The sequence below is a fragment of the Cohnella cellulosilytica genome, assembly GCF_042431195.1.
GTDB classification, from domain to species: Bacteria; Bacillota; Bacilli; order Paenibacillales; family Paenibacillaceae; genus Cohnella; species Cohnella cellulosilytica.
On the sequence record NZ_JBHMDN010000048.1, the window covers coordinates 188,911 to 246,581 of the forward strand.

38 protein-coding genes (1 of these 38 running past the window's edge) are annotated in these 57,671 nt (G+C 60.8%); 32 read left to right on the forward strand and 6 right to left on the reverse strand.

Translation table 11 applies throughout. The annotated features are described in order from the left end of the window. Window positions 1-121 precede the first annotated feature (121 nt). The 3 genes from ACFFT4_RS27875 to ACFFT4_RS27885 all read left to right on the forward strand — a co-directional run bounded on the left by ACFFT4_RS27875 (window position 122) and on the right by ACFFT4_RS27885 (window position 2,174). A complete protein-coding gene (locus ACFFT4_RS27875) occupies window positions 122-1,048 on the forward strand; it encodes a S66 peptidase family protein (RefSeq protein WP_378052341.1) in 927 nt (308 codons plus the stop codon). Between the two features lie 89 nt (window positions 1,049-1,137). Continuing rightward, window positions 1,138-1,713 (forward strand): beta-class carbonic anhydrase, encoded by a 576-nt coding sequence (locus tag ACFFT4_RS27880; protein WP_378052343.1) that lies wholly within the window; start codon window positions 1,138-1,140, stop codon window positions 1,711-1,713. Between the two features lie 101 nt (window positions 1,714-1,814). Beyond that, the gene (locus ACFFT4_RS27885) at window positions 1,815-2,174 is read left to right on the forward strand and encodes a response regulator (RefSeq protein WP_378052344.1); all 360 of its coding nucleotides are present in this window, start codon (window positions 1,815-1,817) and stop codon (window positions 2,172-2,174) included. A gap of 55 nt (window positions 2,175-2,229) precedes the next feature. On the opposite strand, the gene ACFFT4_RS27890 is transcribed toward ACFFT4_RS27885, so the two are convergent. Further along, window positions 2,230-3,105, reverse strand: coding sequence for an AraC family transcriptional regulator (locus tag ACFFT4_RS27890; protein ID WP_378052345.1), 876 nt, complete (start codon window positions 3,103-3,105; stop codon window positions 2,230-2,232). A gap of 124 nt (window positions 3,106-3,229) precedes the next feature. Between ACFFT4_RS27890 and ACFFT4_RS27895 the strand changes: the two genes are divergently transcribed. The 6 genes from ACFFT4_RS27895 (at window position 3,230) to srtB (ending at window position 14,444) form a co-directional block, all read left to right on the forward strand. Then, on the forward strand, window positions 3,230-5,905 hold the full coding sequence (locus ACFFT4_RS27895; protein ID WP_378052346.1) for a family 78 glycoside hydrolase catalytic domain: 2,676 nt from the start codon (window positions 3,230-3,232) through the stop codon (window positions 5,903-5,905). 418 nt (window positions 5,906-6,323) lie between these two features. After that, entirely contained in the window at window positions 6,324-7,970 is a 1,647-nt protein-coding gene (locus ACFFT4_RS27900) for a response regulator transcription factor (protein WP_378052347.1), read from the forward strand. Continuing rightward, a complete protein-coding gene (locus ACFFT4_RS27905; RefSeq protein WP_378052348.1) occupies window positions 7,963-9,771 on the forward strand; it encodes a cache domain-containing sensor histidine kinase in 1,809 nt (602 codons plus the stop codon). The genes ACFFT4_RS27900 and ACFFT4_RS27905 overlap by 8 nt, the downstream gene beginning before the upstream one ends. Before the next feature lie 796 nt (window positions 9,772-10,567). After that, a complete protein-coding gene (locus ACFFT4_RS27910; protein ID WP_378052349.1) occupies window positions 10,568-12,664 on the forward strand; it encodes a carbohydrate-binding protein in 2,097 nt (698 codons plus the stop codon). A gap of 239 nt (window positions 12,665-12,903) precedes the next feature. Then, entirely contained in the window at window positions 12,904-13,527 is a 624-nt protein-coding gene (locus ACFFT4_RS27915) for a carbohydrate-binding protein (protein ID WP_378052351.1), read from the forward strand. A gap of 107 nt (window positions 13,528-13,634) precedes the next feature. Then, on the forward strand, window positions 13,635-14,444 hold the full coding sequence (srtB, locus tag ACFFT4_RS27920; protein ID WP_378052353.1) for a class B sortase: 810 nt from the start codon (window positions 13,635-13,637) through the stop codon (window positions 14,442-14,444). 105 nt (window positions 14,445-14,549) lie between these two features. On the opposite strand, the gene ACFFT4_RS27925 is transcribed toward srtB, so the two are convergent. Continuing rightward, window positions 14,550-17,201, reverse strand: a complete 2,652-nt coding sequence (locus tag ACFFT4_RS27925) for a glycoside hydrolase family 3 protein (RefSeq protein WP_378052354.1) — start codon at window positions 17,199-17,201, stop codon at window positions 14,550-14,552. 83 nt (window positions 17,202-17,284) lie between these two features. Then, window positions 17,285-18,151, reverse strand: a complete 867-nt coding sequence (locus ACFFT4_RS27930; protein ID WP_378052355.1) for a helix-turn-helix domain-containing protein — start codon at window positions 18,149-18,151, stop codon at window positions 17,285-17,287. 221 nt (window positions 18,152-18,372) lie between these two features. Here ACFFT4_RS27930 and ACFFT4_RS27935 point away from each other — a divergent pair, with 221 nt between their 5' ends. The 14 genes from ACFFT4_RS27935 to trxB all read left to right on the forward strand — a co-directional run bounded on the left by ACFFT4_RS27935 (window position 18,373) and on the right by trxB (window position 43,692). Then, complete coding sequence (locus tag ACFFT4_RS27935; RefSeq protein WP_378052356.1) at window positions 18,373-19,497, forward strand: ABC transporter ATP-binding protein; 1,125 nt, start codon at window positions 18,373-18,375, stop codon at window positions 19,495-19,497. Beyond that, entirely contained in the window at window positions 19,494-22,454 is a 2,961-nt protein-coding gene (locus ACFFT4_RS27940; protein ID WP_378052357.1) for an extracellular solute-binding protein, read from the forward strand. The genes ACFFT4_RS27935 and ACFFT4_RS27940 overlap by 4 nt, the downstream gene beginning before the upstream one ends. Further along, complete coding sequence (locus tag ACFFT4_RS27945; RefSeq protein ID WP_378052358.1) at window positions 22,451-23,425, forward strand: carbohydrate ABC transporter permease; 975 nt, start codon at window positions 22,451-22,453, stop codon at window positions 23,423-23,425. Before ACFFT4_RS27940 ends, ACFFT4_RS27945 begins: the two co-directional genes overlap by 4 nt. 3 nt (window positions 23,426-23,428) lie before the next feature. Continuing rightward, window positions 23,429-24,286, forward strand: a complete 858-nt coding sequence (locus ACFFT4_RS27950) for a carbohydrate ABC transporter permease (protein ID WP_378052359.1) — start codon at window positions 23,429-23,431, stop codon at window positions 24,284-24,286. A gap of 26 nt (window positions 24,287-24,312) precedes the next feature. Further along, window positions 24,313-26,328 (forward strand): YIP1 family protein, encoded by a 2,016-nt coding sequence (locus ACFFT4_RS27955; RefSeq protein ID WP_378052360.1) that lies wholly within the window; start codon window positions 24,313-24,315, stop codon window positions 26,326-26,328. A 379-nt stretch (window positions 26,329-26,707) separates the two neighbouring features. Next, entirely contained in the window at window positions 26,708-28,549 is a 1,842-nt protein-coding gene (locus tag ACFFT4_RS27960) for a DUF5696 domain-containing protein (RefSeq protein WP_378052361.1), read from the forward strand. Continuing rightward, entirely contained in the window at window positions 28,546-29,442 is an 897-nt protein-coding gene (locus ACFFT4_RS27965) for a carbohydrate ABC transporter permease (protein ID WP_378052362.1), read from the forward strand. The genes ACFFT4_RS27960 and ACFFT4_RS27965 overlap by 4 nt, the downstream gene beginning before the upstream one ends. After that, entirely contained in the window at window positions 29,439-30,419 is a 981-nt protein-coding gene (locus ACFFT4_RS27970) for a carbohydrate ABC transporter permease (protein ID WP_378052363.1), read from the forward strand. The genes ACFFT4_RS27965 and ACFFT4_RS27970 overlap by 4 nt, the downstream gene beginning before the upstream one ends. Window positions 30,420-30,558: 139 nt before the next feature. After that, window positions 30,559-31,956 carry an ABC transporter substrate-binding protein gene (locus ACFFT4_RS27975; RefSeq protein WP_378052364.1) on the forward strand — a complete coding sequence of 466 codons (1,398 nt, stop codon included), beginning with the start codon at window positions 30,559-30,561 and terminating at the stop codon, window positions 31,954-31,956. Between the two features lie 346 nt (window positions 31,957-32,302). Further along, window positions 32,303-35,464, forward strand: coding sequence for an alpha-mannosidase (locus ACFFT4_RS27980; protein ID WP_378052366.1), 3,162 nt, complete (start codon window positions 32,303-32,305; stop codon window positions 35,462-35,464). Next, window positions 35,461-38,343: a glycosyl hydrolase family 28-related protein gene (locus tag ACFFT4_RS27985; protein ID WP_378052367.1), complete on the forward strand. Its 2,883-nt coding sequence runs from the start codon at window positions 35,461-35,463 to the stop codon at window positions 38,341-38,343. Before ACFFT4_RS27980 ends, ACFFT4_RS27985 begins: the two co-directional genes overlap by 4 nt. Window positions 38,344-38,358: 15 nt before the next feature. Next, a complete protein-coding gene (locus ACFFT4_RS27990) occupies window positions 38,359-40,719 on the forward strand; it encodes a glycoside hydrolase family 95 protein (protein WP_378052368.1) in 2,361 nt (786 codons plus the stop codon). Window positions 40,720-40,811: 92 nt separating this feature from the next. Beyond that, entirely contained in the window at window positions 40,812-42,332 is a 1,521-nt protein-coding gene (locus ACFFT4_RS27995) for an extracellular solute-binding protein (RefSeq protein ID WP_378052369.1), read from the forward strand. 415 nt (window positions 42,333-42,747) lie between these two features. After that, complete coding sequence (trxB, locus tag ACFFT4_RS28000; RefSeq protein ID WP_378052371.1) at window positions 42,748-43,692, forward strand: thioredoxin-disulfide reductase; 945 nt, start codon at window positions 42,748-42,750, stop codon at window positions 43,690-43,692. A gap of 57 nt (window positions 43,693-43,749) precedes the next feature. Here the strand turns inward: trxB and ACFFT4_RS28005 are convergent, their stop codons facing one another. Continuing rightward, the gene (locus ACFFT4_RS28005; protein ID WP_378052372.1) at window positions 43,750-44,871 is read right to left on the reverse strand and encodes a CdaR family transcriptional regulator; all 1,122 of its coding nucleotides are present in this window, start codon (window positions 44,869-44,871) and stop codon (window positions 43,750-43,752) included. A 160-nt stretch (window positions 44,872-45,031) separates the two neighbouring features. On the opposite strand from ACFFT4_RS28005, the gene ACFFT4_RS28010 reads away from it, so the two are divergent. From ACFFT4_RS28010 to ACFFT4_RS28020, 3 genes are all read left to right on the forward strand, one after another. Next, window positions 45,032-46,150, forward strand: coding sequence for a glycerate kinase family protein (locus ACFFT4_RS28010; protein ID WP_378052410.1), 1,119 nt, complete (start codon window positions 45,032-45,034; stop codon window positions 46,148-46,150). Window positions 46,151-46,231: 81 nt separating this feature from the next. Continuing rightward, complete coding sequence (locus ACFFT4_RS28015; RefSeq protein ID WP_378052374.1) at window positions 46,232-47,533, forward strand: phytoene desaturase family protein; 1,302 nt, start codon at window positions 46,232-46,234, stop codon at window positions 47,531-47,533. Between the two features lie 17 nt (window positions 47,534-47,550). Next, on the forward strand, window positions 47,551-48,453 hold the full coding sequence (locus tag ACFFT4_RS28020; protein ID WP_378052376.1) for an RNA polymerase sigma-70 factor: 903 nt from the start codon (window positions 47,551-47,553) through the stop codon (window positions 48,451-48,453). A gap of 65 nt (window positions 48,454-48,518) precedes the next feature. On the opposite strand, the gene ACFFT4_RS28025 is transcribed toward ACFFT4_RS28020, so the two are convergent. Further along, window positions 48,519-49,262 (reverse strand): winged helix-turn-helix transcriptional regulator, encoded by a 744-nt coding sequence (locus tag ACFFT4_RS28025; protein ID WP_378052377.1) that lies wholly within the window; start codon window positions 49,260-49,262, stop codon window positions 48,519-48,521. After that, a complete protein-coding gene (locus ACFFT4_RS28030) occupies window positions 49,232-49,618 on the reverse strand; it encodes a Fur family transcriptional regulator (protein ID WP_378052379.1) in 387 nt (128 codons plus the stop codon). Before ACFFT4_RS28030 ends, ACFFT4_RS28025 begins: the two co-directional genes overlap by 31 nt. Window positions 49,619-49,989: 371 nt before the next feature. On the opposite strand from ACFFT4_RS28030, the gene ACFFT4_RS28035 reads away from it, so the two are divergent. The 6 genes from ACFFT4_RS28035 to ACFFT4_RS28060 form a co-directional block, all read left to right on the forward strand. After that, window positions 49,990-51,705, forward strand: coding sequence for a cache domain-containing sensor histidine kinase (locus ACFFT4_RS28035; protein ID WP_378052380.1), 1,716 nt, complete (start codon window positions 49,990-49,992; stop codon window positions 51,703-51,705). 2 nt (window positions 51,706-51,707) lie between these two features. Then, entirely contained in the window at window positions 51,708-53,273 is a 1,566-nt protein-coding gene (locus ACFFT4_RS28040; protein WP_378052381.1) for a response regulator transcription factor, read from the forward strand. Window positions 53,274-53,378: 105 nt separating this feature from the next. Next, window positions 53,379-54,725, forward strand: coding sequence for an ABC transporter substrate-binding protein (locus ACFFT4_RS28045; protein WP_378052383.1), 1,347 nt, complete (start codon window positions 53,379-53,381; stop codon window positions 54,723-54,725). A 114-nt stretch (window positions 54,726-54,839) separates the two neighbouring features. Beyond that, a complete protein-coding gene (locus ACFFT4_RS28050) occupies window positions 54,840-55,385 on the forward strand; it encodes an RNA polymerase sigma factor (RefSeq protein WP_378052385.1) in 546 nt (181 codons plus the stop codon). Beyond that, window positions 55,372-56,688, forward strand: a complete 1,317-nt coding sequence (locus ACFFT4_RS28055) for a hypothetical protein (RefSeq protein ID WP_378052386.1) — start codon at window positions 55,372-55,374, stop codon at window positions 56,686-56,688. The genes ACFFT4_RS28050 and ACFFT4_RS28055 overlap by 14 nt, the downstream gene beginning before the upstream one ends. A gap of 343 nt (window positions 56,689-57,031) precedes the next feature. Continuing rightward, window positions 57,032-57,671: the 5' portion of a carbohydrate ABC transporter permease gene (locus ACFFT4_RS28060; protein ID WP_378052387.1), read on the forward strand. The gene runs 260 nt beyond the window's last position; 640 of the gene's 900 nt are visible here — the first part of the coding sequence; it begins with the start codon at window positions 57,032-57,034; the stop codon falls past the right edge of the window.

Consider the following 57,671-nt stretch of genomic DNA (forward strand, 5'->3'; position numbering starts at 1 on the left):
ATCCTTCCATTATAACCCATGGGACGGGTCTCGGCACTGCGAATTTCGCTAGGCTATCCCGGCTCCGCCTTACATACATATAGCAACAGCGGCAATAATCGGGAGGGAGAGAGCGTACGGGATGGCGATTAAACCATTGGCATTGCGGCGGGGAGATACGGTAGGAATTGTCACTCTGGGCAGCCCGCTGGCGTCCGCGACGATCGATGCCCGGATCGTCTACCTGCAGTCTCTTGGCTTGAACGTTGTCGTCGGGCAGGGCGTTTACGACGACGACGGCTTTCTGGCGGGTACCGCCCGCGATCGGGCGGAGGATCTAATGGGCATGTTCGCCGATCCGAACGTGCGGCTGATTCTGCCGTCCCGCGGAGGAGTGGGCGTGGAAGGCATTCTCCCCTACCTGGATTTCGCCTTTATTCGGCGGCACCCGAAAATCGTCAGCGGCTATAGCGACATTACCGTCCTGCTGAACGCGCTGACGCAGTTATCCGGCATCGTAACGCTGCACAGCCTGCTGCTGATCGATTTCAGGCCGGATACTCCTCCTTACGATTTCGAACAGTTTTTCACGGCGACTTCCTCGACGGCGGTGCCGCGGGCGCTGAGCAATCCTCCGGGAGTACCGCTCGTTCCCAGAGTGCCGGGCAACGTCAGCGGACCGGTCGTCGGGGGCAATCTGACGTCTCTGACGGGCACGCTCGGAACGCCTTACGAGATCGACACCCGGGGCAAAATCCTGCTGCTGGAGGAAGTGCACGAGCCCGTCAATACGGTGTTTCGCTACTTGGAGCAGCTGCGCCTCGCCGGAAAGTTCCGGGATTGCAGGGGAATCGTCATGGGCGAGTGCACCGGCTGCCAGAGCGCGTACGGCAAATCCTACGAGGACGTCATAAGCGAGTTTATCGTTCCGTTGGGCAAGCCGCTCGTTACGAACCTGGCATCCGGTCATGGAGCGTACAAAGCTGCCGTTCCGATCGGCGCGTTCGTTAATCTGAACGCGGACGAAGGGACGTTGACCTGGCTGGAGTCGGCGGTAACCTATATTTAGCGTTTTGCATTTTCCGGAAAATCGAATAAACTTAAGAGATCACGCGATTCGCATCTCTTTTTTTTCGTTCATCAGAAAGGGGAAAGTGCATGTCATTTGTCAGCGATATTCTGGATTACAACGAACAATTCGTAGATCAACGCAAGTACGAGAAATATTTGACGGACAAGTTTCCGGAGAAGAAGGTCGCCATTCTGACCTGCATGGACACGCGGCTCGTCGAGCTGCTGCCGAAGGCGCTTAATCTGCGCAACGGAGACGCCAAATTCATTAAGAACGCCGGCGCGGTGCTGACGCAGCCGTTCGGGAGCGCCATGCGAAGCATTCTGATCGCCATCCACGAGATGGGTGCCAAGGAAGTGCTCGTCATCGGGCATCACGGCTGCGGCATGACGCAGCTCGATTCGGGCGCGCTGGTGGAGAAGTTCAAGAAAAACGGCATTTCGGAGGTCGTGCTCGACACGCTGGAAAATTCGGGCATCCGCATGGAACGTTTCCTGAAAGGCTTCGACAAGCCCGAGGACGGCGTCAGACACAGCGTCGGAATGATCCGCAGACATCCCCTCGTGCCGGGCTTCGTGCCGGTTCACGGGTTCCTGATCCATCCGGAGACGGGCAAGCTGGAGTGGCTGATCGACGGCTACGCGGAGGCCGAAGCGAAGTAAACGGGGCGCCGTCGCTTCCGCTTTAACCCCTTGTTCAGAATTTGTTTAGTCCTCCCGAGTATGATAGGAAAAGAGGCTTTACGCTCGGGAGGTTGAAGAAAATGGCTAAAATTATGGTTGTCGACGATGCCGCTTTTTTGCGGGCGATGCTGAAGGATATTTTGGTGAATGCCGGTCACGAGGTCATTACCGAGGCCGCGAACGTTCTCGAGGCGATTGATAAATATAAATCCCTGCGTCCGGACCTGGTGACGATGGACATTACGATGCCCGTCATGGAAGGCGTGCAGGCGGTGAAGGAAATCCGCAAGATCGATCCGTCCGCGAATATCGTCATGTGCTCCGCGATGGGCCAGAAGAACTTGATCATCGAAGCGATCCAGAGCGGGGCCAAAGATTTTATCGTCAAGCCCTTCCAGTCGAATCGGGTTCTCGAGGCGATCTCGAAGGCAATCAGTTAAGGCGTACGGATGGAACTGTCCCGCAAGCGACTTGGGGACGGTTCTTTTTTTTGTCTCAGAGGGTGGACGAGGTTTTCGTTTTGCGATACTCGCTCGGCGTCATGCCGGCGATTCGCCTGAACACGGACAGGAAGGACGCCTGATCGCGGTAGCCGACCGTCTCGGCGATCGCGGCGATTTTCCAGGTCGTCGTCCGCAGCAGCTGGCAGCTTTTCCGAATTCGGAGCGCTTGCAGACACGCCTTGAAGCTTTGCTCGGTATGCCGTTGGAACAGACGCTGCAGGTGGCGTTCGCTCCAGCGGCTTATTTGCGCGAGATGGGCCAGGGACAGCTCCTTGTCCAGGTTCTGCTCCATGTAGGACAGCAGGTGATCGAAATGCGTGAGCTTGCGCGAGGCGACGGAGGACGAGCTTCCCTTCAGCCGCCCCACGACGATGAGCAGTTGGATAAGAAGCGTGTCCAAATAGACGGAGGAAGCGTCGCGCGGCATGGAAAATTCGCGGTGCATCGCCAGCATCAGCCGCTCGAGCGAGTCGTCCGCGTCGGACAAATAAAAATAAGGCGCGACGCCGTCCCGTAGGTCGGAGATAAACCGCTCCAGCTTCGCATCCGAGACGAAGCCCGCCAATCTTCCGAGCAGCGCGGGCGACAGCACGCAGTTGTAGACGGTCAGCGGGTGCTTGGCCACGTCCGCGGAGGCGGGGCGGAAGACGTGGGGAACGCCGATCGGGATGTGAAAAAGCTGGCCCTTGTGAATCGGATGCACCTGTCCGCCGATATGATGGAAGCCGGTGCCTTCCGCGACGAAGGCGAACTCGATAAAATCGTGGTCGTGCACCGGCGCCTCGAAGTCCTCGGACGCCCGGTTGACGAAAACGTTCCGGTCGTGGAGGAAGAAATATTCGCCCTTTAACGTATGAATCGGATTCACGCGCTCACCGTCCTGAAATGTCCGTAATTCCTGGATAGAATGTCCGTTATACCCCGATACTTTTCTTGGGAACCATTATATCATAGAGGCAATTCGGCAGTAAGAGAGGGGACCTGGTTGATTCATGTTGCAGGTTATCGAATTGCGTTGCGAGTATAAGCGTAATCCGCTCGGTCTGGACGTCAGGCGGCCGCGCATCAGCTGGAAGCTGATCTCGGAGGCAAGAGCGGTCGCGCAGGGCGCCTACGAAATCGAGGTCGCGGCAAGCCCGGATTTCCCGGCGGCGGAATGGAGCTCGGGCAAGGTGGAGTCCGATCGGTCGCTGCACGTTGAACTGGACGGCTTGGAGGTCGTTTCGCGCAAACGCTATCATTACCGCGTTCGGGTATGGAGCGTCGGGGGAGAAGCCTCGGAGTGGTCGGAGCCGGCCTGGTTCGAGACGGGCGTGCTCGACAAGAGCGAATGGACGGCGAAGTGGATCGGCGTGGAGAAGCCGGAGGAGCAGCGGAAGTCGCGGCCCGACACCTACGTGGAGAGAAGTCCGCTGCTGCGCAAAGGCTTCGAGGTCGGCCCGGGCTTGAAGCGGGCGCGGGTGTACGCCACCGCTCTTGGTCTGTACGAGCTGGAGCTGAACGGGGCGCGGGTCGGGGAAGATTATTTTACGCCCGGCTGGACGAGCTACAAGCACCGGATTCAGGTGCAGGCGTACGACGTGACGGCGATGCTGGCGGAAGGCGGGAACGCGCTCGGCGCGATGCTGGGCAACGGCTGGTACAAAGGCCCGCTGGCCTGGAAGGACCACTACTGCCTGTATGGCAACCGCCAGGCGCTGTTCCTGCAGATGCATATCGAATACGAGGACGGCACGGAGCGGACGATCGTCTCCGACGAGAGCTGGCGCACGGCGCCGAGCCAGATTTTGATGTCGGAAATCTATCACGGGGAGACGTACGACGCCAGATTGGAAATTCCCGGCTGGAGCCGATCCGGCTTCGACGACGGGGCATGGGAAGCGGTAGCGGTCATCGAGCAGTCGAACGACGCGCTGATTATGCAGGAGAACGATCCGGTGCGCAAGTTCGAAGAGATCAAGCCGATCGCTTTAATCACGACCCCGCTCGGAGAGACCGTGCTCGATCTCGGGCAAAATATGGTCGGCTGGCTGAAGTTCACGGTGCGGGGCGAAGCCGGCTCCGAGGTCGTCGTGCATCACGCGGAGGTGCTGGACAAGGACGGCAATTTCTATACGACCAACCTTCGGGCGGCCAAGCAGGAAATCCGCTATACGTTAAAGGGCGGGGAAGCGGAGACGTACGAGCCGAGGTTTTCCTTCCAAGGGTTCCGTTACGTTCGGCTGACCGGCTTCCCTGAACCGATCCGGCTGGAGGATTTCACCGGAGTCGTGCTGCACTCCGATATGGCGCCTACGGGAAGTTTTGAATGCTCCGATCCGCTCGTCAATCAGCTGCAGCATAACATCGAATGGGGACTGAAGGGAAATTTCCTCGACGTGCCGACGGACTGTCCGCAGCGCGATGAACGGCTCGGCTGGACGGGCGACGCCCAGATGTTCATTCGCACGGCGGCGTACCTGCGGAACATCGCGCCGTTCTTTACGAAATGGAGCCGGGATCTGGCCGCGGACCAGAGAGAGGACGGCGGCGTTCCGTTCGTCATCCCGAACGTGCTGGACGAGAACTCCCACTCCTCCTCCGCATGGGGAGACGCGGCGGTCATCTGCCCTTGGACGATCTATCTCTGTTACGGGGACAAGAGAATTTTGGAGGAGCAGTACGGGAGCATGACGGCCTGGGTCGAATATATCCGCAAGCAGGGAGAAGACGAATATTTGTGGAATACGGGCTTCCACTTCGGCGACTGGCTGGGGCTCGATTCGAAGCCGGACACGTATGTCGGCGCGACCGACCGCGATTACATCGCCACCGCCTTCTACGCCTACTCGACCTCGCTGCTGCAGAAGACGGCGGAGGTGCTCGGCAAGGACGAGGACGCGGCGAAATACGCCGATCTGTACGAGAAAGTCGTAGCCGCGTTCCACCGGGAGTTCGTCAGCCCGAACGGGCGGCTGACCGTGCCTACCCAGACGGCGCAAGTGCTCGGACTGATGTTCGGCATTCTCGACGAGACCGCCGCGAAGCGGGCGGAGAGCAAGCTGCTGGAGCTGCTGGAGGAGAGCAAGTTCCACCTGACGACGGGGTTTGTCGGCACGCCGTATTTGAACCATGTGCTGACCGACAGCGGCCATAACGACGCGGCTTACAAGCTGCTGTTCCAGCAGGACTATCCGTCCTGGCTGTATCAGGTAACTAAGGGCGCGACGACGATCTGGGAGCACTGGGACGGCATCAAGGAGGACGGCTCGTTCTGGAGCGCGGACATGAACTCGTTTAACCATTACGCCTACGGAGCGATCGGCGACTGGCTGTACCGCCGCGTAGCCGGCATCGACGCCGACGAGCAGGCCGCGGGCTACAAAAAGATTCATATCCGTCCGCAGCCGGGCGACGGGCTGGAGTGGGCGGAAGCGCGGCTGGAGACGATGTACGGAGAGATTCGCAGCTGCTGGAAACGCGCGGACGGGGAGATGAAGCTCGAAGCGACGATTCCGGCGAATACGACGGCGGAAATCCGGCTCCCGAACGCCAAGGCGGAGACGGCGACAGAGAACGGCGCCAAGCTGGAAGCGGCGGCGGGCGTCTCATCCGTCCGGGCGGACGGGGACGGCGTGACGCTGGCGGTCGGCTCCGGAACGTACAGCTTCAGCTGGAAAACGAATTAAAGAGAAGAGAGGCATGCATCTCCTTCGCAGCCGCGGCGCGCGAAGTCCCGTGTTCGGGATGGGCCCGCGGCGGGGGGAGAAGCATGTCTTTTTTGTGTTCCGGGGTCGCGGTTCCTCGTTCGGGGCCGTCCGGAGAAGCGCCAAGATCACACTGAAATGTATAAAATCGTCTCCTTGCCGGCCGGAACGGGCGGGCGTATGATTAAAACACCTCACGACCGGAGCTTTCGCAAGAGACGGGGGGACGGGGCGTCCGCCCTGGGCTCCCCGCCGACCTTGGCGGGGGCGAACAGGCGGGCGAAACCGGGAAAATCGCGGGCGGAGTTTAAGAACGCCCTGCAAAGTTTGCGATTGCCCCCGTGCAAGCTTAAACGACGTTCGGTTATGATGGGAGATAACGACACTCGCTGGCGGGAGGGTGAACGATGTGTTGCGGGCGCTGATCGTAGACGACGAATTCGAGATCAGGGAAGGATTGCGCAAGCGCATTCCATGGCACGACTACGGAGTAGAAGAAATATACGCGGCGGACGACGGGGATTCGGCGCTTGAGCTCGCGCTCAGCCTGAGACCGGATCTGATCGTAACCGATATCAAGATGAGCCGAATGTCCGGGCTGGAATTCCTCGATTCGCTCAGCCGTACCGCGGATCACTGCTGGAAAGCCGTCGTCATCAGCGGATACGACGACTTCGAGCTGGTCAAGCAGGCGATGAAGCTGGGAGCGATCGACTACATTCTCAAGCCGATCAATACGGACGAGCTGGGACGCATCGTAGGCAAGGCGGCCGAGCTCATCGCGCGCGACAAGCGGGAGCGGCACAACCAATCGCAGATGCTCAGCCAGATGCAGCTGGCCGAACCGAAGCTGAGAGAGGAGCTGCTGCGGGAGATTATCGAGCGCGAGTACGATCCTTACCGCGAATCGAGAATTTTGCATCGGCTGCAAACCTTGAAGCTGGAGTGGATGACGCAGCAGCCGCTGCTGCTCATGATCGTCGAGGCCGACGATCTCAAGGCGATCGAGAATCGCCGGACGTTCGTCAACGAGAAGGAGCTGGTGCTGTTCGGGATCGCCAACGTCGTCAACCATACGATCGCGGAGGAGTTTTCCCATCCTTATGCCGTGTTCAGCGATTCCGCTTCCCGCTGCGTCGCCGTTTTTTCCTGCAGGCAGCCCAGTCAGGGCCAGACGGTGCGGTCGCTTGCGCAAACCTGCCTGAGAAGGATCAACCAATATGTTAAAGTCCAGGCCAGCATAGGCGTCAATCCGGCTCCCAAGGAGCTGGCCCACGTTCACGATTTGTTCCTGGAGGCGGGCGAGCTGCTGGAGATGAAAGCCGTCTACGGCGGCAACCGGATATTCGCCGAGCACGGCTGCGACTTCGGAGGAGACCGGGTGGAGCTGTCCCTTGCGGAGACCGGCGAGGTGCTCGATCTCGTCCGGTACGGCTCGGACGAAGATATCGCCGCTTCGCTCGGCGGGTTCGTCGACATGGTCCAGAGCTGGGGGGTCTATCAGCTCAAGGATATTCAGCAGCATATTTTCAAATGGCTGATGGAATTGTTCAGAAAAGCGGCCGCGGCCGGCTGGTCGGAGCGGGGCTGGGAGAGAAACCCGATCTTCATCTGGGAGTATCTGGAGCAGTTCGATCATCTGGAATCGCTGCAGGGGGCCGTTCAGCAGTATTTGCTGGATATGGCCGCGGATTTTCGCCGCCAGGCGGCGTCCCCCAGTCAGATCGTCCTTCAAGCCGAGAAAATTATCGGCAAGCGGTACTCGGACAATCTGAGCCTGCAGGTGGTGGCCGACGAGGTGCACGTCACGCCGGTCTGGCTGAGCAAGCTGTTCAAGAAGGAAAAGAAGATGACGTTTCTCGAATATTTAACCGAAGTGAGAGTGCAGCAAGCGAAGGAGATGCTGGGCGATGTCAAATTCAAAATCTACCAGATCTCCTACGAGGTAGGCTACAAGGACCCGGTTCACTTCACGAAGCTGTTCAAAAAGCACGTCGGCTGCACGCCGAAGGAATTCCGCAGGCAGAGGGGAATCGCCGATGATTAAGGCTTCCTTGAAGCTGGCCTCATCCTTTCGCAACAAAATGATTCTGATCTTTTTCGCGATTACGATCGTTCCTTTTATCGTATTCGCTTATTACGCATACATGAAATCGATCGAAGGCATCCAGAACGCGAACGCCACATTCTCCATGAGCTATCTTCAGCAGGCGAAGGCCAATTTCGAGACGTATCTCACGCAGGTTAACGACCGGATCAACGACTTGATCGGCAACAAATCGCTGCAAGCCTGGCTGGACCGGGAGCCCGAAAGCCAGGAGGAGGAGGAGGCGTTCGCGGTCGACATGCTGGCGCTTGTCTATCAGCACATGCCCCAGGTCGACGCGCTCAGAGTGCGGGTGTACCCGATGAGGCCGTCCCTCTACCCCAATTATATGAATACGATGGGGGTGTCCCCGCAGGTCGAACGGGAGGCCTGGTTTCAAGCGTCGAGCGAGAGCGTCGTGCCCACTTGGCACCTGACGATGCCGGAGCAGGGATTGTACGGCAGGCCGCTGCTCACTTACGTGAAAAGATTTACCGGGCTTAACGACCGCAAACCGAGAGGCCTGGTCGTCACCGATTTGGCCGAGGACCACCTGCGGCGGTTTTTCTCTCCGTCCAGGCGCATGGAAGGACAGAAGTTTCTGATCGTCGGCCAGGACGGCACCGTGCTGTTTGATTCCAACGAGAATGAATGGACGGGCCGGCCGGTCCCCTCCAAGCGGTTCATGGAAATCAGCGAAAAGGCCTCCGAGGGCGCGGAGACGCTGCATATGGACGGGGAAGAAAAGCTGATTACGTACGCGAAGATGAACAGCGAGCCGTGGACGGTCGTCAGCCTGACGCCCTTGCATGCCATGACGCATCCGATCAAAACGATGAACAATCTGCTGATCGTCTTTCTGGCGATCTATTTGATCTGCTCGGTCGGCGTCGTCATCTATATTACGATGAATTTCACGCAGCCGGTCGCCAAGCTGGTCAGGCTGATGCGCAAGCTGGAAAAAGGCGAATTCGACTACAAGGGGCCGACGTCCTCGCGCGAGGACGAAATCGGCTGGCTCTACCGGGGCTTCGAAAGCATGACGCGGAAGATCGAAGCGCTGATCGATCAGACCACCCTTTCGGAGCGGAAAAAGAAAGAGCTGGAGCTCCAGGTTTTAAGTCACCAGATCAATCCGCATTTTCTGTACAATACGTTGGAATCGATCCGCTGGAAGGCGGAAAATCATGGACGAAGCGATATCGGGGAAATGGTGTCGGCGCTGGGCAACCTGCTTCGGCTCAGCCTGAACCAAGGCAAGGATATCACGACGGTCGGCCGCGAGGTCGACCAGGTGAAGGCTTACGTCCAGATCGAGCAGGCGCGCATGGGAATGCCGCTGAGGGTGCTGTATTTCTTCGACGAGGACATGCTCTCGCTTCCGTTCACGAGACTGCTGCTGCAGCCCCTCGTGGAGAACGCGATCCATCACAGCATTCGCGACAACTTCGAGAAAGGCAAGGTTATCCTGTCGGGGTACGTCGAGGAGCGCGACATCGTGATCGAGATCATCGACAACGGCCGGGGAATTCCGGATTCGGTGCTGCGGCAGCTGGACTCCGAAGAGACGGACAGCAAGGCGGGCCGCCGTCAGGGAGTCGGCCTGCGCAACGTCAACGAGAGGCTTAAGCTCTATTTCGGCGCCGGCTACAAGCTGTCGATCGAGACCGGAGCGGGCATGGGCACGAAAATCACGCTTCGCCACCCCGTCCTGGAGAACGAAGAACCCGAGGAAGCCGGCGGCATTCAGAACGCGAACTGAGCGGAGCAGCTATGCGAAAAGGCGGCAGGTGCAACGAACGCCTGCCCCTTTGTTCAAGACACTTCCGCCGGGCCCCCCGATCTTCGACAAAACCTGCCATTGCCCCTCGAAAACCCACCATTCCGCCTGAGATGTTCTAAAAAACCTGCTATCGGCCTCCGAAAACCCGTCATTCCGCCCGAGATGTTCTAGAAAACCTGTTATCGACCCTCGAAAACCTGCCATTCCGTCCGAGATGTTCTAAAAAACCTGCTATCGCCCCACCAAACGCCCACAATTCGTCCGAGATGTTCTAGAAAACCTGCTATCGCCCCGCCAAACGCCCGCAATTCGTCCGAGATGTTCTAGAAAACCTGCTATCGCCCCGCCAAACGCCCACAATTCGTCCGAGATGTTCTAAGAAACCTGCTATCGCCTCGCCAAACGCCCACAATTCGCCCGAGATGCTCGACCAAACCGGTTATCTCCCCCGCGAAAAGGCTCCAAACAGCTCACGATGCTCGACAAAATCGGTTATCTTTCCTCAAAAAGTCCCCGTCTGCTCCCCGCTAGAGGGCCAATAATCGAAAATGAGATAGAAATCCCTATACAAATGTTAAGATTGCCTTATTTTGGAGAATACCTGTCGGGATTACGCTAAAGAAAGATCGCGCAAGAAATTTAATGTAAGCACTTACAAGGCGATCGGAGAGGAGGCCGGACGCGCATTCGTACAAAAGGAGGTGTGATCAGGGGATTTTTCGCTGCAGGAAAAAGGCCAGACGATCCATTTATACAATGAGGAGGGTATTTAAGGATGCGATTACAACGTTTATCGATCGGTTTCCGGCCGTTGGCGCTATTCGCGCTGATCGCCGCCCTGTTGGTCGGGCCGCTGTCGCTCGCGCCTTCGACGGCGTCCGCGGCTTCGGCGTTCACGCAGACTCCCGCTTCGAGCTTCAGCAGCCAATCGGGCATTCAGCTCGAGAATTCGAGCGAAGGCGGCCAGAACGTCGCGTTCGTCGACAACGGCGATTACATCGCCTTTACCGGCATGGATTTCGGAGCGGGAGCGTCGTCCTTCCAGGCGCGGGTAGCCAGCAATGCGACAGGCGGCAGCATCGAGCTGCGTCTGGACGGCCAGAACGGCACGCTGATCGGCACGTGCGCGGTGCCGGGAACGGGCGGCTGGCAGAACTGGACGACGGTTACGTGTCCGGTTAACGGCAATCCAAGCGGCACGCACACGCTGTATCTGAAGTTTACGGGCGGCGCCGGCAATCTGTTTAACGTATTATGGTTCAAATTCGCGGGCGGGCTGTCCGCGTTCACCCGCATCGAAGCGGAAAGCTTCAGCAGTCAGTCGGGCATCCAGGTCGAGGCATCGAGCGAGGGAGGCCAGAACGTCGGATTCATTGACAACGGCGATTACCTTTCGTTCTCCGGAGTCGATTTCGGCAGCGGCGCGGCCTCCTTCCGGGCGCGGGTAGCCAGTAACGCGTCGGGAGGCGGCATCGAGCTGCGTCTGGACGGTCTGAACGGCACGTTGATCGGCACGTGCGCGGTGCCGGGAACGGGCGGCTGGCAGAACTGGACGACGGTTATCTGCCCGGTTAACGGCAATCCAAGCGGCACGCATACGCTATTCCTGAAGTTTACCGGAGGAGCCGGCAATTTGTTCAACCTCAACTGGTTCCAGTTCGACACTGCCGGACCGCAGACGGGCGGGGACGTGGAGGGCAAGCTGTTCGCGGGTTACCAGGGCTGGTTTAACGCCGCGGGAGACGGTTCTCCGAACGGAGGCTGGATTCATTGGTCGAAAAACAGCAGCGCCCCGACGGCCAACGCCAACGTCAACTTCGAGCTGTATCCGGACATCCGCGAATACTCGAAGCTGTATCAGACGAACCTGGCCAACTTCGGCAACGGCACGCAGGCCAAGCTGTTCTCGTCCTACGACCAGGAGACGGTCAACAAGCATTTCGAATGGATGCAAACCTACAACATCGACGGGGCCGCGCTGCAGCGCTTCGGCGCCGACGAGAGCGACGTTCCGAACAACTGGAAAACGAATCGCGACAGCGTCGCGGTCAAGGTGAAGAACGCCGCGGAGACGTATAACCGCAAATTTTACGTCATGTACGACATCACCGGAATGAATGCGAGCAACTGGGTCAACGCGGTCAAGCACGACTGGACGACCAACGTTGTCGGCAATATGCATCTGACCAACTCTTCCGCGTACGCCAGACAGGAGGGTAAAATCGTCGTCTGCATCTGGGGCATCGGCTTCACCGATCGTCCGGGCACGGCGTCCGAGCACGCGAATCTGATCTCCTGGTTCAAAAATCAGGGCGTCTACGTCATCGGAGGCGTGCCGACTTATTGGCGGACGGGGACCAACGATTCGAAAGCCGGCTTTATGAGCGTATACGAATCGCTGGATATGCTGTCGCCCTGGTTCGTCGGCCGATTCGGCCGCAACGGGCTCGCCGACGCCGATCATTTCATGAACAACCAGTGGAGCCCGGACTTCCAATACACGCAGCAGCGCGGCATCGCGTACCAGCCGGTGATCTGGCCGGGGTCTGCATGGTCGAATATGACGGGCGGACCGCGCAACGAGAACCCGCGGCTGCACGGGGACTTCATGTGGCGGCAGGCGTACAATATGAAGACGCTCGGCATCGACACCGGATACGTAGCTATGTTCGACGAGTACGACGAAGGAACGGCCATCGCCAAAATCGCCGAAAACAGCTCGATGATTCCGACCAACCAGTATTTCCTGACGCTGGACGTGGACGGCGTCGCCGTCTCGTCGGACTTCTACCTGCGTCTGACCGGAGACATCAACCGGATGTTCAAGGGCGAGATTCCGGCGACGGTCAATCATCCGACCAGCCATCAATAACCGTACGTTCAGGGGGACGGCTTTCCCGGAGAGGGGGGAGCTCGTCCCTTTTGCTGTCTCCAGGCCGCAAGAAGCCATTCCAATACCGGAAAGTTTAACTTTGCCTCCTATGAGAATCGGCCGGGAAATTATAAGATAGGCTGGAAAATCCAATCCGTCGCGATTGCCGGTCCGGGGACATGTAAGCACTTACAGCGCGGCGCGCCGGGGGAAAACACTATCCAAAGGAGCGTTAATCCATGAAGAAGAGCTTTGCGGTTCTCACTCTGTCCGTCGCGCTGCTGGTCGGCAGCGCCAACCTCGCGTTCGCCGCCGTCGATCCTTACGGCGTCATCGCGCCGAGCGCCAATTCCGAGCTCAACAGCGATTCCGGCACGTTTTCGGACGGCAGCGGCCCCCGGATCGAAGACAACGAGAACAAGAACCTCGGGTACATCGTCGCGGGCAACTACGCCAAATACGCCGAACTCGACTTCGGCGGGGCCGGAGCCGCCAAGGTGAAAATCGAGGTGGCGACTCCGAACGCGGGAGGCTCCGTCGCCTTCGCGATCGACGATCCGAAGGGAGCCCCGTTCGCGACCGTCCAATACGAGCCGACGGGAGACTGGCAGAAGTACCAATGGTTCGAAGCGCCGGTATCCGGGCTGGCGGGAACGCACGACTTGTACGTCGTGTTCACCGACGGCGATATCAACGTTCGCGGCATCCAGTTCGAGCCGGCCGCCGGAGGGGGCGGAGCGGCTCCCGAAGCGAACCCGCAGACGGGAGACGCGGGCGTCCTGCCTTACGCGCTGCTTGCGGCGGCATCGGCCGCGGCGCTGCTGCTGCTGCTGACCGGCAAGAAGCTTGCAAGAAGGACGTAACGCGCCCCGATTTAGCATGATTTGGCTTGGAGAAAGAGTCCCGAAGACGGCTGCCCGCCGGAATCGAGGGGACTCTTTTCTCGGAACGAGGGGGAGCTATGGGAAGGTTGCGCAAGATTTCTATGCGTGAAGCTCTGGCGGCGGTCGCGGCGCTTGCGTTCCTGTTCTCCGTCTGGAAGATCGGAGCGTACGCCTTCGACGGCTACGCGAGCAAGAAAACGTACGGAGAGATTCGAAGCGTCTACTATGGGCCTCCGGAGGAGCTTGCCTATGCGCCCCCGGCGCCGAACGATCCGGTTCCGCATCCGGCTTCCGCGGAGCAACGCGCCGTTAACCCGAAATTCGGGCCGCTGCTCGAACGGAACGGAGACGTCGTCGGATGGGTGCGGATCGCAGGGACGAGGATCGACTACCCCGTCGCGCAGGCGGAGGACAACGAGTATTATTTGCATCGCGGCGTCGACGGGGAGCGCAGTGCGGCCGGCAGCATTTTCATGGATTACCGAAATGACGCCGGAGGAACGAACAGAAACACCGTCCTGTACGGCCACGATATGAAAAACAAAACGATGTTCGCCGATCTGGTCGAATACGAGAGCAGGTGGAATTTCGAGAACAGGACGATCGTCGAGTTCGATACGTTGTACGCCGAAGGGAAATGGGAGATTTTCTCCGCGTACACGACGTCGTCCTCGTTCGACTATATCCGTACGGAGTTCGATTCGGACGAGGATTTCGGACAATTTCTCGATGCGGTCAAAGGCAAGTCTCTGCACGCTTCGGATGTCGAAGTGTCCGCGGAGGATACGATTCTGACGCTGTCGACCTGTTCGTCCGCCTTCGCGGATGCCAGATTCGTCGTGCATGCCAAGCTTCTGCCGCAAGGGGGGGAAGGAGAGGGGGACAACCGGGAATAAGGACGGGCAGCGTCAAGGTCTTGAGAGCGGCGACGGCCGACCGGGGAGCGTTAACAAGAAAGCCGGAAGCGATGAGGGAAGTCGCTTCCGGCTTTTTGACGACGGCTAATCGTTAAGGAAGACCTCGAAGTCGGCGGTCAGCTCGATCCGGTCCGAGCTCGGCCCTGCGAGAACCGTGAACGCCCCCGGCTCGACGACCCACACCATCTCCTTGTTCAGGAGGCGAAGCTCCCGCGGACCGAGCGTGAACGACACCTCGCGTTTCTCGCCCGGCTCCAGACGGATTCTGCGGAACGCCTTCAGCTCCAGATCCGGCACGGCGACCGAGCTGACGACGTCGCGCAGGTACAGCTGCACCACTTCGTCCCCGGCCCGGTCTCCCGTATTCTTCACCTCGACCGTGACGGTCAGCTCGCCGTCCGGGGAGAGGCGCTCCCGGTCGAGGCGGATGCCGGCGTACTCGAACGTCGTGTAGCTGAGCCCGTGGCCGAACGCGTAGAGCGGACGATTGTCGCCTTCCACGTAGTGGATCTGGCCGCCGCGCTTGCGGCTGTAATAGACGGGAATCTGCCCCAGCGAACGGGGGAAGGAGACCGGCAGCCGGCCCGACGGGTTGCAGTCGCCGAACAGGATTTCCGCGATCGCTTCCCCGCCCGCTTCTCCCGGATACCAGGCTTCGAGAATCGCCGGGATGTTCGCGTCCTCCCACGCCATCGTGATCGGCCGTCCGTTCTGCAGAACGAGCACGACCGGGGTGCCGGTGGCGTGCACCGCCTTCAGCAGCTCAAGCTGCCGGCCGGGCAGGTCGAGGGAGGAGCGGTCTACGCCTTCCCCGCACGTTCTTCGCGAATCGCCGAGCGCGACGACGGCGACGTCGGCTTTGCGGGCCGCCTCGCAGGCTTCCTCGATGCCTTCGGCTCCCCGGCTCCAGCCCAGCATGACGGAAGCGCCGCTTGCGTCCTTGCGGTATTCCGCGATCACGTCGTATTCCCGCCCGGCTTTCAGCTCCGCGGGCACGCTCCGGCTCGCGCTCTTGCCTTCGCCCCAGCCGTCGACGAGCAGCTTGCCGTCCAGCCACAGCCGCATGCTGTCCTGGCTGTCCGTGCCGATGTAGCCGGAGAAATCCTGGACCGGCGCGAGCTTGCCCGTCCACCGAACGGAGAAGCGGTGCGAATCGACGCTCTGGTCCGGCTTGGCGATGACCCAGTTGAAGTTGACGTACGGATCGTTCCGCGCCAGGGCGGGCTCGCCGGCCAGATCGGGATTGTTGAAATATTCGCCGAGCAGTCCCGGGCGGCCGCGGCCGTCGATGAAGCTGCCGATCGGAATCGGCTCCAGCTCGTCCTCCAGCACGCCCGCGCCTCTGACGTAATCGACGATCGTGCCGGGAGAGACGAGCTTGCGGATGCCGGCGAGCACCGTCGTCGGCTCGAAGCCTTCGATGTGCGGCGTATAGTCGCCCAAGCGGGCCGTATCGGCGCTCGGCCCGATAACGGCGATCCGCGCGACGTCTTTGCGCAGGGGCAGCAATCCGCCTTCGTTTTTCAGCAGCACCGCGCTTTCCCTTGCCGTCCGGAGCGCGATGTCCGCGTGCAGCGGATGACGGACCGCGCTCTTGTGCAGATTGGCGTCGATGTACGGATGCTCGAACAGGCCGAGCATGAATTTGACTCTCAGCACGCGGGAGACGGCGAGATCGACGACGGACGGCGCGAGCTCTCCGCTCTCTGCCAGGTTAACGATCTCGTTCTGGTACAGCTCGTGGGGAAAATCGTAATACTGCATGTCCGTCCCCGCCTCGAGCGCCTGGCGGATCGCCTCGCGGTCGGACCCGGCCGTCCGGTGCGCGTTCTTCAGCCGGGCGATGGCGCCGAGGTCCGAACGGACGAAGCCCGGCATGTTCCACCGCTCCCTGAGGACGTCCGTCAGCAGGCTGCGGTCCGAAGCGCACGGCACGCCGTCGATCGTATTGTAGGAGCACATGGCGTTGACGGCCCCGCCTTCGATATACGCGGCTTCGAAGACGGGGAGATGCACCGTCTCCAGCTCGCGCATGCCGATCGTGACGGGGGACTGGTTCAGCCCGCTCTCCGGAATGCCGTGGACGGCGAAGTGCTTCGGCTCGGCGACGATGCTGCCGCTCGAAGCCAGATCGTCGCCCTGCAGGCCCTGCACCATGGCGACGGCCATTCGGCTCGCCAGCAGCGTATCCTCGCCGAACGTCTCCTCGACGCGTCCCCAGCGGGGCTCGCGGGCCAGGTCGAGCACGGGGCCGAAGCTCTCGTGAATGCCGAAGCTGCGCGTCTCCGCGGCGATGCCGCGGCCGATCTCGCGCACGAGCTCCGGATTCCACGTCGACGCCATCGCGATCGCGTGCGGGAACACGGTGCAGCCGGGCCGCAGCAGCCCGTGCAGCGCTTCCTCGCTGAACAGGATCGGAATGCCGAGGCGGGTCTGCTCGACGGCGTACTGCTGGAGCTGGTTGTTGATTTTGGCCGTTCCGTACAGGTCGTGAATGCAGCCGATCCCGTCTTCTCCGATGATCTCCATCACTTTGTCCCATTGAATTTTCGCGTCGGCGGCCATGACGGTATCCATGGCCGGGTGTGCCGCGGTCATGAACGAGACGCCGAAATACTGGTCGAGCTGGCGCGCTTTCTCCCTGAGCGTCATGCGGCCGAGCAGGTCGGCGACGCGATCCTCCGTCGGGGCTGCGGCGTCGCGGTATACGGGCGAGGTTGCGGTGTTATCGCTCATTGCGGCTCCTCCTGTTTTCCTGGATTGATTCCAATATAGAAAAAAACCCCCGACATTTCCCGTCAGGGGTTGCGATAAGGTCGTCATTTTTTGTGGCGGAACGAAGACGGGGCGCGGCCGTGGATTTTTTTGAACACCCGGTTAAACGTCTCGATGCTGTTGAAGCCGGCCCGGTACGCGATGCCGGTGACGGAATCGTCCCCGTCCGCCAGCATCAGCCTGGCGACGTTGGCGCGGAACGCGTTGACGTAATCGACGAAGGTGGTGCCGGTCGCCTCTTTGAAAAAGCGCGAGAAATACGTCGGGCTGAACCCGGCGATGTCCGCCGCGCTGCCGAGCGAGAGGTCCCCCGCATACTCGGTTTCAATATATTTCAACACCTTGTTCAGCCTGTCGAGCTGTTCGAGCCGCTTCGTCCGCTCCTGGGCGGAATACGGCTCCATCGGAAGCCGCCGGACGACAAGCGCGGCGATCTCGCTTGTTCTCGCTTTGAGAACGAGCTCGTGGCCGATCTCCCGTCCCCGCCATTCCTCGTGAATCGCCGCGAAATGCCGTTCGACCGCGTTCCTGAGCGCCTCCTCCTCCCCGGACGCGGACGGGCCGCCGCCGTCACCCGCGCTCGCGCGAAGATGCGGCGTCAAAATACGCTGGCCGAAAATCAGGTCCGAGAACGCGTCGAACGCCGTTATGCCGAGCTGAAGAATCATTTTGTGGCAGCCCTGGGGATTGGGTTCGTAATGATGAAGCTCGCAGGAGCCTATGAACAGGACGTCCCCCGGCTCCAGGGCGTAGAGCTCGTCGTTGATGCCGATGCGCATTCGCCCTTCGAGAACGTATACGATCTCCAGCTCCTGATGCCAATGGACGGGAAAGCCGTTTTCCACCGTACTGACGATGATTCTGTGGGGCTGTCCCGTATTCAGAGCGATTTTCTCGTGCCAAGGATTCATCGGCGATCCCCCGGATAAGCGAAGTAGAATCGTTTCTTCCATTCTAGCTTCGCGGCCCTCGAGCGACAAGGGTAGAGGCCTTTTTCGCCCGGACGGGCGGAGCGGGCAGGAGGACAATTCTAGACTGGAAAAGCCAAGTTTCACTCCTGTTTTGCCCGAGCGGGGTTACGTTACCATGAACTAAAGCAAAGCAGAATCCGTACACGCGAGGGGTGAAATGGGTGGGAAGCATCAAGTTTAATCACGTTTACAAGCACTACAGGGGAGAAGCGCGCCCGGCCGTCAACGACTTCCACCTGACGATCGAAGAGGGAGAATTTCTGGTGCTCGTAGGCCCGTCCGGCTGCGGCAAATCCACCACGCTGCGCATGCTGGCGGGGTTGGAGGAGATCAGCGGCGGGGAGCTGTATATCGACGATAAATTCGTGAACTACGTGTCTCCGAAGGACCGGGACATCGCGATGGTTTTCCAGAATTACGCCCTGTACCCCAATCTGACGGTTTACGAAAATATCGCGCTCGGCCTGAAGCTGCGCAAGACCCCCAAGTTCGACATCGAGCTGCGCGTGAACCGGGTGGCGAAGGTGCTGGAAATCTCCCATCTGCTCGATCGCAAGCCGAGCCAACTCTCGGGCGGCCAGAAGCAGCGCGTCGCCCTCGGACGCGCGATCGCCCGCGAGCCGCAGGTGTTCCTCATGGACGAACCGCTGTCCAACCTGGACGCCAAGCTGCGGGCGCAGACGCGCGCGGAGCTGATCAAGCTGCAGGCCGACCTGCGGAGAACGACCGTATACGTGACGCACGACCAGGTCGAAGCGATGACGATGGGCACGCGCATCGTCGTCATGAAGGACGGCGTCATCCAGCAGGTCGCGGCGCCCAGAGAGCTTTACGACAAACCGGCCAACCTGTTCGTGGCGGGCTTTATCGGCTCTCCGCAGATGAACTTCATCGAAGGCGTCGTCACCTTGGAAGAGGGGCGCTACTATTTTTCGAACAAAAGATTAAAGCTGCTGCTGCCGCGCGAGTACGACGTCCAGTTCGAGCGGATGACGAGATCGCTGCGCAACGTCATTATGGGCGTGCGGCCCGAGCACGTGCTGCTTAAGCCGGGCGAGGCGGACGGGGACGAATACGTCGCCGGCGTCGTGCAGATGACCGAAGTGACCGGCGCGGACAGCTACGTCTACGCGGCGATCGGCGATTACAAGGCGATCGCCCGCACGGAGCCCGAAATCTCCTATCGCAAGGACGATAATCTTGCAATCGGTTTCAACAGGAGCAAGCTGCATTTCTTCGACGAGACGACGGGCGTGTCGCTGGCGGCCGGGGGAGCGGAAGCATGAAGAAGATCAAGCTTCCCCGCGCCGCGCTGCGCATCGCGATCCGTCTCGCGCTCGCCGCGGCCGTGCTGTTCGGCGGCTATCGCTGGATCAACGGCGGAGAGACTCCGATCTACGCTTCGAACGTCACCGTAGCCGATCTGCTGGCTTACGAGGAAGGGGGAGAGAAGCCGCCGTACACGCTGCTCATGCAGGAAGCCGGGGCGGCCGGCGAGCAGGGAAGCGAGGGCCGGCCGATCGTCATCGATTCGGCGGACTACGGCGCTTCGGACCCGCAAGCCCGGCTGGAGACGGTCGCGGACGGAGGTGCTGCGGCGCTGCACTGGCTGAACGAAGAAGGCTGGGCGGAATGGACGTTCGAGGTGCCCGCCGCCGGCTGGTACGAACTGCTGATCGAGTATAAGCCGCTCGCGGGCGGCAAAGGCCCGATTATCCGGGGCGTACAGATCGACGGCGCCTACCCGTTCGCCGAATCGGAACGGATCGAGCTGCAGCGGAACTGGAAGGACGCCAAATATCCGTACGACCGCAACGAAATCGGCATGCAGATTCGGCCCGAGCAGGACGAACTCGCCGATTGGTCGGTCAAGGCGGCCTCCGACTTCTCGGTGTCCCCCGAGCCTCTGTTGTATCGGCTGGAGCCGGGCAAGCATACCCTCCGTCTGGTCGGCAGCAAGGAGCCGGTCGCCCTGAAGGCGCTGACGTTTCGGCCGAAGCGGCAGCTGCCGGCCTATGCGGAGTACGCGGCGGGCAAGCCGGCGCAGACCGAGACGGAGACCTGGTACGGAGTGAAGGAAGCGGAAAACTTCGACCGGAAGTCCGCGCTGACGATCCAGACCGACCATTGGAACGAGCCTTACGTTTCCCCGCTGCCGAAAGGCCATATTACCTACAACGTGCTGGGAGGACAGCGGTGGAGGCTGCCGGGCGAATGGGTGGAATGGGAGCTGCAAGTGCCGCGGGACGGCTGGTACGAGATCGACCTGAAGGTGTACCAGAATTATCGCAACGGCTTCAAAGCCTACCGGACGATCGAGCTCGACGGCGAAGTCCCGTTCCGGGAGCTGCTGCGGTATCCGATCGAGTTTAACCGGGAATTCACGATCGAGACGATCGTCGACCCGGACGGGAACCCCTATCGGTTCTACCTGACCGAGGGCTCCCACAAGCTGCGGATGACGGCCGATTCCTCTCCGCTGCAGCCGGTGCGGCTGGCCTTGACGGGCGTGCTGCAGGACTTGTCGGCGTTCGATCGCGATATGCGGCGCATTACCGGCAACTACAGCGTCCAGGCATACGACGCGAATATGGACGAGAAACGCACGTGGGACATGAGGAAGTTCGACCCGGACATCGAGGCAAAGGTGGACGCCTTTATCCGCCGGCTGTCCGATATCCGCGATTACCTGAACGATCTGAACGGCCAGAACTCGGACATCTCCGAGGCTTTGCTGAATTCGATCGATCTGCTGGCGATCATGCGGGCGGACGTGGACATCATCCCGAACAAGATCAACGATTTTTCCACGATCCAGAGCAACATCGGGGCGTGGATGACGACGCTGACGCAGCAGCCGCTGCTGCTCGATTTCATCGTCGTGCGCACGCCGGACGCGGACCCCGGGTTCAAGGAGCCGACGGAGCTGTCGCGCATCCCGTATTCGATCGTCGATTTCGGCCGGTCGTTCGTGATGGACTACGACTTGCGCAAGCATAACCGCGAGGAAGCGTTGACGGTATGGGTGCAGCGCGGACGCGATTACGCCGACCTGCTGCGCGAGATGATCGCCCAGGATTTCACGCCGAGGACGGGCATCGAGGTGAACGTCAACCTGATGCCAAACCCGAACATGCTCATTCTCGGCAACGCGGCGGGCGAAGTGCCGGACGTCGCGCTCGGGGTCGGCGAAGCGACGCCCGCGGACTACGCGATGCGGGGAGCCGTCGAGGATTTGTCCGAATATCCCGGGTTCGCGGAAGTGTTCGACCGCTTTATCCCCGGCGTACGCCGTTCGATGAACTACGACGGCGGCGCGTACGGGCTGCCGGAGGTGCAGAACTTCCAGATGCTGTTCTATCGCACGGATATTTTCGACAGCTTAAAGCTGCAGGCTCCGGAGACCTGGGACGACGTATTCGATATTTTGCCGACGCTGCAGGAGAACGGCATGACGATGAACTATCCGAAGGCGGACTTCGCGACGATGTTTTTCCAGCAGGGCGCGGAGCTCTATTCCGGGGACGGGCTGACGGGCACGCTGACGAGCGACGAAGGAATCGCCGCGTTCAAGCGCTGGACGGAGCTGTACGACAAATACAATCTTCCGATCGACATTCCGGCGTTTTTCCAGCACTTCCGCGACGGGGACATCCCGATCGGCATCGCCGATTTCAATACGTACGTGCAATTGCTCGTCGCCGCGCCGGAAATTACCGGGCATTGGAAAATCGCGCCGCTGCCGGGTGTGCGCCAGCCGGACGGAGAGATCGCCAGATGGTCTCCGCAGGGCTTGTCGGCCGGCATGATCATGAAGAAGAGCGACAAGAAGGAAGAAGCGTGGGAGTTTCTGAAATGGTGGACTTCCGCGGAGGTTCAAGAGAAATACGCCGGCGACATCGAATCGTTCTACGGCATCGAATTCCGCTGGAATACGGCGAACGTCGAGGCGATGAAAGCCTTGTCGTGGCCCAGCGACGACCTGAAGGCGCTCCGCGAGCAGGCGAGATGGGCGAAGAACCAGCCTTACGTGCCGGGCTACTACTTCCTTGCGCGGGAGCTGGAATTCGCCTGGAACGGCACCGTGTTCGACCGGGTTCCGGCGCAGGAGTCGCTGGAGAAGGCGCAGCTGTCGCTGCAGCGGGAAATGAACCGCAGACAGAAGGACTTCGGCATCGGCCCCGGCGAGAATTTGCGGGTGCCGCAGATCGAGCAACCTTACGAATGGGAGGAACCCCAATGAACAATACGGAGCTGACTCCCGGATTAACGAAGCTGAGGCGGCCGCCTTCGATCGGCGCGAAGCTCGGCCGCTTCTTCGCCGACCTTCGGCGCGACGCGTTCTGTTATCTGTTTCTCGCGCCGTTCCTGATCTGCTTCATCGTCTTTATCGTCGTGCCCGTCTGCATGGCCGCGCTGCTTGGCTTTACGTCGTACGACGGGTTCGGCTCGCTGCGGTTCATCGGCTTCAGCAACTACATTACGCTGTTCACGCAGGATATCATTTTCCTGACTAAGGCGCTGCCGAATACGTTTCTGTTCGCGCTGATCGTCGGTCCCGGGGGCTACATGCTGAGCTTTCTGTTCGCCTGGCTGATTCAACAGCTTCCGCTCAGGATCAGGGATTACTATACGCTGGCGTTCTATGCTCCGTCCATGGCGGGGGCGGTCGCGCTGTCCGTCGTCTGGATCGCCGCCTTCAGCGGCGACCGCGTCGGCTACGTCAACCGTTTCCTGCTCCAGATGGGCTTTATCCACAATCCGATCGTCTGGCTGCAGCAGCCGGAATATCTGCTCAAGGTCATGATCGTCGTATCGCTGTGGATGAGCTTCAGCGTCGGCTTCCTGGCGATGCTGGCCGGCCTGCAGACCGTCAATCGGGAGCTGTACGAAGCCGGGCGGATCGACGGCGTGTCCAACCGGCTGCAGGAAGTATTCTACATCACGCTGCCTTCGATGAAGCCGCAGATGCTGTTCAGCGCCGTCATGACGATCGTCTCGACGCTGAAGGCGGGCAGCATTTCCGCGCAGCTGACGGGGATGGCCGTCACTCCGCAGTACGCGGGCCATCTGGTCGTGAACCATATCGACGACTACGCGTTTATCCGCTTCGAGCTCGGATACGCGTCGGCCATCTCGGTCATGCTGCTGCTCGTGAGCTACTTCGCGATGAGATTCGCTTATCGGCTGTTCGGTTCGAAGGAGGAGCTGTAGACGATGATACGCAAACTTCGCCGGATAACGCCGTTCCAGGCCGTCCTGGTGACCGCCTTCACCGGACTGGCCGCATTCATGTCGCTGCCGATCATTTTCATCATCAACCATGCGTTCAAGCCGCAGAGCGAGCTGTTTCTGTTTCCGCCGAGGTTCTGGGTTCAGGACCCGTCGATGCGCAACTTCGAGATCTTGCTGCTGCACGCCTCCAACGCGACGGTTCCGTTCACCCGGTACCTGTTCAACAGCATCGTGGTCGTGCTGTTCACGCTCGTCGGCGTCATCGTCGTCAGCACGATGGCCGCCTACGTCATCGCCAAATTCCGCTTCCACTTCAAGGGGCTGATCATGGGGATGATTACGCTGTCCCTGATGTTCGCGCCGGAGACGGTCAGCATCCCGAGGTATCTGATCATCAGCGGCATGCATATCAACGACACGTATTTCGGACATATTCTGCCCGCGCTCGCGTCGCCGGTCGCCGTGTTCATGCTGATCGGCTTCATCTCGCAAATTCCGAACGAACTGCTGGAGGCCGCGAAGATCGACGGGGCCAGCCAGTTCGGCATCTTCGCGAGAATGGTGCTTCCGCTGTCGGTGCCGGCCATCGCGACGATCTCGATCTTTACGTTCCAGGGCGCGTGGGGAGACGTCGAGCCTTCGACGCTGTTCATGCAGAACGAGACGATGAGGACGCTGGCCTTCTACGTCAACAGCTTGATCAGCGGCCTGCAGAACAGCGTCTCCGGCCAGAACATGGCCGCCGCCGCCGGACTGTTGATGTTCCTGCCGAACCTGGTCATCTTCCTGCTCTTCCAAAGAAGAGTGTTGGAAACGATGGTCCATTCCGGAATCAAGTGATCCTTCAGCAAAGGAAGTCGGAATCGATGAAAAGATGGCTTGTTTTCCTGCTTCTGGCGGCGGTCGCCGCGCTGGCCGCGCCGCCCGAAGCGCATGCTCGGCTCCCGTACCAGACGACCTATTACGATAGCAACCAATCCTATTGGTATGGGATTCAGGCGATCTACAAGCCTGAAGGCGCCTACGGAGGACAATTCGACGAGCCCGTCGATCTGTTCGTCGGCCCGGACGACAAGGTGTACGTCGCCGACAAGGGCAACGACAGAGTGTACGTGCTGGGCAGCGACGGGAGCCTGCTCTACGAGGTCGGGGACGAGGAGGGGGCCGGAGCCCTCGGCTCCCCGGAAGGCGTGTTCGTGACGCCGGAGGGCGACATCTACGTGGCGGATTCCGGCAACCAGAGAATCGCCGTGTTCGGCCCGGACGGCCGGTTCGACCGGGAGTACAAGAAGCCGGACACGTCCGTCCTGTCGAACGAGCATTTCGTTCCGACGAAGGTCGTCGTCGATCGCCGCGGGGTCATGTACGTCAATACGAACGCGTCCTATCAAGGCCTGGTCCGGCTGGACCAGGAGGGCGAATTCATGGGCTACTTCGGCGCCAACAAAGCCCAGCAGTCGCTGCTTAACTGGTTGAAGAAGCTCGTGCTCAACAAGGAGCAGCTGGCCAAGGAGGTCGCGGCGTTGCCCAAGCCGATCGCGAACATCGCGATCGACAAGGACGGCTTCGTCTACACGGCGACGGGAGGCAGCTTCGGCGCCTCGGCGATCCGCAAGCTGAACGCCGGAGGCGTGGATGCCTTCAAGAGCAAGACGTTCCAGCACAGCCACGGCATTCAGGACGTCGCGATCGACGCCAATGGATTTCTGTACAACGTCGATCTGGATTTCGGCCGGGTCACGCTCTTCGACCGGACCGGCGATCCGCTGTTCGCCTTCGGGTTTACCGATGTCAATACGCAGCAGTACGGGGTGTTCGGGTTTCCGACCAGCATCGGCGTCGACGGGAAATTCAACGTCTGGGTGACCGACAGCCGCACGAAGACCGTTCACAAGTTCACGCGCACGGAATTCGGCGCCGACGTGCTGCAGGCGCTCGTGCTGTACGACGAAGGCCGTTACGAGGAGAGCAAGCCTTACTGGGATCGCGTGTACGCCCGCAACGAGATGTACAACAACCTGTACCAGGGCCTCGGAAAAGTGTACCTGGAGGAGAAGAAGAACGAGCAGGCGCTCGATTTCATGAAGGAAGCGTTCGATACGAAGGGCTACTCCAAGGCGTTCTGGGAAATTCGCCTCGCCTGGCTGCAGAACCATTTCGCGGCGCTGTTGATCGGGCTCGTCGCCTTCTTCCTGCTCTTAAGGGCGGTCCCCGCCGCGTTCCGGAAGCTGCTGGCCCGGAAGCCGCCGACGGAGGCGCAACGCAAGACGCTGGACGATCTGCGCAATCTGGGGCGGGTCATGATCCATCCCTACGACGGCTTCTACCGCTTGAAGGAGGCGAAGGTCTCGCCTTGGCTGATCATTGGAATTCTGGCCGCCGTCGTTCTGGTGAAAGTCGTGGCCGTCTACTGGACCGGCTTCCTGATCCATCCGGCCGAGCTGTCCCAGGTGAATCTGTGGAGCGCCCTGCGCTTGTTCGCGCTTCCCTGGGTGACCTGGATCGTCGCCAACTATCTCGTATGCAGCGTCAAGGACGGGGAAGGGAAATTCCGCGAGGTCATTCAGGGAAGCACATACGCGCTTGCGCCCTATCTGATCTGCTCGATCCCGCTCATCGTGCTGTCGAACGTGATCACGCTGGAGGAGAGCGCCATTTTCAACGCGATCTCCATGGTGATGTACCTGTGGATGGCGGTTCTGTTCTTCGTCATGACGCAGGTCATCCACAATTTCGATTTTCTGGAATCGCTCAAGAACATCGCCGTCACGGTGTTCGCGATCGGCACGATCTGGCTGTTCGGCTTTATCGTCTTCGGACTTTCTTACAACCTGTACGACTTCTTCCATCAGCTTTACAACGAGGTGATCTACTATCGTTAACTTCATCCGAAAATTATCCCTTCGCGTAAAGCTGATCGCCTCCGTCGTCGCGATCGTCGCGGCCGCGCTGCTCGTCTTCCTTCTCAGAGGGGGAGAGACGCCGCTTGACGCGGCGCTGGCCCGGGCGGGCATCCCCGAGCCGGCGAACGAGCGGGCTCCGCTGTATGCCGCGGAAGCCTGGCAGCCGACGCCGTCCGCGGACGGCTACGCTCTGGCGGCGGAGAACGACGCTTACGCGCTGTACGTTCGCCCGGACAACACGCAGATCGCCGTCGCCGACAAGAAGACGGGGGACCGCTGGACCAGCAATCCCGCACAGGAGCAGCTGGCCGCGGAGACGGTCAAGGGCCAGCTGCTGACGAACCTGCAGTCGACGTTCGTGCTGACGTACGTCACGACCGAGGGCAAGGACCAGACGAACCGCAAGGCGGTCGACGCGCTCGACCCGACCGTGAAGACGGCGATGTTCCGCACCGCGACCGGCCTGCAGGTCGATTACGCCTTCCCGGAGCTGGGCCTGACGTTCTCGATGCAGTACGAGCTGACCGACGCCGGGTTCAAGGCGAGAGTGCCGACGGACGGCATCAAGGAGGAAGGCAAATTCGCCGTTTTCTCGCTCGACGTGCTGCCTTACTTCGGGGCGGCCGCGGTCGGCGAGGACGGGTATCTCTTCGTTCCCGACGGTCCGGGAGGCTTGATCCGCTTCCGCGGAGACCGTGCGAACATCTCCAAAGGCTATATCCATCAAGTATACGGGCTCGAACCGACGAACATGATCAACTTCAACCGCTCCGGCGAGCGGCGCGAGGATATCTCGTACCCGGTGTTCGGCATCAAGCGGGGAGATCGGGCTTTCGTGGCGATGATCAGCCGGGGAGGAGATTCGTCGAACATCGCGGCGATGCCTCCGGGACTGAAGTCTTCATTTTACAACGTGTTCGCAAGCCAGATTTACCGCGAGGACTACCTGTTCATGAGGAGCCGGGAATCGACGCCGATCAAGGCGGTGCAGAAGCAGCGGCTGGAGACGGACCGCGAGATCGAATACCGCTTCCTGAGCGGGGACGAAGCCGATTACGTCGGCATGGCCGGCGCTTACCGCGATTACCTGGCGGACAACGGCATGCTGGGCGAGCCGCTGAAGCCGGTCGAGAACATTCCGCTCTATCTGAAAATCATGGGCGGAACGTTCAACGAATCGTACGGCCGGGTGCAGTACTTCCCGGCGACGACGTTCGCGCAGGCGACGGAGATGGTCAAGGGGCTGCAGGAGCGGGGCGTGGCCAATATGGAGGTCGTCTATTACGGCTGGCAGAACATGGGCGGCTATCGGCTCGACGACCGCTTCCCGATCGAGAAGAAGCTCGGAGGCACGTCCGCGGCCAAAGCGTTCGCCGAGGAGATGCGCAAGCGGAGCATCGGCGTCCGGTTCTACGACGACTTCGTCTGGCTGAACACGGCCAACACGGGCCTATCTCCGAAAAGCAGCGGCATTCGCGGGACCGACGGCACCGTCTCCGTGTTCGAGGGATGGTTCCTGAGCAAGCCGGCGCGAACGGTCGACATGGCTTACGAGGCGATCCGGAAGCTGAAGGACATCGGAGTTACGGGGGTTCAATTCGACATGCTCGGAGAGATCGTGTTCCACGATTACGACCCCGGCGCGATCGCGACGCGCTCGGATACGATCTCGATCTACGAAGGGCTGCTCGACTACACGCGCAGGACGCTCGGCTCGGCGGGAGTGTACCGCGGCAATCAGTATTCGCTGGCCAACGTGGACTACATCGATTATTTCCCGCACGAGTCCAGCTACGACTTCATGATCGACGAGACCGTGCCGTTCTATCCGATCGCCGTGCACGGCTACGCGGCTTATGCGTTCGACGAGGGCAATCTTCGCAACGACGTCGAGACCGAGTTTCTGAAAGCGATCGAATACGGCGCGGTGCCTTCCTTCTTCCTGACCTACGAGGAGTCGCGCAAGCTGCGGGACGGCGGCCTGTACTTCCTGTTCAGCAGCCAGTACGAGAAATGGGCGGACAAAATCGGGGCCGAGTACAAGCAGTTCGATCAATTGGCGAACGTGTTCTCGCAGCGGATCGTCGATCACGAGAAGCTGGACGGCAGCCGGTTCGCGACCACCTATGAGGACGGAACGCGCGTCGTCGTCGATTACGGCAATCTGACGTTCGCCGTCGAGAAAGGAGCGGGGACGTGAAGCCATCCAAAGAAGTCTCGCGCCAAAGACGCCTCTTCCACTCGAAACGGTATGGCATCGGCCTGCTATTCATGCTGCCCTGGCTGATCGGATTTTGCGTGTTCGTCGCCATCCCGATCGGCTGGTCGATCTTCATGTCGCTGCATAAGGTGTCCGTCGTTCCCGGCGGGTTCAAGTACGAACGATTCGGGCTGAAAAATTTCAAGGACGCCTTCGTCGTCGACAACGTGTTTCCGATCGAGCTGATCACCTACTTTCAGCAAATGCTGCTTATGGTGCCGATCATCGTCATTTTCGCGCTGCTCATCTCGCTCATGCTGAACCAGCGTTTTCCCGGCAGATTCCTGTTTCGCGCGGTGTTCTTCCTGCCCGTCATCTTCGCGACCGGACAGGTGCTGTCGGAGCTGTTCGCCCAGGGCGCGGGAGAGATTCCGTTCCTGGAGCAGTACAATCTTCAGCCGCTCGTCGAGAAATACGTCGGGCTGCAGTTCGCGACGACGATTATGGACGTGCTGGGCCGGGTCGTGCTGATTCTCTGGTATTCCGGCGTGCAGATTCTGATCTTCATCGCCGGCTTCCAGACGATCTCTCCGACGATCTACGAGGCGGTCCGCATCGACGGCGCCTCGCCGTGGGACAGCTTCTGGAAAATCACGCTGCCGGCTTCGCTGCCGTTCATCAGCCTGAACGTGCTGTACACGATCATCGATCTGTTCACGTTCCCGCTGAATCCGGTGCTCCAGCATGTTCGCGACAACATGTTCAAGATCGATACGGGATACGGCTACGCCAGCGCGCTCGCCTGGATCTACTTCGGCTTCGTGTTCGTGCTCATCGCCGTCGTGCTGTGGCTGTTCGGGCGCAGCATGAAGTCAAGGGGGAAACGCTCATGAACGCGACTCGCGTCATTATCCAAAAGTTCGGAGGGCAGGCCAAGGCGATCTTCTGGAGCCGGACCGTCCAGAAAATCAAGGTGCTCGTGCTAGGACGCAACTTATCCGACGGGCTCCTGGCCAAGCTGATTCTGTACCTGCTGCTCTCCATCGTCGCCTATTTGTACGTGCAGCCGATTCTGTACATGATCAGCACCGCGCTCAAGCCTTTGAGCGATCTGCTCGATCCGACGGTCAAGTGGATTCCCCGGGTCGTCACCTGGGAGAACTTCCAGACCGCGGTCAGAGGCATCAAATATCCGGAAGCGCTGCAGAACACGGCGATCATCGCGATCTCCTGCTCCGTCGTGCAGGTGATGATCTGCGCGATGACCGGCTACGCGCTCGCCAAGCTGGCCGTGCCGTTCAAAGGGCTGATCACGGCGCTTGTCATCCTGACATTCCTGATTCCGCCGCAGATCATCATCATTCCGCTGTACGTCATCTACAGCAAGCTGAGCCTGCTGAACACGCTGTTCGTGTTCCTGATTCCGGCGATTTTCGGCCAAGGGCTCAAGAGCGCCTTGTTCATCCTGATTTTCCGCCAGTTTTTCAAGTCGCAGCCGCTCAGCCTCGAAGAGGCGGCGAAGCTCGACGGCGCGTCGACGGCGCGGCTGTTCTTCGGCATCATGCTGCCGCTGGCCCGCTCGGCCTGCCTCGTCGTGTTCCTGTTCTCGTTCATCTGGTACTGGAACATGTACTACGAGCCGTCCTGGTTTCTCGCGGACAGCTTCACGCCGCTGTCGATCCGTCTGGACCGCCTGGAGGACGTGCTGAATCCGTCGCTGCTCGGCCAGCGGAACACGATCGACAATCCGGCGACGGAAAGCTCGAAGATGGCGGCCGCGTTCCTGATCATTCTGCCTCCGATCGTCGTGTTCATGTTCCTGCAGCGCTGGTTCGTCACCGGCATCGAGCGAACGGGAATCGTGGAGTAAGGCGCGGGGGACTTCGGGGAGGTGATGCCGGCAGGACCGGTTATCGGAAAAAGGCTGTGCCGCAACATCGCGCAAGGCTCCGGGACGCCAGGCGCCGGAGGGAGTCGCATTCATTTATCCATTAAGGGGAGGCAATACGGTGAAAAACAAACGTTCTTTCATGTGGGTTGTCAGTCTGATTGTATTGGCCATGATGGTTTTGTCCGCTTGCAGCGGAGGCAATAACGGAGGCAGCGCTTCCCAGAGCCCGTCGGATTCGTCGGCGCCGCCGGCTTCCGAGTCCTCGTCGCCTCCGGCGTCCGAGTCGGAGGGGGCTTCCGGGGATTTCTGCGCGGAGGGCAGCGATCCGATCGTGCTTAAATTCATCTCCTGGAAAGATACGTACACCCCGCTGTACGACTTGTTCCATCAGAAATATCCCTGCCTCACGATCGAGCAAATTCCGGTCAACAGCCAGCCGATCATGGAGATTATCGCCAGTCTCGAAGCCGCGGGCACGCCGGCCGACGTGACGGAGATCGACTCCGATCTCGTCGCCTTCGACCAGAACGGCCTGGTGGAGGATTTGACGCCTTACATCGACAAGGATTTGACGCTGCAAGGCGTAACGCTGCCGAAGGGCTTCTTCGACACGATGACCTTGAAGGACAAGAAGCTGGCCGTGCCGATGGTCGACGTGCCGATGTGGATTCTGGTCAACAAGGACCTGCTCGCGAAGAACGGCCTGGAGATGCCGCCCAACGACTGGACTTACGACGACTTCCGCGAGTACGCGAAGAAGATGACGAATCCGGACGCGGGCGAATACGGGCTGACGACGCAAGCCGAGTTCCAGATGCGCCTGCTGAGCACGAAAGCGATCGCGGACGGCCATGCGGCCAACCTGCAATATATGAACGAGGATTTGACGCAGTCGGTCATGCACACGCCGGGCGTTCTCGACGACGTGAAGTGGCTGAAGGAATTCGTCACGAAGGACGGCTCGCTGCTGAGCAACGCCGAAGCGACCGCGCAAGGCGACGTGACCCGCGAGTTCATCAACGGCAAGACGGGCTTCGCGATCGGCGGGGACTGGGTGCTGCCGAAGCTGAAGGAGAGCGCGCAGTTCGAATGGGACGTCCTGCCGTTCCCGAAAGGCAAAATCAGCCAGCCGGGCTACACGATCTACGGTCCGCTCGCGCTGCTGTCCGGATCGAAGAACAAGGACGCAGCGTTCCTGTGGCTGAGCTTCCAGTTTACGAAGGAAGCGCAAATGTGGAAGATCGATCAGGGCGCCAACGCCTCGATCATCGACCCCGAGATCGACGCTTATTACGAGCAGACGCCGATGTGGCAGGGCAAAAACTTCGCGGCGGTGCAGATCGCCAAGCAAAACGCGGTCATCCAGCCGGGCGTCACGATTCCGGGCTGGAACGAGTATAACTGGAACAACATCTTAAACGACATTATCTTCGGCGATCGCGACATCAACGAGATCATTCCGGAGACGGAGGCCTGGAACAAGAAAACGCTGGAGCTTAGGGAAACGTTGAAATAACGCGGTTAACCGAGGGGGATCGGACGGCGCAGGGCGGGCCGTCCGGCTCCCTCTTCGCGTTCGGGAGACGGCCGGGCGGCGTCGGGGCTCGAGAGGACGATCCGGCGAACCCGGCAAACCCGGCATAGCGATCGCGTCCGGGCCTCCGAGGAGGCTAAAAATGCACTCCATAGTTTAGGATCGTCTCATTGTCCGGTCTGAGGACGAGGGATAAGATGAATGTGCGCGGAACGCGCGATGGAAGCCGGATCCAGGACGTCGGAGAGCGGGCCGGACGATTCGCCGTCGAATCCGCTCCAAACCTATACTTCGCGATCAAAATCGGACGTCCGAAGGAGGACCAATCATGATTCATAAAAACCATATCCAGAAGACGCTGTCCAAGGTTCGCAAGCTGGAGGAGCAGTACGCTCCCCTTATTTTCGAGAAGGTCGGCGAGGTTCCGGTCGTCTATTTCGAGACGGAGGAGCATCTGTACGAGGTTCCGTCCGGAGAGCCGGACTGGGCGCCCGCCAGGGAAGGGCTCGTCTGGGGCAAGCCGTGGGGCTCCGCCTGGTTCAAGGGCGAATTCGTCGTGCCGGAGACGCTGCACGGACAGGCGATCTTCATCCGCGCGAACGCCGACGGCGTGGAAACGTTCTTCTGGGTGAACGGCAAGCCGCAGGGCATCTACACCCATCCGAAGGAAGCCGCCAACCGCGGGAATCACCATACGCTGCTGCTGACTTCTTCGGCGCGGGCGGGGGAGCGGTTCGAGCTCGCTTTCGAGGGCTATGCGGGCCACCCCTGCATCGGCACGCAGCCCTACCAGCACTTTGAATCCAGCGACGGGGGAGCGCTCCGCTTCGAGCGGGTATTCCGCTCGATCGACGTGATGGTTCGCAGAGACGACGTGAAGGATTTCGTCTTCGATCTGAAGACGCTGAACCAGCTTGTCTCGGCGGGACCCGTGGACGCGTTCCGCAAGGGCAGGCTGACGAACGCCCTGCTGGCGGCGTTCGCCGTGCTGGAGCAGTCTCCCGACGAGGTCGGCGAAGACGAGTGGCGTCCGTCGCTCGCCGCGGCGAGCGAGATGATGAGGCCGCTGTTGGCCGAGCGCAACGGCGGCAGAAGTCCGAAAGCCGGCCTGATCGGTCATTCGCATATGGACACGGCCTGGCTGTGGACGCGGGACGAGACGATTCGCAAATGCGCCCGCACGTACGCCAACGCGCTTAGCCTGATGGAGCAGTATCCCGAGTATACGTTCGTGCAGAGCTCGGCCTTCCACGCGGAGCTGATGCGGCGCCATTATCCCGACATTTTCGCAGGTATCAAAAAACGCGTCGCCGAAGGACGGTGGGAGCCGAACGGGGGCGTGTGGATCGAATGCGACTGCAACCTCGTGAACGGGGAATCGCTCGTGCGCCAATTCGTCAAAGGGCAGCGCTATACGAGGGAGCACTTCGGCTACACGTCGGACACGTTCTGGCTGCCGGATACGTTCGGGTACAGCGCCGCCATTCCGCAAATTATGGCCGGGACGGGCATCCGCTATTTTCTGACGACAAAGCTGTCGTGGAACGATACGAACCTGTTTCCTTACGATACGTTCAAATGGCGCGGCCTGGACGGGACCGAGGTGCTGACGCACTTCAACACGATCCATTGCTGGCCGGACGCCGAGACGCTGATCCACCGGGTGTACGAGAGCGGCAACAACGGCATCCAGCACAAGCAGGTCAACGACCGCAGGCTCGTTTCCTACGGGTTCGGCGACGGCGGGGGCGGACCGCAGTACGAGATGCTGGAGATGGCCAGACGCGTTCGCGACCTGGACGGCGTGCCGCAAGCGGAGCATACGACGGTCAGCCGGTTTATGCAGGAGCTGGAAGAGACGTCCGCGAACGCTCCGGTTCACGTCGGAGAGCTGTATTTCGAAGGCCATCGCGGTACGCTTACGCAGATGCACGAGATTAAGCGGAACAACCGCAAGGCGGAAATCGCGCTGCGTGATCTGGAGTTCGTGGAGACGGTTCGTCGGGCGGCCGGGGGGAAGGCGCCTTCGGGACGCACGGGCGAGCTGTACGAGCTGCTGCTGATCAACCAGTTCCACGATATTCTGCCGGGCACGTCGATTCCGGAGGTGCACGACCGGGCCGTGCGCGAGGTCGGGGAAGTAATCGCGGAGGCCGGTCTGCGGGCGGCGGAGCTTCTGGCGGAAGCCGCGTCCGCCGAACCGGGCGCCGTCACCGTCTGGAACACGCTGAGCTGGGACAGGGTCGGCACGGTCGCGCTGGCGGACGGCCCGGGCATCGCTCTCTCCGCATTCGGCGGCGCGGCCGGGGCGAGGACGCAGCGGGTCCGGGACGTCTTCGGCAGCGACAAGCTGCTCGTCGGAGACGTCCGCGTTCCCGCTCTTGGAGCCGCGACGCTTGAGCTGACGGGGGACGAGGCGGGGGAGCGGGCCGCTTCGCCGTTTCGCTTCTCCGGGCGCATGCTGGAGACGCCGTTCGCCAGCGTCGTCTTCGACGAGCACGGATACTTGGCGTCGTTCGTGGACAAAGCCTCGGGCCGTGAGCTGAGAGGGGGCGGCCATCCGCTGAACGCATTCCTGTTCGGGGAGGATTTGCCCGGGGCATGGGACAACTGGGATATCGACCGCGATGTCTTCGGCAAGCTTAAACTGCAGACCGGACTGGAGAGCCGCGCGGTCGCGGCGGACGGCCCGCTGCAGCTGCGCATCCGCAGCGTGTACCGCATCGGCAGGAGGTCGTCGATCCGGCAGGACATCGTCTTCCACGCCGATACGCCGCGGGTGGACTTCGAGACCGAGATCGACTGGCACGAGAAGCATCGCCTGCTGAAGGTCGGCTTCGAGGTCGACGTCCATGCGCCGTCCGCCCGGCACGAGACGCAGTTCGGCTACGTGGAACGGCCGACGCACGCCAACACGCCGTACGATCAAGGCATGTTCGAGGTTTGCGCGCACAAGTGGACCGATCTGTCCGAAACCCGGTTCGGCGTCGCGCTGCTGAACGACGGCAAATACGGCGTTTCCGTCATGGGCTCGGACGCCAGGCTGACGCTTCACAAGGGCGGAACGCATCCCGATCCGCGCGGCGACGAGGGTCTTCACCGGACCGTCTATTCCCTGCTTCCGCACGGCGGCTTCGGCGCGGAAACGGTCATTCGGCCGGCCTATGAATTAAACGTGCCGCTGATCGCCGTGCCCGGAAGGGACGACGGTTCGACCGTCGGCGGGGACTCGTTCGCGAGCGTCGACGCCCCGAACGTCGTCATCGAGACGGTCAAGCCGGCGGAGGACGGGGACGGCTACGTGCTGCGGCTGTATGAGGCGGAGCGTTCCGGCGTGAGGAACGCGGCGCTGCGGTTCGGCAAAGCTCCGTCGCGGATCGTCCGGACGAACTTGCTGGAGGAAGAGATCGCCGACGTTCCGCTGCAGGGAGCCGAAGCCTCCCTTGATTTCCGGGCGTTCGAGATCGTGACACTGAAAGTGTACCCATGAGCGCTCGTCCGAGGGCGTTCGGGCAAGCGGCGTTGGCGTTCGTCCTGGCGGCGGTCGTTCTCGGGGCTCTCGCGGCGCCGGGAACGGCTTTCGCCGAAGATCCGCGGCCGAGCTGGGAGCTGATCGAGCCGAAGTATCCGGCCGCGGATACGTTCGTGGCGGCTTACGACGTGACCGATTACGGCGCGAAAGGGGATGGAGCCGCGGACGAGACGTCCGTCTTCCAGCGGCTGCTGGATTCGATCGGGCGGCTGGGCGGCGGGACGCTGTTCGTGCCGGAGGGCAAATACGCCATTCGCGGGAATCTGTACGTCCCGAAAGGCGTGACGCTTCGCGGAGAATGGAAGAAGCCGGTCAAGGGCGAGCCGGTCCGGGGGACGATTCTGATGGCTTACGCCGGCCGAGGGGACGAGGAAGCGCCGCCGCTGCTGACGCTGGAATCGTCCTCGGCCGTGCGCGACGTGGCGATCTGGTATCCGGAGCAGACGCCGGACGACATCGTTCCGTATCCTCCGGCGATCGTGTTCGGCCGGCCTAACGTCTTCGGCAACGAGTTCAACAACGCGATCAACATTACGCTTGTGAACGCGTATTCGGGAATCGTCTTCTCCCGGGCGAACGGTGGGACGGGGCCGGTCGTCTCGGATGTGTACGGGACGCCGCTCTCCAGGGGCGTCGAGATCGACCATATCGTCGACGTCGGACGGATCGAGCGGATCGATTTCTCTCCCGCTTACTGGGCCGGCTCGGGCCTCGATTCGGCGCCCGCGCCGGGAAGCGCGTACGCGGACTGGATACGCGAGCACGGCACAGGCATCGTCATGCGCAGGAACGATTGGTCGTATACGAGCTTCGTAACGATCGAGGGCTACCGTATCGGCTTTCACGCGGCCCCGTCCGTCGCCAGTCCGGGCGCGGTTCCCAACGGCCATAATTACGGGCTGAACCTGATCGGCTGCCGAACCGGCATTTTCCTCGAGGGCGTGAGCGGGGAGGGTATTATGTTCACGAGGGTCCGCATCGCGGGCGCGGAGACCGGCATCGCGGTCGGACCGGATACGGCAGGGGCCGTTCAGGCTTACGGCGTGGAGATTGAAGCGTCCGGCGACGCCATCGCGGTCGACCCGGCGTCGAAGACGAGGCTGCTGCTCCGGGAAAGCGTCGTGAAGAGCGGGCGAGTCGCGATCGGGGGAGGAACGTTCTCCGCTTCCGACAGCGACTTCGACAACGCCGCTCCCCAGATCGCCGTTGGGGAGGAAGCCCGAAGCCTGCTGACGGGCAATCGCTTCAAGGAGGAAGCGGACATCGACAATCGCTCCAAGTATATCTCGGTCATCGATCACGAGCCGCTTGCCGCGGAGAAGCTGCCCGCCTTTCCGGAGATCGCGGCGGAAACCCGTCTGCCCGCAAGGATGGCGCTGTATGTCGTCACCGACGCTCCGTTCGGGGCCGTCAACGACGGGCGAACGGACGCGACCGCGGCGATCCAGGCGGCGCTGGACCGCGCCGGGGCGGACGGAGGGGGTGTCGTGTTCCTGCCGCCGGGCAAGTACAAGGCGCTCGGCAGGCTGGTCGTCCCGAGCGGCGTGGAGCTGAAGGGCGCGGTCGACAGCCGCACCGTGCCTACCGGCAAGGGCAGCGTCCTGGAGACGTACGCGGGCAGAGGCGAGCCGGATGGGGAGCCGTTCCTGAAGCTGATGTCCGGCTCCGGCGTCCGGGGGATCACGTTTAATTATCCCGAGCAGACGGCCGACCAGCTGTCCGATATCGCGGCTTATCCGTATTTGATTCAGGCGGCCGGAGACGACGTCTACATCGTGAATGTCGCCATGAGGGCCGCCTACAACGGAATCGACCTGTTCACGCACCGGACCGACCGGCACTATCTCGATTTCGTTACCGGCCACGTTTTCCGCTCCGGCGTCAAGGTCGGCGGAGGGGCGCGGGACGGCAAAATCTACAACCTGCAGTTCAACCCGATCAATTACGCCGCGGGGCGCGAATCGAAATTCGGCGGCTGGCCGAACTCGCCCGAAGGGGACAACAAGGCGGTCTACGATTACGGCTACGAAAATCTCGATTTCCTGACGCTGGGACATGCGGAGGGCGAACTGCTGTACAACAACTTCCATTACGGCTCGGCCAGAGGCGTCGTTCTGATCGCCGAGGACGGCCAAGGGCCTTCGGGCGCAAGTCTGGGGCTCGGCGTCGACGGCGCGCAGAAGGCGATGGCGTTCGAAGGAATCGGAAGGGGCGGACTGCCGTTCATCAATTCGCAGATCGTGTCCATCGGCGGCGGAGAGGGGACGCGTTATTTGGAGACGTCGGCTTCGTTCGCGGGGGAGGCGCAGTTTTACGGCGCGGATTTCTGGGGCAGTCCGGCCTACGCGGTCGAGCTGGCCGGCGGTACGCTGGAGCTGCGGCTCGCGCATGCCGGCAATGCCGGGCAGAAGGGCTTCGCCCTGCTGAACGGAGGCGCGCTGCGCCTGGATCAGGCGAGCATCGGCTCGACCCGGGCGCTCGTCAACGCCGACCGCGCGCCGAGCCTGTTCGCGAGGGCTTCGATCACCGACATGGGCGGCGTCAACCTGCGGCAGGCCGGGGAATGGAAGCACAACCTCGGCAACATTCTGATCGGCGCTCCCTCGAAGCCGCAGGAGGCGAGCGCGCCGGCTTCCCCAAGCCGGAGGACCGCTTCGGAGGCGGCTCCGGCAGCTTCCGGAGCGCCGGCGGCGCGGGAAGACGGAGGGGACGGTTCGAACGCGGGCGCGGCGCGGATCGTCGCGATTGTGGTGGCGACGGCGGGCGCAATCGGAGTTATACTGTATTTAGCTGGAGCAAAAAAGAGAAAAGCCGTTTCCCGTTCGGGTTCGGATTAAGAGAGGCTGACGCATATGACCGCCAATCGCGGCAAGTACGATCGGACGATACGGAACGACGATCCGCTGCGGCTTCGCTATTCGCAGCCGGCCTCCGTATGGGAGGAAGCGCTTCCAGTCGGCAACGGACGGCTGGGGGGCATGGTGTTCGGCCGAGCCGGCAGCGAGAGAATCGCGCTAAACGAGGACAGCGTGTGGTATGGAGGGCCGCGCGACCGCAACAATCCGGAAGCGCGGGCGCGCCTGGAGGAAATTCGCGAGCTGCTGAGGCAGGGCAAGCCCCGGGAAGCCGAGGAGCTGGCGATGCTGGCCATGGCGGGCGTGCCGGAATCCCAGCGGCATTACGAGCCGCTGGGAGACCTGCATTTGGACTTTCGGGCCGCGGCATCCGGCATCGGAGACTATTCGCGCGAGCTGAGCTTAAGGGAAGGCGTCGCGACGGTCCGCTACGAATCCGCAGGCGTTCGGTTCCGGCGCGAGATATTCGCCAGTTACCCGGATGACGCGCTGATCGTGCGTTTGACGGCCGACGCTCCCGGCGCTTTGTCGCTGCAAGCGCGGCTGACGCGCGGACCCGGCAACAGGCATTGCGACGAAATCCGCAAGTTGGACGACGCGGCGCTCGTCATGCGCGGCCGAACCGGAGGCGGAGGGCCGCGCTTCCGAACCGTCGTCCGCGCCTCGATCGAAGGAGGAACGCTCGCGATCGTCGGCGAAAGAATGGTCGTGGAGGGGGCGGACGCGGTCACGTTTGTCGTCGCGGCGGCAACGTCGTTCCGGTTCGCGGACCCGGAAGCGGAAGCCGTCCGCGCGGCGCGGGAGGCGTCGGAACGCGGCTTCGCCTCGCTTCGCGAGAGGCATGTCGCGGACGTGAGCGCCTTGATGGATCGAGTGCATCTGCGTCTGCCCTCCTCGCCGGAATGGGAAGCGCTTCCGACGGACGAGAGGCTGCAGCTCGTCCGGGAAGGGCGGGAGGATTGCGGTCTGGCGGCGTTGTACTATCAATTCGGCCGCTATCTGCTGCTGTCGTGCAGCAGGCCGGGCTCGCTGCCCGCCACGCTGCAGGGCATCTGGAACGAGAGCATGCAGCCGCCGTGGGACAGCAAGTACACGATCAACATCAATACGCAGATGAACTATTGGCCGGCGGAGACGGGCAATCTCGCGGAATGCCACGAGCCGCTGTTCGACCTGCTTGAGCGCATGCGGGAGACGGGAAGGGTCACCGCGCGGACGATGTACGGCTGCGGCGGTTTCGTCGCCCACCATAACACCGATCTGTGGGCGGATACCGCGCCGCAAGACCTCTACCGTCCGGCGACGATCTGGCCGATGGGAGCGGCGTGGCTGAGTCTTCATCTGTGGGAGCATTATCTTTTCTCCAGGGATTCTTCGTTTCTGGAGAGTGCCTATCCGACGCTTAAGGAAGCGGCCGAGTTTTTCGTCGGCTTCCTGACGGAAGCGCCGGACGGCACGTTGGTCACGAACCCCTCCGTCTCGCCCGAGAATACGTACGTGCTGCCGAACGGAAATTCCGGGACGATGTGTCTGGGGCCTTCCATGGACAGCCAAATTCTGTACGAGCTGTTTACGGCATGCGCGGCGGCCGCGGAAGCGCTGGAACGGGACGCCGACTTCGCACGCGCGATGCTGCGGCTCAGGGAACGGCTGCCGCAGCCCGCGATCGGCCGGGACGGCGAGCTGCTGGAATGGTTGGACAATTACGAAGAGGCGGAGCCGGGGCACCGCCATATCTCGCATCTGTTCGCGCTGCATCCCGGAACCAGATTCACGATGCGCGGCACGCCGCAATGGACGGCCGCGGCACGAACGACGCTGGAGCGCCGCCTGGCCCACGGAGGCGGGCATACCGGCTGGAGCCGGGCGTGGATCGTGAATATGTGGGCCCGGCTGGAGGACGGCGAGCAGGCTTGGGAGAACGTAAAGATGCTGCTCGGCCATTCCACGCTGCCGAATCTGTTCGACAACCATCCGCCGTTTCAGATCGACGGCAATTTCGGCGGGGCCGCGGGAATGACGGAGATGCTTGCGCAGAGCCACGCGGGAGAGATCCGGCTGCTCCCCGCGCTGCCTGCGGCCTGGGCGGAGGGAGAAGTTACCGGCCTTCGCGCGCGCGGCGGCTGCGAGCTCGACCTGCGCTGGTCCGACGGTCTGCTGGAGGAGGCCGCGATCCGGGCCGGAGCGGACGGACGCTGCGTGCTGAACGCGGGCGTGCCCGTGCGCGTCTTCTGCGAGGGGCGCGAGATCGCCCTGACCGAGTGCGGCGGCGGAGCGGTCGCCTGGGACGCGAGGGCGGGAAGTCAATACGTCGCGTACCGCCAAGGGCCGAACCGTCAAGCCGGAGCTGCCGGTTGAGCGGAGCGCTTTTCGGCTCGCCTTGATCCGCAGGCCGCTTACGGCGCATCGCCTCGCTCGACGACGATTATGACCCGGAGGGAGAATAACGCGTGCCAAATCTCAGCTTTCGTCGTTTGACCATTCTGATGCCGGCCGTTCTGCTGCTCGGCGCGCTTCTCGGAGCCTGCAGCGGAGAAGGGGGACGCCGGGAGGAGCTTCGCGCGGCGGACAGGGAAGAAGTGACGCTGAAGTTTATTTTCGGAGGGGAGAAGAAGGCGGCCACGGACGAAGTGTGGGCCAAAGTCAGCGAGCACGTCAAAGCCAAAGGGCTGAACGTGAAGTTCGATATCCGGTTTATCCCGTTCAAGGAGTTCAAGACGAAGCTCCAGGCGATGGCCGCCGCGGGAGACCGCTGGGACCTGAACTTCGACTCGAACTGGCTGTCCTACAAGGAGATGGCGTCCAGAGGCTCCTACATGGCGCTTAACGAGCTGCTGCCGGAATACGCTCCGGATTTGTACGCCAAATATTTGGAGCAGGGGACGCTGTCCTCGGCCACGCGAAACGGGAGCATCGTCGGTTTGCCGTGGACGATGAAGATGAACGAGCGGCCTTACGTCGGATGGCGCTCGGACCTGGCCGAAGCGGCGGGCATTCGCCGCGAGCCGAACGAGGTCAGGACGGTCGAGGACCTCGACGCGCTGCTGCACGAATTGAAAAGAGCCTACCCGAACGCCAACGTGACCCGGACGCCGCCTCTGGCTCTGTACCTGGTGCGCGAGGAATGGGTCGACCTGGCTTTTCACGGCTTGGGCTTCTACCTGGACGATCCGCAGCTTACCGTTCAGGCGATCGAGCAGCAGCCCTTCTACGCCGAATCGGCCCGGATGAGCAAACAGTGGAAGGACGCCAAAATATTAAGTCTGGACGCTCCGATGGACGCCGAGAACGGGGCGGACCTGTGGCGCAACGGCAAGATGCTGTCCACGGTCACCTCGCACGAATGGGCCTATGCCGACCCGGGCTTCGTCGATCCCTCGTTCCGCCAGCAGATGTCGCTGCTGTACCCCGACAAGCGATACTCCAATCGCACGGCTCTCGCCAACGTGCTGGCGATCAACCGCAATTCCGACAACCCCGAGCTTGTCCTGAGATTTCTGGACATGCTGGAGACCGACCGCAAGCTGTACGATCTCGTGCAATACGGCATAGAAGGCAAGACGTACGTGCTGAACGGAGAAAGCGCGCAATTTCCGGAAGGGATGCAGTACACGACGAGCAATTATCTGGAATGGGAGAGCGGCTGGGCGTTCTGGAAGCCGCAGTTTCTGCGGCCGACGCCGGTCTACCCGGAAGGCTTCTGGGTCAGGGAGGCGGAATTCGCCAGCCTGCCGATCAATATCAAGTCGCCGGTGGACGGTCTGTTCATCTCCGACGATAACATCAAAGACGAGCTCGCCGCGAGGGATCAGCTGGCCAACGACGTCGGCAAGCCGATCGAATTCGGCAAAGCGGCCGATCCCGAAGCCGAAGCGGAGCGCTACGCCCGCTTGCAGCGGGAGGAGGGCATGCTCGACGTCATCGTCGCGGAGGTCCAGCGCCAGATCGACGAGCATATCGGCGGCGGCTGAACGGCTTTCCGTCCGACCCGCGATCGCTCGTCTAAAGAAGGGGCCTCGAATCTTCCGTTATGCGGGCGGAAGAGGGGGCCCTTCTTTTCGCAGGCCGGCCCTTAAACAAACCGAGTTCATTTGTGTTATAAATCATACAAATATCGCGAATTTATCGGTCGATGCGTCCAATTTGGGTGTTTTATCATACAAAATACGGCTTTGGAAGGGTCGGAGTAATAAATTTGTGTGATAGATCGTACAAAGTGACTCCGAGTAGACGAAAAAGGAATGCGTTATGTACGAAATTTCATCTCAGGGTGCCTGTCTTCATGAAACCTTCATCTAACGTTCATCTTTCCTTCATGACGTCTCCCCGGCGAGGTGCTATTCTTTAAGTCATACTAGGAAACTTATAAGGAAGTGAACGAGCAAGATGAGCGCTTATCAAACGATTATTATCGGCACCGGCCCAGCCGGGTTAACCGCCGCGATCTACCTGGCCCGGGCCAACCTGAATCCCCTCGTGATCGAAGGCCCCGAGCCGGGCGGACAGTTGACGACGACAACGGAAGTGGAGAATTTCCCCGGATTTCCGGAAGGCATCATGGGTCCGGAGCTGATGGACAACATGCGCAAGCAGGCCGAGCGGTTCGGCGCGCAATTCCGTTCGGGTTGGGTGAACAGCGTGGACATGTCGGAGCGTCCGTTCAAGCTGGCCGTAGAAGGCTTGGGCGAGCTGACGGCGGAGTCGCTGATTATTTCCACCGGAGCGTCCGCCAAATACTTGGGCATTCCGGGCGAGAAGGAGAGCGTCGGACGAGGCGTCAGCACGTGCGCGACCTGCGACGGCTTTTTCTTCCGCGGCAAGAAAATCATCGTCGTGGGCGGCGGCGATTCCGCGATGGAAGAGGCGCATTTCCTGACGAAGTTCGCGTCGGAGGTCGTTCTGGTCCACCGCCGCGGCGAGCTGAGAGCGTCGAAGATTATGCAGGACCGCGCCCGCGGCAATCCGAAAATCAGCTGGAGCCTGAACCGCACGCCGCTGGAGGTCGAGAGCGGTCCTCTGGGCGTCACCGGGCTGAAGGTGAGAAACAACGAGACCGGCGAAGAGGAGACGATCGCCACCGACGGCTTGTTCGTCGCCATCGGCCATACGCCGAACACGAGGTTTCTCGGCGGCCAGTTGGAGACGGACGAAACCGGCTATCTGATCGTTAAGCCGGGCTCGACCGAGACGAACGTTCCCGGCGTATTCGCCTGCGGCGACGTGCAGGACAACAAATATCGCCAGGCGATCAGCGCCGCGGGCACCGGATGCATGGCCGCGCTCGATTGCGAACGGTTTTTGGAAAACGCGGAAGAAGCATTGGGCGTCTAGAAGATCCCTCGACACGGGGCTCCGGCGGCAGAAGGGCTTGCGCATTCGAACGCAGCCCTATGCTCCCGGAGCCTCGTCCTGCTTGATCAGCCACAGCACAAGCTGCAGCGTCAGAGCGTGCCGGAAAATTTGCGGATTGCAGCCGGTGGCCAGCTTGATCTGCTCCAGCCGATAGATCATCGTATTGCGGTGAATGCCCAGACGGCTCGCCGCCGCGGCAACATTTAACCCGCATCGGAAAAAGCAATCGAGCGTCTCTCCCGTCTTCGGCGGCAAATGAGGACGATAGGCCTCGATCATCTTGCGTTTGGACGCGGGGGAAATCTCAGCGATGACCGCTTCCCATGCCCGATCCTCGTAATAGGCGATGCCGCCTTCCCCGGTCGAATTCAGCTTTAATACCGCCTTGCTTTCTCTGCAGCTGTCCGGAACAAGCCGCAAGTCGTCCACGCTGTCGCCGACGCCGACGAGCAAAGCTTGATGCACGGACCGCCCGATTTTCGGCAGACCCTCCACCATACTCTTGACGCGATCCGGCTCCCGATTGGCAAACAGAATGATCCATTCGCCGTCCTGCCGCTGGCTGACAAGCGCTTCGCCGGCCAAATAACGGGAGAGCAATTGCAGCAGCCGCGCAGCGGATTCTCCGTCCCGGACCGGATGGACGGTCTGAACGGTCGCCGCCTGATAGGGCGGGTGCAGCGCAAAGGAGACCGGGCGCAACCGCCCGTTCAGCTCGGTCCGATTAGCCTTTGCCGCCGTTTCCCCCTCAACCAACTCGTCCACAACCCGATCCACGACAAACTGCTTCCAATTGCGCTGCCGCTCCAGCTGCTGCTGCCTGAGCATCAGCTCGGCCGTCATTTTGACCAACTCTCCGAACGGCTTTACGTCGTCCGGCCGGCCGGTGATGCCGACAGCGCCTACGGCAAAGCCGTCGTAGCAGATCGGGAGGTTGACGCCCGCCAGCGCGCCTTTCCATCTCGCCTGAACGCCTTCTTCGATCTCGTACGCTTTATTTTTTCTCACGGCCTCCCGGGCCGCTTCGTGAACTTGTCCGATCCGGCTCGAATCCCCGCTGGCGAGCACGACGCCCTCCGCATCGAAAATATTGATATTCCGGTTCAGCCGCTCCATCGTCTCGCGGACGATCATTTCCGCCAATTCTTTGGTCAGCATCGGTTATGCTCCTCTTCGGGAATGTCCTATATACATATTAAACAAAATAAAGCCATGAATTCACTAATAATTTGGTTGTTTTGCTTAATGATGCACAGGATAGGGCTGGAGTATGATGAAGATAGAAGAAAAGCGGAGGTGAGAGGTCATTCAATTTTTACTGGCTCCGGATTCCTACAAGGGGACGCTGACTGCCGCGCAAGTATGCGAGATCATGCGTCGAGCGATTTTGACGAAACTGCCCGAAGCGGTCATCGACGCGATTCCGATGGCGGACGGAGGAGAAGGGACAATCGAGGCGATTGTCGCCTCTTCGAACGGAAAGGTGATCGAGCTGGACGCGACCGGTCCGCTCGGCGCGCCGGTACGTTCGCGCTACGGCGCCATTCAGTACGAAGGCGAGCGCTGCGCGGTTCTCGAGGCGGCCTCCCTGTTCGGGCTGCCGATGGTGGAGCAGGAGAAGCGCAATCCGCTGCGCACGACTTCCAGAGGGCTCGGAGACGCCATTCGCGCGGCGCTTGATCTTGGCTTCAGGAGATTCATTATCGGGCTGGGCGGAAGCGCGACGAACGACGGCGGAATCGGCCTGCTTGCCGCGTTGGGCGTGCGCTTCTACAATGGCGGCGGCGAAGAGCTGTACGGATTCGGCGAGGATTTGTCCGAATTGGAGCGTATCGATTGGACGGGCCTGGACGAGCGGATCGGCTCCTGCGCATTTACGATCGCCTCCGACGTCGACAACCCGCTGCTCGGACGCCAGGGGGCGACCTATGTATATGGGCCGCAGAAGGGCGCAACCGCCGCAATGCTCGAGCGGCTGGAGGCGGCGATGTCGGCGTATGCCGACGTCATGAAGAAGACGACCGGCATCGATCTGGGCGGAACGCCCGGCGCCGGCGCGGCTGGAGGCCTCGGCTTCGCGCTGCTTCATCTCGGCGGCAGGATCGTGCCGGGCGCTCGGGTCGTCGAGGAGACAAGCGGTCTGAAGGCGAGAATCGAGCGCGCCGACTGGGTCGTGACGGGCGAAGGCTGCAGCGACGGCCAGACGCTGCGCGGCAAGGCCCCGTTCCATATTGCCCGCTTGGCCGAAGCGGCGGGCAAACCGGCGCTCCTCGTCTCGGGAAGCCTCGGGCGAGGCTGGGAGCAATTGCTGCCGCATTACGCGGGCTGCTTCTCCACCGTCACCTATCCGGCCGGGCTGGACGAAGTTTTGCGGGATGCGGAGCAAAATTTGTATACTGCCGTGCGCAATGCGGCAAGCTTGATCGGAAGGCTGTAAAAAATAATCGCTCGTTTTGTCACAAAACGCGACCCTCGTTCGACTTAGGGAGGAATACCAAGACGATGGAGGCGGAGCGAAGTGACAAAATACGATACGGTCATTATCGGCGGCGGCGTGGCGGGACTGGTAACGGCGATCGAGATCGCCAAGGCGGGGCGGTCGGCGCTCGTGCTGGAGAAGGCCGACAAGCCCGGAGGCCGGGCGATGACGGTGAGAAAAGGCGGAGCCCTGTTTAACCTGGGCGGACACGCGCTGTATATTGGAGGAGAGGCGGATCGGCTGTTCGGCCGGTACGGGCTGCATCTGGAAGGAAACAAGCCGGGCACGAAGGGGCTGGCCATATGGAACGGCGCGTTGGCGCCGCTTCCGGGCGATCCGAAGTCGCTGCTGGGCTCCAAACTGCTGGGGTGGTCGGGGAAGGCGAAGCTGGTGTCGGCGATGATGAAAATGATCAAGGCCGATCCCGCGCCGCTGGCGCATGTCAGCCTGCGGCAGTGGGCGGAGGCCGAGATCGGCGACCCGATGGTCCGCCATATTTTCTACGCCCTGTGCCGGACGGCGACGTATACGCAGGAGCCCGACCTCCAGTGCGCCGGCCCGGTGCTGAAGCAGGTTCAGCGCTCGCTGAAGACGGGAGTCCGCTATCTGGACGGGGGCTGGCAGACGATCGTCGACCGGCTTCGCGACAAAGCGCTGGCCGTCGGCGCGGGCATTCGCACGGGAGCGTCCGTCAAGGAAATTCTGCATGCGGACGGAGCGGTCCAAGGCGTGCTGTGCGCCGACGGGACAACGATTCCGGCGAGCGCCGTCGTCAGCACCGCTTCTCCGGCGGCGACATGCGCGCTGGCCGGAGGCGAAGACATCGCCACGCTGCGAAGATGGAAGGACGAAGCCCGTCCGGCGATGGCGGCTTGCCTGGATTTGGCTTTGCGCAAGCTGCCCGTGGCGGATCGTCATTTGGCCATCGGCTTGGATCAGCCGATATTCTTCACCGATCATTCGCGTGCCGCGCGGCTCAGCGACGACGGCTCGATCGTCGTCCATCTGATCAAGTACAACGGTTCCGGCCAGCGGGGGACGAAGGAGGACGAGCGGCTGCTCGAGCGGACGATGAGCCTGCTGCATCCCGGCTGGGAGCGGGAAGTCGTCGAGCGGCAGTATCTGCCAAGCATGGCCGTCGTTCACGATTACCCGCACATGGGCCGGACTGCCGCGGTCGGACCGGAGGTGCCGGAAATCCGGGGCATGTTCGTGGCCGGGGATTGGGCGGGGCATGACGAGCTGCTTGTCGACGCCGCGGTCGCCAGCGCGCTGCGGGCGGCGAAGCTGGCCGTGAACGGAAGCGGAGGCGGGTACACCGCGGAAGCGATGGCGCAATGAAGGATGGAGGTGCCGGCGTGGACAACGCTCGGGAGGGCAGGGACGAACCGGATATCGAAGCGTACAGGCCGCTGCTGTTCGCCATCGCCTATCGGATGCTGGGCAGCGTGATGGACGCGGAGGATATCGTGCAGGAGGCATTCCTGTCCTGGAACGAGAGGGAGCAGAGCGGAATTCATCATCCGAAAGCCTATCTGTGCAAAATAGTTACGAACCGGTGCGTGGACCGGATACGCGGAGCGGTCAGGGAGAGGGAAGCTTATGTCGGCCCGTGGCTGCCCGTCCCGCTGTTGACGGAAGATACGCGGGACAACGACCCCGGCGCCGCGTATTTGCGCAAGGAATCGTTGTCTACGGCGTATCTGCTGCTGCTCCAGCAGCTGAGCTGGTCGGAGAGAGCGGTATTCGTGCTCCGGGAGGCGCTCGGCTACGAGTACGACGAGATCGCCGAGATCGTCGGCAAGAGCAGCGTCAATTGCCGGCAAATTTACCGCAGGGCGCGCAAAGCCGTATCGGGCCTGGAGACGTCCGCGGAAGTGCCGATTCCCAAATCGGAAAAGCTCCGGCAGACGGTAGACGAATTCGTCGCCGCGTTGACGGGAGGCCACCCCGGCAAGCTGATCGGTCTGCTGAAGGCGGACGCGAACCTGTATTCCGACGGCGGCGGCAAGGCGACGGCGGCGACCCGGCCGATTCTGGGCGCGGAGCGCGTGGCGTCGTTCTTGTTCGGCGTGCTGGCCAAATTCCCGTCCGACTTCTCTTATCGGGTTGCGGACGTTAACGGCCAGCCGGGCATCGTCACCTATTTCGGAGACGTTCCTTCCAGCGTCGTCACGCTCCGGATCGAAGCCGGCGTCGTTGCGGCCGTGTATATCGTCGTCAATCCGGATAAGCTCGGCCATTTGCCCGCGCGGCATTAAAACGAAAGGACCGCTTGCCGCCGAACGGGGTCGGGGAAGCGGTCCTTGTCCTTGTCTATACGCGGTTACAAGTCGGCCAGACGATAACCGGCGCCTCTAACGGTGGCGATATAAGCCGGCTGCTTCGGATCGTCGTCCAGCTTGCTGCGCAGGCTGCGAATATGCACGTCGATCGCGTTGCTTCCTCCGAAATACGCCTCGCCCCACACCACGTTCATCAGCTCCTGACGGGTCATCACCTTGCCGCCGGCGGCGAGAATCGCCCGGAGAAGGTCGTATTCGGTCTTCGTCAGATCGACGCGCGCGCCTCCGCGCGTAACGGTCATGCGGTCGGGATCGAGCACGATATCCTTGAACGACAGCAGCCGCACGGGCTCCGGCGATACGGCGAGCCTCGCCGACAGCTGCTGGATCTTGGCGACGACCTCTTCGATCGGTCCCGGCCAGAGAACCGATTCCTCCCCGGGTTTCGCGGCCGAAAGCTCGTTCACGAGCGCCAGCACCGGGGACGAGCCGCCGGACGACCAGGCGGCCGGCGAGAGATGTTCGACGGTGCGGTCGATCACGATCATATTGCCTTGAACCATGTCGAGCAGCGGATCGTCCGCATGGTGCAGGAGCAGGACGTCGTAGCATCTTCTGGCGAGCTCGGCGACAAGCGCCCGCAGCGCGGCGGGACGGGGGCTGACGATCAGGATCCGGTCCGTAATCTCGCAATAATCCCCTTCGAGAGACACCCCTTCGGCCGCCAGGCTGTCGGCCAGGACGGCATTTTCCGTCAATGGGCGGATTTGTTCGCGTTGCTGCATGATCGGCACACTCCCTTGAAGACGTACTGCTCGTTTGTGATTTTGTAGCCCGTCTCGTCCGAAATTTGTTCCAGCCATTCCGGCGGCGTCGGGACGAACACCTCGTCCACTTTACCGCATTCCGTGCAGACGATATGCTGATGCTCCTCGGTGCGGGCGTCGTACCGGCACGCATCCCCTTCGAGCTTCAGCTCCTGAATGAGACCTTCGTCCGTCAAATATTTTAACGTGTTGTACACGGTCGCGTACGCGAAGCTGTGTCCGCCGGCCTTTAACCTCTCGATAATGTCCGATGCCGTAGGATGATCGTCGGACGCGGTCAGCAGATCGTAGATCGTTCTCCGTTGCACGGTCATCGCCCCCGCCTTCCTCATCGTTTTCATCCCCTTGTTTATTATTTAGAATTAGTTTAAGTTTAACGAAAATACAGAGCGGTGTCAACAAGGCGGAAAGGGCCGTCCCCAATACGATGCATGAATCGGTCGGCATGAGGAATCCCTCGGCCGCGATCTTCCTCCATCACCTGCGGAGAGCGCGGAGAAGCCTGTTTTTTAAACAAAAACCTCGGAAAATCGATCGCTGGTTTTGCGGGGTTTCCTTTATAGTGAAAGAATATAAAGACAGACTGCGCGCACACGGTTCGCACGGACTGTCGCTAAACGAACAACTTATTGCGATGCGGGGGCGGGGAGAGGTTATGCGAACTTTGTTGCGATCCTTTCGGCATATGAAAATCAGAAACAAGCTGTCGGTGCTTATCGCGGGCATTATCGCGGTCACGTTCGCGTTTACGTTCCTCGTGCAGCAGTACGCGTTCTCGATCTACGACCGGCAGCTGTACGACAAGTCGTCGCAGGTGCTGAACCTGTCCTCCGCCGCGATCGAGACGAAGCTGGCGCGCATCGAGCAGATGTCCTACGACGTTATCGCGGACATTCAGCTTCAGAGCCAATTGCTGGCGATCAAAAATACGGAGTCGGAATACGATCTGCACATTATGCGGCAGAGGGTGATCGATCGCCTGCTGACGTATGCGGGTTCCGAACCGTCCATCTATTCGATTCAACTGTTCGACTCCCGCGGCGCCGAGCACGGCGCGGGGAACGTCGCCCGCGTCGAGCCCGCGAAGATCGAGCGCATCCAGCGGACGACCCGCGAGGCGGAGGGAGATATGCGCTGGTTTTTCCCGGACGCGACCGACCCGGCGCTCGTCTCCGCGCGCGAGATTCGTTCGTTCAGCGATACGAACTTCGATCTGGAATTTCTCGGGACGCTGCTCATTCGGGTCAACATCGGCAAGATCGCCCAGCAGTTCTCCGCCAGCGAAGGAGATTTGATTCTGTTCGCGGGAGAAGAAATCATCTATCCGCGGGAGCCGTTGTTCAGCCCGCGGGAGGCGCTGGGCTCCATCCGCTCCTCCAAAGGCTATTTTACGCGCAAGCTCGCGGATCACACGTACTTTATTTCCTATTCGCGTTCGGCCGGGACGGGCTGGACGTATTTGAACATTACGCCGTTTAACCAGATTTTCGAGCGCGTCATTTTCATCAAAGAGTTGGTCGTCATCGTCTTCGTTGCCATCTTCGCGCTGATGATCCCGCTCGGCATCCGTTTCTCGCGCAGCCTGACCCGCCCTATCGACAATCTGATCGCGCGCATGAAGCTGGCCGAGAAAGGCAACTTTGCCGAAGCGCACCTGCCGTCGGCCGACGACTCGCCGATGTCGATGGACGAGATGGGGCTGCTGCATCGCACGTTCCGTCTGATGGTCGAACGGATCAATACGCTCATTACCGAGAATTACGCCCACCGGCTGCTGATCAAGGAGACGGAGTTCAAAGCGCTGCAAGCGCAGATCAATCCGCACTTTCTGTATAACACGCTGGAGTCGATCAACTGGATCGCAAAGGTGAACAAGCAGGCGCAAATTTCGAGCATGGTGGAATCTTTGGCGTTCTTGCTGCGCAACTCCATCAGCATGAAGGAGGAAATCCTGACGCTCGGGGAGGAGCTTGAGGGGGTGGAAAGCTATGTCACGATTCAGAGATTCCGCTTCGACGATCGTCTCATCTTCGAACTGAACGTGCCGGAGGATCTGCTCGGCCAGCGGCTGCCGAAGCTGACGCTGCAGCCGCTGCTGGAAAACGCCATTCATTACGCGTTGGAGCCGGCGATCGGGCAGAGCCGGATCGTCGTTCGTGCGGAGCCGGCGGACGACGAACTGCTCGTCTTCGTGGAGGACGACGGGCCGGGGATGCCCGCGGATACGCTGGAGCGGCTCCGCAGCGGCGAGCTGCGGCCCAGGGGCAAAGGCATCGGACTGCTGAACATCGACAAGAGAATCAAGCTGGCGTTCGGGGACCGGTACGGCTTGCGAATCGAGAGCGAGCCGGGGCGGGGGACCCGCGTCATCGTGGCGCTGCCGCGCGAAAAGGAGGAATAGCGATGTACAAGGTGCTGCTCGTCGACGACGAGAAAATCATTCTTGACGGCATTTCGCAAATTATCGATTGGGCGTCTCTGGGCACCGAGCTGGCCGGCACCTCGCCCAACGGAGTCGATGCTTACGAGCGCATCCGGGAGCTGGCTCCGGATATCGTCGTCAGCGACATACGAATGCCCGGGATGGACGGGTTGGAGCTGGTCGCCGCCGTTTACCGGGACTTTCCCGGCGTTCGCTTCGTGCTGCTGTCCGGCTTCGGGGAATTCGACTATGCGAGCAAGGCGATGCAGTACGGGGTGAAGCATTATTTGCTGAAGCCGACCAACGAGCGTAAGATCGCCGAGGTGCTGACGGAGATCGTCGACGAGCTGGAGGCGGACAAACGCCGCGAGCGGTTTGTCGGCGACATGAAGCAGGAGCTGTCCAAGGTGATGCCCCACGTCAAAGAGCAAGTGCTCAAAGAGTTCGTGACGAACAAAACGTACGGCAGCCGGGAATGGGAGTACTACCGGAAGCTGTTTCGATTCGAGATTGAGCGGCCCGTCCGCTTGCTGTTGTTCCAGGCGGAAGGCCCAAACGTGGAGTTCGAGCACCTGTTCGCGATGAAGAACATCGCCGAGGACCTGCTGGATGCGACGCTGCTCGGCACGACGATCGGGGATCACGCGCTCGTTCTGATCGAAGACGCGCTTCCGCCCGAAGAGCTGATCGCGAAGCTGGAACAGATCCGGGGCATTTTCCGAAGCTATTATAAGTTGGACGCCACGATCGCGCTCAGCGAGCCGGATCGGATTACGCGGGCCAGAAGCTTGTATCGGGAGACGCTGCGTTCCTTGAATTACCGGTTCTATCTTGGAGAAGGCGGCGTGATTACGAGCAAGGATACGGGGGAGCCGGAGCGGGACGGGCTGGACGCATTCGCGTTCGAAACCGAACGGCTGACGATGCCGGTGCAGTCCGGACGCCGGGAGGAAGCGGAGCAGGCCTTGAGCGAGCTGATCCGGGAGCTGAAGCAGGCTCAGGCCGATATCGACATGAGCAAATCCTATGTCATTCAGCAATTCGTCGCCCTCATTCGGCTGGGCGATCCGCAGCGGATGGACCGGTATTACCGCCAGCTGGCCGAGCTGGCCGGAATGAACACGCTGCAGGCGATGCAGGCGGCGCTGGAGGAGACGGTGCGCGAGCTGGCGCAGTTCCACTACGAGCGCAACGTCGTCAAGATTACGTCCATCGTGCGCAAAATGATCGACATCGTCGACGAACGGCTCGGCAATTCCGACTTGTCGCTGAATCAGGTGGCGGGCGAGATGCTGTATATGAACGCGGACTATCTCGGCAAGCTGTTCAAGAAGGAGACCGGAGAGAAGTTTTCCAACTACGTCGTCAGGACGCGGGTGAAGAAAGCGACGGAGCTGTGGGCCGCCAATCCCGAAATCAAAATATTCGAAATGGCGGAAATGCTCGGCTTCGGAGACAATCCCCAATATTTCAGCCAAGTGTTCAAGAAGCAGATGGGCTGCACGCCTTCGGAATATGCCAAGCAGGCCGACAACTCTGCTTTTTGAACAAACGGCACGGTTTTTTGGATTACGATTTGGGTCCGCCCCCATGATAATAAGAAATGTAAGCACTAACAATATTAATCAATCTCACAGGGGAGGATTTTAGAAATGAAAAAAGCATTAACCGGCATTGTCCTGCTTGCGCTTATCATCAGCCTGGTTGGCTGCGGCTCCGGCAACGACAAGGAAACGGCCAGTTCCGCTCCAGCTTCGTCGCCCGCTGAGTCGAAGGACGCTTCCCCGTCCGCGTCGGCCAGCGAGAGCAAGGAACCTGTCAAGCTGCGCGTTGCCTGGTGGGGCGGCCAAGCCCGTCACGATTATACGCTGAAGGTCATCGAGCTGTACGAATCGCTGAACCCTCACGTGACGATCGAGCCGGAATACGCCGCTTTCGACGACCACTGGAAGAAGCTCGCTCCTAACGCGGCTGCAGGCAACCTCCCGGACGTCATCCAGATGGATATCTCCTATCTGTCGCAGTACGGCGGACGCGGGCAGCTGGAGGACCTGACGCCTTATACGCAGAACGGCACGATCGACATCAGCTCGATCGGCGAAGCGTCCATCTCCGGCGGCAAGCTCGGCGACCAGCTGTTCGCGATGAACCTCGGCTCCAACGCGCTGCTGGCCGTCATCGACAAGGCGATGCTGGAGGCCGCGGGCGGCACGATGCCGGGCGAAGATTGGACTTGGGACGACTTCACGAAGCTCGGTCCGGTCATGAAGTCGCAAGGCAAGCTGCTGACGCAGGATCTGCGCCATGACGTATTCTTCCCGTTCTACTTGAGAAGCAAAGGCCAGCATATGTACGCGGCCGACGGCAAAGGTCTGGGCTACACCGACGATCAGTTATTCATCGACTTCTACAATATGTATCAGGGCTGGTACAACGACGGTTATCTGCTGTCCCTCGACAAGCTGGCGCAGAAGAAGGGCACGCCCGAGGACGGCGAGCTGGAGCTGGGCAACGCGGTCAGCACGTGGGGCTGGTCGAATCAATATATTCTGTCCTCCACGGTGGCGCAGCGTCCGTTCGAGATTTTGCCGGTGCCGGGCTGGAACGAGAACAAGGCTTTGTTCCTGAAGCCGAGCATGTACTTCTCGATCGCGAAAAACTCGAAAGTCAAAGAGGAAGCGGCGAGGTTCATCGATTTCTGGGTGAACGACATCGAAGCGAACAAAATCATCATGGGCGAGCGCGGCGTTCCCGTCTCCTCGAAAGTAAAGGAAGCGCTGAAGCCGGATCTGACTCCCGAGCAGGCCAAAGTGTTCGACTACGTCGCCTGGGCCGAGCAGAACAGCAGCCAGATGGATCCCCCGAACCCGGTCGGCGCCGTCGAAGTCGACAAGCTGCTGAAGGATACGGCCGAGCAAATTCTGTACAAGAAGCTGACGGTCGAAGAAGGCGCGGCCAAGTTCCGCGAGGAAGCGACGAAAATTCTCTCCAAAAACTAAATCGGTCAAAAGGCGATCGGGCTCGCGGCTTCCGCGGGCCCGGTTTGCTTTAAAAAATCCGTTGTTCGGGAACCTTTTGCAAGCTGCGTTGTCTAACTTATCGAGGTGAGCGGAGTGGCGCACGATTATTTGAAATACGTTTCCAGCATGCAGTCCGCTTCCCTGCAGGATCTGATGCGGGAATACGGAACGGAAGTATGGAATTATGCGTTTCTGTTGACGAAAAGCCGACATGTGTCCGACGACATCGCGCAGGATGTGTTTTTGCAGGCTTATCTGCATATTTCCTCCTTTCGGGGACAATCGTCGGTGCGAACCTGGCTGTTCTCGATTACGCGCAATAAGGTCATCAACTATAAGAGGTCTGCGTTCTTCCGTAAAGTTACGCTGCTGGATTTTCTTTATCAAGCGCCGAGCGCTCCTTCTGCGGAGGAGCAGTTCATGAATCGCGCGTATACGGATTCGATCTGGGAATCGGTCATGAAGCTTCCTCCGAAATTCCGCGAGGTGCTCCTGATGGATGCTCAATATGAAATGCCGCTGGCGGAAATTGCGCAATTGCTCAGCATCTCGATCGGGACCGTAAAATCCAGATTGCATCGGGCTCGGGCCAAGATGAGGACGCTGATAGAGGAGGCTGAGAGCGTTGAAGGAAGCTAAACCGGAATGGTATGCGCGATTAAAAAAGGGCCCGTTCGAGGGAGACGTATTCGCTTCGGAGCTGCAGCGGGAGTTGGAGGCTCGGGCGGAGTCGGGCCAGCCGGGAAGGAAGAGATGGACGCGAAGAACGGGAAAGACGCGTCTGAACATAAGGACGGTTGCTCTGGGAGCTGCGGCGGTCTTGCTCATCGTATTGGCCGCTCTCGCGACGTCGGGCAGACCGTTCGATGCGGGGCGTCAGGCGAGCATCGGCGGCGGAGGCGAGCAGGAGCCGTTAATATCGTTCGAATCTTCCATGGACCGGCTGCGACTCGGGATGACTCAGGAAGAGGTTCGGCAAGCGCTTGGCAGCGATTATGCTGGCATGTCTGTCCGTCGAGATTTTCCGCAGGAGCACAGAGAGGATCCGAACGACATGTCGACGTGGAGCGCAGTCGATCTATGGCGTTACGACTTCGGCGTCCGGAACGGGTATGAAGTACGACAAGGCGAAGCGGTCAACGATCCGGAGGACGGCTTCGATCTCGACGGAATTCGCAGCGGGGAGATCGAAGCGCAGTTGATCATTAATTGGAGAGACGGGAAGGTGGAGCGCGGCATCGCCAAAATGCGATCCGGCGAGGGAGCAATCGGCACAACGCGTCTCGGGCCTGTCATCGAACACGATGCGCCCCTGACGGATATAGAGAAGCCGCCGGAAGCGGACCCGACGGTTTCCGATAGCTCATCAGCTCCGGAGCTGCCCGCGCCTAATGGGGGGATTCGGGCTGTCGGGAGCTCAGGCTCAGGACAATTCCAGCTGCGGCCGGTGAAATCCGGCGACGAGAGCGTTCAGACGCTTGGGGCGCCGAGCTGTCTCGGGCAGGAAACGGATGTCCACTTCTTCGGAGATTACGAGCTGTTTTTCCATCGTCCCTCGGGCGAAGAGGCGGTTGTGCAAAGCTTCGAACAGCTGGAGATGATCTGGAAAGGGAAAGAAACTCTCGAATTTAGGCAGCTGGATTTTGCGGATATGGAGCTGTTTTTGTTCCTCCCTCGTTACACCGATTGCCACGCTCTGGAATTTTATGCTTACGGCGTCGACAAAGCGACCGGAGAAGCGTCGAATTATACGTTCAGGGACGGCGAGAACGATCTGCCCTATTGGACCACGTCCCCGCAGGAATTGCCGAAGGTTAAGGACGGCAAATTGGTCGTAGAAGGGGGCAGATGGGCCGGGCAAGACGGCGCGATGCGCTATACCTTCGAGCCGGTTCCCGACAAGCATCAGCTCCGATTGGTGGATGAAGAACGAATCCCTTGATGTCCAGGGATTCGTTCTTTTTCAAATTCTCGCGATGTCGGCAATTTGAACAAAAACAACGGTTTTTTGCCTTCAGATGTGCGTTTTCGGGCTTCATAATAAGTATATAAGCAAACGTTTACTTAGGGCGTGTATGCAAACCCGCTCAGGTGCATCTTTCACCGCCTTTTCGCGCCCTGCTTCGACCCTTTGACGTACCTCCGGTACGCCTTCACAAAAGTTCCTTGCATGGAACGAAAATTCGGCAAAATCTGCTGTCCTCGGAGGTTGCATACACGCCCTAGCGTGGCTGCCGGTAGACCCGAGCGAGTCCGAACCCGATACTGCCCAAGGAGCTGAAGTCATGAAACTGCGAGAGAACAACCACGTGGTCGGCTACGCGTTCGCCGCTCCGTTTATCCTGGGGTTTCTGCTGTTTATCGTCTACCCGGTTTTCTCATCCCTCTACTATTCGTTCACGAATTACAATCTGCTGGAGGCGCCGGGCTGGGTCGGCTTCGATAACTACGCCAAAATGTTCACCGACGACGGGAAATACGCCAAGTCGATCTCCGTCACGCTCAACTACGTGCTTGCCAGCGTGCCGCTCAGACTGGCCTTCGCGCTCGGCGTGGCGATGCTGCTGAACAAGGCGATCGCGGGCATCGGGCTGTACCGTTCCGCTTATTACCTGCCTTCCCTGATCGGCGGCAGCGTGGCCGTATCGATCCTGTGGTCGCAGGTGTTCGGAGACCAGGGGCTGGTCAACTCCGCGCTGGGCCTGATCGGCATCGAATCCAGCACCTCGTGGATCGGCAATCCCGGCACCGCGTTGTGGACGCTGATCGCGCTGTCCGTCTGGCAGTTCGGCTCCTCGATGCTCATTTTCCTGGCGGGGCTCAAGAACATCCCGAAAGACTACTACGAGGCGGCGGGTGTAGACGGCGCGAACAAGGTTCGGCAATTTTTCAAAATCACCCTGCCGCTGCTCAGCCCGATCATTC

Bases quoted from the DNA above. Each gene is read 5' to 3' on its own strand.
- ACFFT4_RS27885 (WP_378052344.1), top strand. From the start codon at position 1,815: ATGGCTAAAATTATGGTTGTCGACGATGCCGCTTTTTTGCGGGCGATG.
- ACFFT4_RS28025 (WP_378052377.1), bottom strand. From the start codon at position 49,262: ATGCAGCAACGCGAACAAATCCGCCCATTGACGGAAAATGCCGTCCTG.
- ACFFT4_RS27895 (WP_378052346.1), top strand. From the start codon at position 3,230: ATGTTGCAGGTTATCGAATTGCGTTGCGAGTATAAGCGTAATCCGCTC.
- ACFFT4_RS28030 (WP_378052379.1), bottom strand. From the start codon at position 49,618: ATGACCGTGCAACGGAGAACGATCTACGATCTGCTGACCGCGTCCGAC.
- ACFFT4_RS27930 (WP_378052355.1), bottom strand. From the start codon at position 18,151: ATGAATCCTTGGCACGAGAAAATCGCTCTGAATACGGGACAGCCCCAC.
- ACFFT4_RS27905 (WP_378052348.1), top strand. From the start codon at position 7,963: ATGATTAAGGCTTCCTTGAAGCTGGCCTCATCCTTTCGCAACAAAATG.
- ACFFT4_RS28045 (WP_378052383.1), top strand. From the start codon at position 53,379: ATGAAAAAAGCATTAACCGGCATTGTCCTGCTTGCGCTTATCATCAGC.
- ACFFT4_RS27910 (WP_378052349.1), top strand. From the start codon at position 10,568: ATGCGATTACAACGTTTATCGATCGGTTTCCGGCCGTTGGCGCTATTC.
- ACFFT4_RS27915 (WP_378052351.1), top strand. From the start codon at position 12,904: ATGAAGAAGAGCTTTGCGGTTCTCACTCTGTCCGTCGCGCTGCTGGTC.
- ACFFT4_RS28035 (WP_378052380.1), top strand. From the start codon at position 49,990: ATGAAAATCAGAAACAAGCTGTCGGTGCTTATCGCGGGCATTATCGCG.
- ACFFT4_RS28040 (WP_378052381.1), top strand. From the start codon at position 51,708: ATGTACAAGGTGCTGCTCGTCGACGACGAGAAAATCATTCTTGACGGC.
- ACFFT4_RS27990 (WP_378052368.1), top strand. From the start codon at position 38,359: ATGACCGCCAATCGCGGCAAGTACGATCGGACGATACGGAACGACGAT.
- ACFFT4_RS27985 (WP_378052367.1), top strand. From the start codon at position 35,461: ATGAGCGCTCGTCCGAGGGCGTTCGGGCAAGCGGCGTTGGCGTTCGTC.
- ACFFT4_RS27970 (WP_378052363.1), top strand. From the start codon at position 29,439: ATGAACGCGACTCGCGTCATTATCCAAAAGTTCGGAGGGCAGGCCAAG.
- ACFFT4_RS27980 (WP_378052366.1), top strand. From the start codon at position 32,303: ATGATTCATAAAAACCATATCCAGAAGACGCTGTCCAAGGTTCGCAAG.
- ACFFT4_RS27950 (WP_378052359.1), top strand. From the start codon at position 23,429: ATGATACGCAAACTTCGCCGGATAACGCCGTTCCAGGCCGTCCTGGTG.
- ACFFT4_RS27945 (WP_378052358.1), top strand. From the start codon at position 22,451: ATGAACAATACGGAGCTGACTCCCGGATTAACGAAGCTGAGGCGGCCG.
- ACFFT4_RS27940 (WP_378052357.1), top strand. From the start codon at position 19,494: ATGAAGAAGATCAAGCTTCCCCGCGCCGCGCTGCGCATCGCGATCCGT.
- ACFFT4_RS27925 (WP_378052354.1), bottom strand. From the start codon at position 17,201: ATGAGCGATAACACCGCAACCTCGCCCGTATACCGCGACGCCGCAGCC.
- trxB (WP_378052371.1), top strand. From the start codon at position 42,748: ATGAGCGCTTATCAAACGATTATTATCGGCACCGGCCCAGCCGGGTTA.
- ACFFT4_RS27875 (WP_378052341.1), top strand. From the start codon at position 122: ATGGCGATTAAACCATTGGCATTGCGGCGGGGAGATACGGTAGGAATT.
- ACFFT4_RS27880 (WP_378052343.1), top strand. From the start codon at position 1,138: ATGTCATTTGTCAGCGATATTCTGGATTACAACGAACAATTCGTAGAT.
- ACFFT4_RS27955 (WP_378052360.1), top strand. From the start codon at position 24,313: ATGAAAAGATGGCTTGTTTTCCTGCTTCTGGCGGCGGTCGCCGCGCTG.
- ACFFT4_RS28005 (WP_378052372.1), bottom strand. From the start codon at position 44,871: ATGCTGACCAAAGAATTGGCGGAAATGATCGTCCGCGAGACGATGGAG.